Origin of the sequence: Pseudundibacterium arcticum, from assembly GCF_042646465.1 — a bacterium.
GTDB classification, from domain to species: Bacteria; Pseudomonadota; Gammaproteobacteria; order Burkholderiales; family Burkholderiaceae_D; genus Undibacterium_A; species Undibacterium_A arcticum.
In genome coordinates this window covers 1-57,671 of the sequence record NZ_JBHRTP010000045.1, presented here as the reverse complement: position 1 = coordinate 57,671, position 57,671 = coordinate 1, and the positions used below count along the sequence as shown (strand labels likewise).

Annotated in this window: 49 protein-coding genes (1 of these 49 running past the window's edge); 32 read left to right on the top strand and 17 right to left on the bottom strand. The window is 57.5% G+C overall.

The genetic code is table 11. From position 1 onward, the window contains the following. Positions 1-645, top strand: the final stretch of a protein-coding gene (gene gatB, locus ACFOFO_RS14955; RefSeq protein WP_390321980.1) for an Asp-tRNA(Asn)/Glu-tRNA(Gln) amidotransferase subunit GatB. Its footprint begins 861 nt before the window's first position; 645 of the gene's 1,506 nt are visible here — the last part of the coding sequence; its start codon lies beyond the left edge, outside the window; the stop codon is at positions 643-645. Positions 646-786: 141 nt separating this feature from the next. On the opposite strand, the gene ACFOFO_RS14950 is transcribed toward gatB, so the two are convergent. Both ACFOFO_RS14950 and pyrE read right to left on the bottom strand, forming a co-directional pair. Next, positions 787-1,482, bottom strand: coding sequence for a DUF4124 domain-containing protein (locus ACFOFO_RS14950; RefSeq protein ID WP_390331898.1), 696 nt, complete (start codon positions 1,480-1,482; stop codon positions 787-789). Position 1,483: 1 nt separating this feature from the next. Continuing rightward, positions 1,484-2,149, bottom strand: coding sequence for an orotate phosphoribosyltransferase (gene pyrE / locus ACFOFO_RS14945; protein ID WP_390321977.1), 666 nt, complete (start codon positions 2,147-2,149; stop codon positions 1,484-1,486). Positions 2,150-2,452: 303 nt separating this feature from the next. On the opposite strand from pyrE, the gene ACFOFO_RS14940 reads away from it, so the two are divergent. Beyond that, positions 2,453-3,226, top strand: a complete 774-nt coding sequence (locus tag ACFOFO_RS14940) for an exodeoxyribonuclease III (protein WP_390321976.1) — start codon at positions 2,453-2,455, stop codon at positions 3,224-3,226. A 167-nt stretch (positions 3,227-3,393) separates the two neighbouring features. Continuing rightward, positions 3,394-5,667 (top strand): S9 family peptidase, encoded by a 2,274-nt coding sequence (locus tag ACFOFO_RS14935; RefSeq protein ID WP_390321974.1) that lies wholly within the window; start codon positions 3,394-3,396, stop codon positions 5,665-5,667. Positions 5,668-5,731: 64 nt separating this feature from the next. Here ACFOFO_RS14935 and ACFOFO_RS14930 read toward each other — a convergent pair whose 3' ends face one another. The 11 genes from ACFOFO_RS14930 to ACFOFO_RS14880 all read right to left on the bottom strand — a co-directional run bounded on the left by ACFOFO_RS14930 (position 5,732) and on the right by ACFOFO_RS14880 (position 17,556). Then, the gene (locus ACFOFO_RS14930) at positions 5,732-7,018 is read right to left on the bottom strand and encodes an AmpG family muropeptide MFS transporter (protein ID WP_390321973.1); all 1,287 of its coding nucleotides are present in this window, start codon (positions 7,016-7,018) and stop codon (positions 5,732-5,734) included. Beyond that, positions 7,015-7,617: a methionine biosynthesis protein MetW gene (gene metW, locus ACFOFO_RS14925; RefSeq protein WP_390321972.1), complete on the bottom strand. Its 603-nt coding sequence runs from the start codon at positions 7,615-7,617 to the stop codon at positions 7,015-7,017. Before metW ends, ACFOFO_RS14930 begins: the two co-directional genes overlap by 4 nt. Next, positions 7,614-8,795, bottom strand: coding sequence for a homoserine O-succinyltransferase MetX (gene metX / locus ACFOFO_RS14920; RefSeq protein WP_390321971.1), 1,182 nt, complete (start codon positions 8,793-8,795; stop codon positions 7,614-7,616). The genes metW and metX overlap by 4 nt, the downstream gene beginning before the upstream one ends. 413 nt (positions 8,796-9,208) lie before the next feature. Continuing rightward, positions 9,209-10,957, bottom strand: coding sequence for a phosphoenolpyruvate--protein phosphotransferase (gene ptsP / locus ACFOFO_RS14915; RefSeq protein ID WP_390321970.1), 1,749 nt, complete (start codon positions 10,955-10,957; stop codon positions 9,209-9,211). Between the two features lie 193 nt (positions 10,958-11,150). Then, on the bottom strand, positions 11,151-11,420 hold the full coding sequence (locus tag ACFOFO_RS14910) for an HPr family phosphocarrier protein (RefSeq protein WP_390321969.1): 270 nt from the start codon (positions 11,418-11,420) through the stop codon (positions 11,151-11,153). Between the two features lie 38 nt (positions 11,421-11,458). Beyond that, positions 11,459-11,857 carry a PTS sugar transporter subunit IIA gene (locus ACFOFO_RS14905; protein WP_390321968.1) on the bottom strand — a complete coding sequence of 133 codons (399 nt, stop codon included), beginning with the start codon at positions 11,855-11,857 and terminating at the stop codon, positions 11,459-11,461. Positions 11,858-11,972: 115 nt separating this feature from the next. Next, positions 11,973-12,941 carry a glutathione synthase gene (gene gshB / locus ACFOFO_RS14900; protein WP_390331897.1) on the bottom strand — a complete coding sequence of 323 codons (969 nt, stop codon included), beginning with the start codon at positions 12,939-12,941 and terminating at the stop codon, positions 11,973-11,975. A 141-nt stretch (positions 12,942-13,082) separates the two neighbouring features. Continuing rightward, positions 13,083-14,381, bottom strand: coding sequence for a glutamate--cysteine ligase (gshA, locus tag ACFOFO_RS14895; protein ID WP_390321967.1), 1,299 nt, complete (start codon positions 14,379-14,381; stop codon positions 13,083-13,085). A 454-nt stretch (positions 14,382-14,835) separates the two neighbouring features. Further along, complete coding sequence (amt, locus tag ACFOFO_RS14890; RefSeq protein ID WP_390321965.1) at positions 14,836-16,410, bottom strand: ammonium transporter; 1,575 nt, start codon at positions 16,408-16,410, stop codon at positions 14,836-14,838. A 10-nt stretch (positions 16,411-16,420) separates the two neighbouring features. After that, positions 16,421-16,759: a P-II family nitrogen regulator gene (locus tag ACFOFO_RS14885; protein WP_390321964.1), complete on the bottom strand. Its 339-nt coding sequence runs from the start codon at positions 16,757-16,759 to the stop codon at positions 16,421-16,423. A gap of 11 nt (positions 16,760-16,770) precedes the next feature. After that, positions 16,771-17,556 (bottom strand): TorF family putative porin, encoded by a 786-nt coding sequence (locus ACFOFO_RS14880; protein WP_390321963.1) that lies wholly within the window; start codon positions 17,554-17,556, stop codon positions 16,771-16,773. A gap of 245 nt (positions 17,557-17,801) precedes the next feature. Here ACFOFO_RS14880 and ACFOFO_RS14875 point away from each other — a divergent pair, with 245 nt between their 5' ends. The 24 genes from ACFOFO_RS14875 (at position 17,802) to ACFOFO_RS14760 (ending at position 44,045) form a co-directional block, all read left to right on the top strand. Continuing rightward, positions 17,802-18,038, top strand: coding sequence for an accessory factor UbiK family protein (locus tag ACFOFO_RS14875; RefSeq protein ID WP_390321962.1), 237 nt, complete (start codon positions 17,802-17,804; stop codon positions 18,036-18,038). A 15-nt stretch (positions 18,039-18,053) separates the two neighbouring features. Continuing rightward, positions 18,054-19,586 (top strand): YifB family Mg chelatase-like AAA ATPase, encoded by a 1,533-nt coding sequence (locus tag ACFOFO_RS14870; RefSeq protein ID WP_390321961.1) that lies wholly within the window; start codon positions 18,054-18,056, stop codon positions 19,584-19,586. A gap of 11 nt (positions 19,587-19,597) precedes the next feature. Further along, the gene (locus ACFOFO_RS14865; RefSeq protein WP_390321960.1) at positions 19,598-20,590 is read left to right on the top strand and encodes a DMT family transporter; all 993 of its coding nucleotides are present in this window, start codon (positions 19,598-19,600) and stop codon (positions 20,588-20,590) included. A 57-nt stretch (positions 20,591-20,647) separates the two neighbouring features. After that, on the top strand, positions 20,648-21,235 hold the full coding sequence (locus ACFOFO_RS14860; protein ID WP_390321959.1) for a hypothetical protein: 588 nt from the start codon (positions 20,648-20,650) through the stop codon (positions 21,233-21,235). A gap of 255 nt (positions 21,236-21,490) precedes the next feature. Further along, complete coding sequence (locus ACFOFO_RS14855; RefSeq protein WP_390321957.1) at positions 21,491-21,835, top strand: DUF1840 domain-containing protein; 345 nt, start codon at positions 21,491-21,493, stop codon at positions 21,833-21,835. A 59-nt stretch (positions 21,836-21,894) separates the two neighbouring features. Continuing rightward, positions 21,895-22,749 carry an alpha/beta hydrolase gene (locus ACFOFO_RS14850; protein WP_390321956.1) on the top strand — a complete coding sequence of 285 codons (855 nt, stop codon included), beginning with the start codon at positions 21,895-21,897 and terminating at the stop codon, positions 22,747-22,749. Positions 22,750-22,924: 175 nt separating this feature from the next. Further along, positions 22,925-23,566: a LysE family translocator gene (locus ACFOFO_RS14845; protein ID WP_390321954.1), complete on the top strand. Its 642-nt coding sequence runs from the start codon at positions 22,925-22,927 to the stop codon at positions 23,564-23,566. Then, positions 23,566-25,035: a 16S rRNA (cytosine(967)-C(5))-methyltransferase RsmB gene (rsmB, locus tag ACFOFO_RS14840; protein WP_390321953.1), complete on the top strand. Its 1,470-nt coding sequence runs from the start codon at positions 23,566-23,568 to the stop codon at positions 25,033-25,035. Before ACFOFO_RS14845 ends, rsmB begins: the two co-directional genes overlap by 1 nt. An 88-nt stretch (positions 25,036-25,123) precedes the next feature. Next, on the top strand, positions 25,124-25,690 hold the full coding sequence (locus tag ACFOFO_RS14835) for a DUF4390 domain-containing protein (protein ID WP_390321952.1): 567 nt from the start codon (positions 25,124-25,126) through the stop codon (positions 25,688-25,690). After that, on the top strand, positions 25,687-27,960 hold the full coding sequence (locus ACFOFO_RS14830; RefSeq protein WP_390321951.1) for a sensor histidine kinase: 2,274 nt from the start codon (positions 25,687-25,689) through the stop codon (positions 27,958-27,960). The genes ACFOFO_RS14835 and ACFOFO_RS14830 overlap by 4 nt, the downstream gene beginning before the upstream one ends. Before the next feature lie 92 nt (positions 27,961-28,052). Further along, positions 28,053-28,775, top strand: coding sequence for a response regulator (locus ACFOFO_RS14825; RefSeq protein WP_390321949.1), 723 nt, complete (start codon positions 28,053-28,055; stop codon positions 28,773-28,775). Beyond that, entirely contained in the window at positions 28,772-29,143 is a 372-nt protein-coding gene (locus ACFOFO_RS14820; protein WP_390331896.1) for a GTPase, read from the top strand. Before ACFOFO_RS14825 ends, ACFOFO_RS14820 begins: the two co-directional genes overlap by 4 nt. Positions 29,144-29,312: 169 nt before the next feature. Then, the gene (locus tag ACFOFO_RS14815; RefSeq protein WP_390327833.1) at positions 29,313-29,570 is read left to right on the top strand and encodes a BTH_I0359 family protein; all 258 of its coding nucleotides are present in this window, start codon (positions 29,313-29,315) and stop codon (positions 29,568-29,570) included. A 980-nt stretch (positions 29,571-30,550) separates the two neighbouring features. Continuing rightward, positions 30,551-31,993 (top strand): undecaprenyl-phosphate glucose phosphotransferase, encoded by a 1,443-nt coding sequence (locus tag ACFOFO_RS14810; protein WP_390331895.1) that lies wholly within the window; start codon positions 30,551-30,553, stop codon positions 31,991-31,993. Positions 31,994-32,248: 255 nt separating this feature from the next. Then, positions 32,249-32,494 (top strand): NUDIX hydrolase, encoded by a 246-nt coding sequence (locus ACFOFO_RS14805; RefSeq protein WP_390331893.1) that lies wholly within the window; start codon positions 32,249-32,251, stop codon positions 32,492-32,494. Then, positions 32,491-33,909: a mannose-1-phosphate guanylyltransferase/mannose-6-phosphate isomerase gene (locus ACFOFO_RS14800; protein WP_390331892.1), complete on the top strand. Its 1,419-nt coding sequence runs from the start codon at positions 32,491-32,493 to the stop codon at positions 33,907-33,909. Before ACFOFO_RS14805 ends, ACFOFO_RS14800 begins: the two co-directional genes overlap by 4 nt. A gap of 154 nt (positions 33,910-34,063) precedes the next feature. Then, the gene (gene galE, locus ACFOFO_RS14795) at positions 34,064-35,077 is read left to right on the top strand and encodes a UDP-glucose 4-epimerase GalE (RefSeq protein WP_390321942.1); all 1,014 of its coding nucleotides are present in this window, start codon (positions 34,064-34,066) and stop codon (positions 35,075-35,077) included. 109 nt (positions 35,078-35,186) lie between these two features. Continuing rightward, the gene (locus tag ACFOFO_RS14790; RefSeq protein WP_390321940.1) at positions 35,187-35,588 is read left to right on the top strand and encodes a hypothetical protein; all 402 of its coding nucleotides are present in this window, start codon (positions 35,187-35,189) and stop codon (positions 35,586-35,588) included. After that, positions 35,585-36,895, top strand: coding sequence for a nucleotide sugar dehydrogenase (locus ACFOFO_RS14785; RefSeq protein WP_390321939.1), 1,311 nt, complete (start codon positions 35,585-35,587; stop codon positions 36,893-36,895). Before ACFOFO_RS14790 ends, ACFOFO_RS14785 begins: the two co-directional genes overlap by 4 nt. Then, entirely contained in the window at positions 36,879-37,571 is a 693-nt protein-coding gene (locus ACFOFO_RS14780) for a class I SAM-dependent methyltransferase (protein ID WP_390321937.1), read from the top strand. The genes ACFOFO_RS14785 and ACFOFO_RS14780 overlap by 17 nt, the downstream gene beginning before the upstream one ends. Next, positions 37,571-38,821, top strand: coding sequence for a glycosyltransferase family 4 protein (locus ACFOFO_RS14775; RefSeq protein ID WP_390321936.1), 1,251 nt, complete (start codon positions 37,571-37,573; stop codon positions 38,819-38,821). Before ACFOFO_RS14780 ends, ACFOFO_RS14775 begins: the two co-directional genes overlap by 1 nt. Positions 38,822-39,753: 932 nt before the next feature. After that, positions 39,754-41,193 carry a phenylacetate--CoA ligase family protein gene (locus tag ACFOFO_RS14770; protein WP_390331890.1) on the top strand — a complete coding sequence of 480 codons (1,440 nt, stop codon included), beginning with the start codon at positions 39,754-39,756 and terminating at the stop codon, positions 41,191-41,193. Between the two features lie 229 nt (positions 41,194-41,422). Then, complete coding sequence (locus ACFOFO_RS14765; RefSeq protein ID WP_390321933.1) at positions 41,423-42,328, top strand: dimethylarginine dimethylaminohydrolase family protein; 906 nt, start codon at positions 41,423-41,425, stop codon at positions 42,326-42,328. Between the two features lie 184 nt (positions 42,329-42,512). Continuing rightward, on the top strand, positions 42,513-44,045 hold the full coding sequence (locus ACFOFO_RS14760; RefSeq protein WP_390321931.1) for an iron-containing redox enzyme family protein: 1,533 nt from the start codon (positions 42,513-42,515) through the stop codon (positions 44,043-44,045). 153 nt (positions 44,046-44,198) lie between these two features. On the opposite strand, the gene ACFOFO_RS14755 is transcribed toward ACFOFO_RS14760, so the two are convergent. The 3 genes from ACFOFO_RS14755 to asnB all read right to left on the bottom strand — a co-directional run bounded on the left by ACFOFO_RS14755 (position 44,199) and on the right by asnB (position 49,334). Beyond that, on the bottom strand, positions 44,199-46,232 hold the full coding sequence (locus tag ACFOFO_RS14755; protein ID WP_390321930.1) for a heparinase II/III family protein: 2,034 nt from the start codon (positions 46,230-46,232) through the stop codon (positions 44,199-44,201). Continuing rightward, positions 46,229-47,164, bottom strand: a complete 936-nt coding sequence (locus tag ACFOFO_RS14750; protein WP_390331888.1) for a glycosyltransferase — start codon at positions 47,162-47,164, stop codon at positions 46,229-46,231. The genes ACFOFO_RS14755 and ACFOFO_RS14750 overlap by 4 nt, the downstream gene beginning before the upstream one ends. 193 nt (positions 47,165-47,357) lie before the next feature. Then, positions 47,358-49,334 (bottom strand): asparagine synthase (glutamine-hydrolyzing), encoded by a 1,977-nt coding sequence (gene asnB, locus ACFOFO_RS14745; protein ID WP_390321928.1) that lies wholly within the window; start codon positions 49,332-49,334, stop codon positions 47,358-47,360. A 919-nt stretch (positions 49,335-50,253) separates the two neighbouring features. Here asnB and ACFOFO_RS14740 point away from each other — a divergent pair. From ACFOFO_RS14740 to ACFOFO_RS14720, 5 genes are all read left to right on the top strand, one after another. Beyond that, the gene (locus ACFOFO_RS14740) at positions 50,254-51,753 is read left to right on the top strand and encodes an O-antigen ligase family protein (RefSeq protein WP_390321927.1); all 1,500 of its coding nucleotides are present in this window, start codon (positions 50,254-50,256) and stop codon (positions 51,751-51,753) included. 6 nt (positions 51,754-51,759) lie between these two features. After that, entirely contained in the window at positions 51,760-52,860 is a 1,101-nt protein-coding gene (locus tag ACFOFO_RS14735) for a glycosyltransferase family 4 protein (RefSeq protein ID WP_390331886.1), read from the top strand. Beyond that, positions 52,861-54,051, top strand: coding sequence for a glycosyltransferase family 4 protein (locus ACFOFO_RS14730; protein ID WP_390331884.1), 1,191 nt, complete (start codon positions 52,861-52,863; stop codon positions 54,049-54,051). It begins immediately after the preceding gene. Continuing rightward, the gene (locus ACFOFO_RS14725) at positions 54,038-55,504 is read left to right on the top strand and encodes a lipopolysaccharide biosynthesis protein (RefSeq protein WP_390331882.1); all 1,467 of its coding nucleotides are present in this window, start codon (positions 54,038-54,040) and stop codon (positions 55,502-55,504) included. Before ACFOFO_RS14730 ends, ACFOFO_RS14725 begins: the two co-directional genes overlap by 14 nt. A 170-nt stretch (positions 55,505-55,674) precedes the next feature. Next, complete coding sequence (locus tag ACFOFO_RS14720; protein ID WP_390331881.1) at positions 55,675-57,039, top strand: putative glycoside hydrolase; 1,365 nt, start codon at positions 55,675-55,677, stop codon at positions 57,037-57,039. Positions 57,040-57,359: 320 nt separating this feature from the next. Here ACFOFO_RS14720 and ACFOFO_RS14715 read toward each other — a convergent pair. After that, the coding region (locus tag ACFOFO_RS14715) for a hypothetical protein (protein WP_390331880.1) at positions 57,360-57,671 on the bottom strand (312 nt) is incomplete at its 5' end.

Genomic DNA, 57,671 nt, shown 5'->3' with positions numbered 1-57,671 from the left:
CCCGAGTGGATCGCCAAGGTGCAAGCCACCATGCCGGAGTTGCCGGGCGCGATGCGCGAGCGTTTCGTGCGCGATTTTGCGTTGACGGAATACGACGCCGCGATGGTGACGCAATCGAAGGCGATGGCGTCCTATTTTGAAGCCGTCGTGACCAGGGCCGGCAAGGAGCAGGCCAAACCTGCTGCCAACTGGCTGATGGGTGACGTGTCGTCCATGTTGAACCGGGCCGACATCGATATTGCCGATTCGCCCATTACCGCTGAGCAATTTGCGCTGTTACTAACGCGAATTGCCGACAACACTATTACCAGCAAGAGTGCAAAGGAAATCTTTGCGGAGATGTGGAGTAGAAATAAATCTATTGCACTAACCGGAGTTCCAACGACAGTATCTGTAGGAACTGTCGGGGTGTCTTTAGTGGACGAAATCATCGAGTCAAAAGGACTGAAACAGATTTCCGACAGCGGTGCGCTGGAAAAAATCATCGATGAAGTGATGGCGGCCAACGACAAACTGGTCGAGGATTTCCGCGCCGGCAAGGACAAGGCCTTCAACGCGCTGGTCGGCCAGGCGATGAAGGCGACCAAGGGCAAGGGCAACCCGGCACAGGTCAACGAATTGCTGCGCAAGAAGCTGGCGGGCTGAAGCGGCGCGGCGCCATTTCTCGGCGTAGCCAAAACAAGATGGCGCGGCGCTGGCTGCGCCATTTTTTTGGCATCTCCGCTGGCCCGCTGGTGCGGCCGGCGGTTCACGCTGCATGGCGCGGCCGGTGCAACTGGCGCTCGCTTATCTCTTGCGCACCGCTTTGGCGCTGTTATCCAGATTGCCGGCGCTGGCGATTGCCGGCTTCGAGGCATCGCTGCCACGCAGTTCGCGATAGCGCTTCATCGCCGCATCGTACGTGGCGTTGATGTCGTCGATCGTCGCGCTCTGATCCTGGATGTTGCTCTGCTCGTTCTGGATCGTGCGTGTCGCCTCTTCCTGCTTGCGGCGCAGGGTGAATGGCAAGGGTTTGTTCTGGTAGAACTCGCTCTCGGCCTTGACGCTGCTGTGCTGCTTTTCGGCATTGGCGATCGCCTGATTCGATCCTGCGATCAGATCCTGCACGGGCTGCAACGCGCGTTTGCGGGCCGCCTCGATGTCGAGGTCGCTCTGATAGCGCGCCAGCAGGATCCGGTCCAGCTGGCGCTGCTCCTCTGCAGCCACGGCATCGGCCCGCAGCTTGTCCTGTTCCACCTGCTTCTGACGCCGCTGTTCCGGCGTCAGCGGCGCGGCGATTTCGCGCCGCACCAGGCCGCCGCTCATCACCCGCATCACGCGGTCGGCGCATTCGGCGACCGGCCGGTCGGACGTGATGGTGTGGCCGCCGCCATCCTTGCAAATGTAAATCTCGGCCCGTGCAGCAACCGGCACCAACGCCAGTAGCGCCAGGCTCCAGCCCGCGATGGCCAGCCGCGTTGGCGCGGTCAAGCGGCGCACCATATCAGGCGACTCCGTAACGCTGGCGGTAGGCGGCGACCGCAGCCTTGTACTGCGTCAATTCCGCGCCGGCGCCGGCATCGGAAATGTAACCGAGCAAATCGTTCAGGTTGGCGATCGACAGCACCGGCATGCCATAGGCGGCGCTGACCTCCTGCACCGCCGACAGCTTCGACAGTGCGTCATCCGTGCCCGAACGCTCCATCCGGTCCAGCGCAATCAGCACCGCACAGGGGGTCGCGCCAGCAGCGCGGATCATGTCAACCGACTCGCGTACCGAGGTGCCGGCCGAAATCACGTCGTCGACGATCACCACCCGTCCCTGCAGCTTGGCACCGACGATGGTGCCGCCTTCGCCATGGTCCTTGGCTTCCTTGCGGTTGTAGGCGAACGGGCGGTTGTGGCCCTTGGCGGCCAGCGCGACCGCGGTGGCCGCGGCCAGCGTGATGCCCTTGTAGGCGGGTCCGAACAGCATGTCGAACTCCAGTCCGGAATCGATCAGGGTCTGCGCATAAAATTCGGCGACCTGACCCAGATTGGCGCCGTCATTGAATAGCCCGGCGTTGAAAAAATAAGGCGATTGGCGGCCAGCCTTGGTGACAAAATCTCCAAACCGCAATACCCCGGCATTAACTGCAAAGGCAATGAATTGCTGACGTAGTGTGCTCATCGTTCCTGAATCTCGCATCGTGTGACAAATTTTGTCGTTAGTGTTTCACTGAGGAAATTTTTACGGGCCTTTGCGCGCAATTGGCTGCATTTTGACCCTGAATAGCCAAGCTTGTGACGGAATTGTAACGGGTTTGGGCATATCCTAGTTGCAACGACAGGGCAGCAAGTTCCATGCCAAATTGCCACCGGGCAATTGTCGCGCGTGCGCAGCGCCCCGCCGCACGTCGCTGCACCTCGGCGCACGCTGGAAGCCGGTCGGTGAATCGGTTATTCTAAAGCCCCACTCCTGAATCGATCCGCCATGCCAAAAATCATTTCCGCCAACCTGAACGGGATCCGCTCCGCCGCCAAAAAAGGTTTTTTCGAATGGATGGCCAAACAATCGGCCGATTTTATTTGCGTGCAGGAATTGAAGGCGCAGGTGGCCGACATGACGCCGGAATTTCTGAATCCGGGCGGCTATCACGGCCATTTTCACTACGCTGAAAAGAAGGGTTATTCCGGCGCCGGGGTCTACAGCAAGATCGAACCGGATGCGGTGCATATCGGCTTCGGCAGTCCGGAATTTGACGCCGAAGGGCGCTATGTCCGCTGCGATTTAGGCCAACTGACCGTGATCTCGGTGTACTGCCCGTCGGGCTCGTCGTCGCCGGAACGGCAGGAGGCGAAGTTCCGTTTCATGGAAGTATTCCTGCCGCATCTGCTGGCGCTGAAGGCGGAAGGGCGCGAGATCGTGATCTGCGGCGACTGGAACATCGCGCACAAGGAAATCGACCTGAAAAACTGGAAGAGCAACCAGAAGAATTCCGGCTTCCTGCCGGAGGAGCGCGCTTGGCTGAGCCGCGTGTTCGATGAAGTCGGCCTGGTCGACGTGCATCGCCGCATCGACGACCGGCCCGAGCAATATACCTGGTGGAGCAACCGCGGCCAGGCCTGGGCCAAGAACGTCGGATGGCGCATCGATTACCACGTCGCCACGCTCGGCATCGGCGCCAAGGCGACCGCGGTGTCGATCTACAAGGAGGAGCGCTTCTCCGACCATGCACCGCTGATCATCGAGTACGCGCACGCCTGACCGTATCCGACGCTGGCGCGATGCAGCGTTCCAATCTCGCGCAATCCTGCTATTCTTGATGACGGGCAACATTTGTTGCCCGACTTGTGGCATCACCCCGTTCACAACATCACTGGCCGCCCGTACCGACCCGGCATGGGCGACAGCCAATTGCACAGGATTCTGACATGCGCATTCTGCTGTTTCTGTCGCTGGCGCTTGCCGGCTTGCCCACCTTTGCCGATCGCCTGACGATCGAACGCCTGCACAGCGATCCCGAGCTGTCCGGTGCCAGCCCGCGCAATCTGCAGCTGTCGCCGGACGGCGCGCGGGTCGGCTTCCTGCGCGGCCGCGCCGATGATCAGTTCCAGCTCGACCTGTGGGAATTCAATGTGCGCGACAACAGCATGCGGCGGCTGGTCGATTCGCGCGCGTTGCAGCCGCATGAACAGGTTTCCGATGTGGAGCAGGCGCGCCGCGAGCGCGAACGCAAGGCCGGCCTGCATGGCATCGTCGATTACAGCTGGTCGCCGGACGGCCAGCAATTGCTGGTGCCGCTCGGCGGCGAGCTGTACCTGGTCGACGCCGCCCGTCCCGAGCATGCGCGCCGGGTCGCCAGCGGCAACGTGCTGGACCCGCAAATTTCGCCGAAGGGGCACTATGTCTCGTTCGTGCGGCAGCAAAACCTGTATGTGTGCGACCTCGCCAGCGGCCAGGAACGGCAGCTGACGCGCGACGGTGGTGCCACCATTCACAATGCCGAAGCCGAGTTCGTCGCGCAGGAAGAAATGGATCAACGGAGTGGCTACTGGTGGGCGCCGGACGATTCCGCGATCGCGTTCAAGCGCTTCGACGAGGCGCAAGTGCCGCTGGCGCGCCGCGTTGAAATCTATGCCAGCCGCACCGACCTGGTCGAGCAGCGCTACCCTGGCGCCGGCGATCCGAACGTGCTGGTGACGCTGGCACTGGTGGCGCCGGAGAGCGGCGCGACCAGGCAGGTCGATCTGGGCAGTGAGCAGGACATCTACCTGGTGCGCGCCGACTGGAGCGCCGACAGCCGCACCCTGACCTACCAGCGCCAGAGCCGTGACCAGCACCGGCTGCAGCTGATGGCGGTCGACGCCGCGACGCTGGCGCAGCGCACGCTGCTGACCGAAACCGCGGACACCTGGGTCAATGTGCAGCAGGCGCCGCATTTCCTGAAGCAGCGCAATGCCTTGCTGTGGGTGTCCGAGCGCAGCGGCCACAAACATCTGTACCTGTTCGACCTCGACGGCCGTTTGCTGCATCCGGTCACGCGCGGCGACTGGGGCATCGACCAGCTGCTGGCGGTCGATGAACAGGCTGGCCGCGTCTATCTGAGCGCCAATCGCGACGCCGTGATCGACCAGCAAATTTACGCCCTGGCGCTCGATGGCAGCAGCGCCGAGCGGCCGCAACGCGTGAGCCAGGCCGACGGCTGGCACGAGGCAAAATTTTCCGGTCACGGCGAACTGTACGTCGATACCTGGTCCGATACCGACACGCCGCCGCAAGTCAGTCTGCGCCGGCCCGACGGCAGCCTGCTGGCATGGATCGAGCACAACGAAATGAATAGCCGCCATCCGTATGCGCCGTATCGCGCCAGCCATGTCGCGACCGAGTTCGGCACGCTGCAGGCGGAAGACGGTCAGAGCCTGTACTACGCGCTGAAGAAGCCGGCCGGCTTCGACCCGCATCGACGCTATCCGGTATTCCTGTCGGTCTATGGCGGGCCGGGTTCGCAACAGGTGCAGCGCAAATGGGGCGGCCTGTTCGACCAGTACATGGCGCAGCAGGGTTATGTCGTGTTTCGCCTCGACAACCGCGGCTCGTACCGGCGCGAACGGCGTTTTACCGATGTCATCTACCAGGAGCTGGGCAAGCATGAAGTGGCCGACCAGCTGACTGGCATCGACTGGCTGGCGCGTCAGCGTTTTGTCGATCCACAGCGGATCGGCGTGTTCGGCTGGAGTTACGGCGGCTTCATGACGCTGCGCCTGCTGGAAGCAGGATCAAGCCGGATCGCTGCCGGTGCGTCGGTGGCGCCGGTCACCGACTGGCAGCTGTACGACACCCATTACAGCGAACAATACCTGGGCCGCCCGCAAGACAACCCGGAGGGCTATCGCCAGAGCGGCGTGTTCGCGCATCTGGACGGATTACGCTCGCCGCTGCTGCTGATGCACGGGATGGCGGACGACAACGTGCTGTTTACCAACTCGACGCGGCTGATCGATGCTCTGGCGAGCGGCGGCGTGATGTTCGACCTGATGACTTATCCGGGCGCAAAACACGGGATCTCGGGTCCGGCCGGGCAGAAGCATGTGTACCGCACCATCGAGCGCTTCTTCGCCCAGCATCTGAAGCAGCCGGCGCCGCTGCCGAGCGCCGCTACGGCACCGGTACCGGATCCTGCAGCGCCTGCGCAACCGCCAGCCTGAGCCCAGTATCTGTAGTTTTCAGGCTATTTATATGCGGAACCGGCCTATCGGTGAAGGAGTATATTCAGACGCGGTTGGGCCGCTGCTCGTTCCACGGCGCGATTTTCGGCAACATCAGCATGCCGGGCAGGGCCAGCCCGAAACACAGGATGAAGAACCAGAACCAGCCGGTCTGCGCCACGATGAAGCCGATCGACGACGTGACGAAGGTGCGCGGCACCGCGGCCAGGCTCGAGAACAGCGCGAACTGGGTGGCGGTGTAGCGCGGATCGGTGGTCTTCGCGATATAGGCGACGAAGGCGGCGGTGCCGAGGCCGACGCCGAAGCCCTCGAAGGCCATCGCCGCGGCCAGGTAGTACGGATCCGGGCCGGCGTGGGCCAGCACCGCAAACCCAAGGCTGGTGAGCGCCTGCAACACGCCAAAGATCCACAGCGCGCGGTTGATGCCGAGCTTGACCATCCAGACCCCGCCGACGATGCCGCCGATGATGCTGGCCCAGAATACGGTCAGCTTCGCGATCGCGCCGATCTGCGTCAGCGCAAATCCGAGATCGATAAAGAATTTCGTCAGCAGCGTGCCGGCCATGCTGTCGCCGATCCGGTACAGGAAAATGAAGCCGAGCACCCACAGCGCATTGCTCCAGCCGCCGCGTGAAATGAATTCACGAAACGGCAACACCACCGCCTCGCGGATATTTTTCGGTGGTTCGCCGTAGATCTCCGGTTCCTTGATCAGCAGGGTGCAAATCAGGCCCGGCAGCATGAACGCCGCGGTGATCCAGAACACCGACTGCCACGGCAGCAAATCGGCCAGGATCAGTGACAAGGCGCCGGGCACCAGATTGGCCACCTTGTACGCGTTGACATAGGCGGCCGCGCCCAGGCCCTGTTCATTGTCGGGCAGGATTTCGCGCCGGTAGGCGTCCACCACCACATCCTGGCTGGCCGACAGGAAGGCCACCACCGAGGCGGCAGCGGCAATCAGCGGCAGCTGGGTCAGCGGGTCCAGCATCCCCATCACGCCAATCGCGACCAGCAGCAAGGCTTGCGTCAAGGCCATCCAGCCGCGCCGCCGCCCGAGCGAACCGAAATGGAAACGGTCCATCAGCGGCGCCCACAGAAATTTCCAGGTGTACGGGAACATCACCAGCGCGAACAGGCCGATCGCCTTGATGTTGAGCCCGGACTTGGCCAGCCAGGCCTGCAGCAGGTTGAGCAGGATATACAGCGGCAAACCGGAACTGAAGCCGAGGAACAGCAGCACCAGCATGCGCCGGTTCAGATAGCTGTGCCAGGACGTGGCGGGCGGCGCGGGTGGCGCCGGCGCCAGCGGCGGTGAAGTCGATTTCATTTTTTCTTCAATCGGAACACCGCCAGGCTGCCACGCCAGTTAGGCAAAAAGGTGATCGGCTTGCCATCGTGCAGCGCAATGCATTCCAGCACGTCGAGTCCGACCTGATTCGCCAGCGCCTCGAAATCCTTGATCGTGGCGCAGCGCACATTCGGCGTGTCATACCACTCGTATGGCAGCGACTTCGATACCGGCATGCGGCCGCGCAGCAATGCGGCGCGATGCGGCCAGTAGGCGAAATTCGGAAACGACACGATGGCTTCACGGCCGACGCGCGCGATGTCGCGCAGCAGGCCTTCGACGTTCTTCATCATCTGCAGCGATGACAGGCACAACACGGTATCGAAGCTGTTGTCGGCAAAAATGCCCAGGCCCTTCTCCATGTCCTGCTGGATCACGTTGATGCCGCGCTGCGCGCTGGCCAGGATCTTGTCGTCGGCGATCTCGATGCCGTAGCCGGTGCAGCGCTTGGCGCTTTGCAGATAATCGAGCATCACGCCATCGCCGCAGCCGACGTCAAGCACATGGCTGTGCGGGCCGACCCAGTGTGCAATGAAGGCCAGATCGGCGCGCAAACTGCTCAGTTCCTGAAAATTCATGCGGCCACCTTGCTGTTTCGTTCATCCCAGATACGGTCGTAATAGGTGCGCACCAGATTCAGATAACGTGCATCTTCCAGCAGGAACGCATCGTGGCCATGCGGCGCGTCGATTTCGGCATAGGTGACACGGCGCTTGTTGTCGATCAGCGCGCGCACGATCTCGCGGCTGCGTTCCGGCGCGAAGCGCCAGTCGGTGGCAAACGACGCCAGCAGAAATTGCGCGCGGCTGTTGGCCAGTGCTTTGCTCAGATCGCCGCCGAACGCACGCGCCGGGTCGAAATAGTCGAGCGCCCTGGTGACCAGCAAATAGGTATTGGCGTCGAAGTATTCCGAGAACTTGTCGCCCTGATAACGCAGATAGGATTCAATTTCGAAATCGACGCCAAAGCCGAAGTGGTAGTCGCGCTCGGCGCCGTTCTCGTCGTCCGTGTCAGCCGGGTTGGTGGCGCGCAGTTTGCGACCGAATTTCTCGGCCATGTCATCGTCCGACAGATAGGTGATGTGGCCGATCATGCGCGCTACCCGCAAGCCGTTCTTCGGCACCACGCCGTATGCGTAATAATCGCCGCCGTGATAATCGGGGTCGGTCAGAATCGCCTGGCGCGCGACGTCGTTGAACGCGATGTTCTGCGCCGACAGCTTGGCGGTCGAAGCGATCACGACGCAATGGCGCAGCCGGTCCGGGTACATCGTGCTCCACGCCAGCGCCTGCATGCCGCCCAGCGAGCCGCCCATCACCGCCGCGAATTGCTCGATCCCGAGCCGGTCCGCCAGACGCGCCTGCGCCGTGACCCAGTCCTGTACCGTCACCACCGGGAACTCGGCGCCGTACGGTTTGCCGCTGGCCGGGTTGATATGCATCGGGCCGGTCGAGCCGAAGCAGGAGCCCAGGTTGTTGACGCCGATCACGAAGAAACGGTCGGTGTCGAGCGGCTTGCCGGGGCCGACCATGTTGTCCCACCAGCCGACATTCTTGGGCTGGTCGGCATACACGCCGGCCACATGATGCGACGCGTTCAGCGCATGACAGACCAGCACCGCGTTCGATTTATCGGCATTGAGCGTACCGTAGGTTTCATACACCAGGGTGTAGTCGGCGATCGCCGCGCCGCTCTGCAATGGCAAGGGCTCGGCAAATTGCATCGACTGAGGTGAAACGATTCCGATGGAAGACATGGGATCCAGATCAAGTTCAAAAAAAGTCCGAAGACAAGCCCTCGGATCGTATCGGGCTATCTGGCACAACAGGGACTAAATCGGGGCTCGTCTGCAAGCTCGCTTTAGCCGTATTTATGCGGGATAGACCCTTGCGCCCGCAAGCTGAGTCGGGGGAACCGTTCAAATCGGCGCAAGCTGCAAGAATAGCGAACTCGCCGGCCGCCGTCAAACCGCATCAGGGGCCGGTCGGAGTTGCGGAATCGAAGCAAACACACGCTGAACGGGGACAGATTTTGCCGGATTTGCAGCGTCAATAGCGCGCCAACTAGCGGGCTATTGCGCAAAAAGCCGGCGACACCATACGCTCGCAGACTTTAGCAGCCGATGCTGCGGGGGCGCCGAGCCGTAACTCTGACCGGCTCCCGGGGTCGTTACAAGGCTTGCAACTGCGCGACGGTGTCGCCAATCATGCCCGGCTCGACCGAACGCAGGATCTTGCGCACGTACGGCTCGATCTGGCTCAGGTCGCTGTTCAGGATTTCCTGCTTGACTGCCAGCAGCTGGGCCGGATGCATCGAAAATTCACGCAAGCCCATGCCGAGCAACAATCGCGTCAGATGGATGTCGCCGGCCATTTCGCCGCACACCGAAACCGGCGTGCCGGCTCTTTCGCCGGTCTTGATGGTCATCGACAGCAGGTGCAGGATGGCCGGGTGCAGCGGGTTGTAGAGATGCGCGACCTCGTGATCGACGCGATCGATCGCCAGCGTGTACTGGATCAGGTCGTTGGTGCCGATCGACAGGAAATCGAGGCGCTTGATGAACATCGGCAGCGCCAGCGCGGCGGCCGGAATCTCGATCATGGCACCGATCTGGATCGCGCCGTCGAATTTTTTATGGGCGTCGCGCAGCTGGGCCTTGGCCTGCTCGATCAGCGCCAGCGTCTGGTCGATCTCGAAAGCATGGGCCAGCATCGGGATCAGCAGCTTGACCGGGCCGATCGCCGAGGCGCGCAGGATCGCGCGCAGTTGGGTCAGAAACAGGCGCGGTTCGGCCAGGCAGTAGCGGATCGCACGCAGCCCGAGCGCCGGATTGAGCGCGTTGTGCTCGATCATGTCGAGCGGCTTGTCGGCGCCGATGTCGAGCGTGCGGATCGTCACCGGCCGCCCCTTCATCGCCACCACGGCCTTGCGGTAGGCTTCGAATTGCTCGTCTTCCGACGGCAGCTTGCTGGCGCTGCCGCGCCCCATGAACAGGAATTCAGTACGGAACAGGCCGACGCCGCTGGCGCCGGCGTCCATCGCGGCGGCGCAGTCTTCGGGCAGCTCGATATTGGCCAGCAGCGCGATGGCGACGCCGTCGCGCGTGACAGCGGGCGTCTTCTTCAGCTTGCCGAGCTTTTTGCGGACGCGTAATTGTGCCGCTTGACGCTCACGGTATTGCTCGAGCACGATCTCGCTCGGGTCGATGATGACAACACCGGCATCGCCGTCGACGATCACCCAGTCGTCCTGCGCGATCAGGCTCGACGCCCGCGATACACCGACCGCGGCCGGAATGTCGAGGCTGCGCGCGACGATCGCGGTATGCGAGTTCTGGCCGCCGACATCGGTGACGAAGCCGCTGAACGAGCGGTCACGAAAACGCAGCATGTCGGCCGGCGATATATCGTGCGCCACCACGATCATCAGCGCCAGCGATTCGTCCAGGCCGTCAGGCGCCGGCAACAGTTGCGCGCTGCCGGTCAGTATCTTCAGCACCCGCTCGGCGACCTGGGCGATGTCGGCCTTGCGCTCGCGCAGATAGGGGTCCTCGATTTCGTCGAACTGCGCCGACAGCTCGTCGATCTGGGTCACCAAAGCCCATTCGGCGTTGTAGTGGCGGGTCCGGATGATGTCGAGCGGCGCTTCGGAAATCATCGGGTCCGACAGGATCAGCGCGTGCACGTCGATGAAGGCGCCCAGTTCGGCCGGCGCATCTTTCGGCAGCTCGGACCAGATCGTCTGCAGCTCCTTGTGCACGGCGCTGATGGCCTGCTGCAGCCGCTCGACCTCGGCCTCGACCTGTTCCTGTGCGACCAGATAATGTTTGACGTCGAGCGCGGCCGGCGTCAGCAGGTGCGCCCGCCCAATGGCGATGCCGCGCGAAACAGGAATGCCGTGGAGCGAAAATGATGCCATCGTTGTGCCTGTATGGGTGCGGGAAGAGCGGCCTAGAGCCGCACTTCACATTTGGTAATTTTTACGAGCCGCCGGCTGGCTCTGAAAATCGTAGCGAGCGGCGCGAGGTCGGACCGAGAAGCACAGCCGTACGCAGGTACGGCGAGCATCGCAGGTTCGAGATCGCGCCGCGCAGTAGATTTGCAGAGCCAGCCTATTCGCCTTCGCCGAACTTGTCGTGTATCAGGGCAGTGATTGCATTGAAACAGTCCGCTTCGTCGGCGCCATCGGTCTCCAGCGTTACCCTGGCGCCCTTGCCGGCGGCCAGCATCATCACGCCCATGATCGATTTGGCGTTGACGCGGCGCGTGTTGCGGGTCAGCCAGACATCGCTTTTGTACTTGGTGGCGAGTTGGGTCAGTTTGGCGGAGGCGCGGGCATGCAGGCCGAGTTTGTTGGTGATTTCGAGTTCTTGTTGAATCATCGCTGGAGTTTGCCGGTGTTTTTGGAGGTTAAATGAGACTAAAGCCGCAGTCGATTGTCGACCCGCACCGCGCCATTCTGGCCGCCGGCCAGCGCCATTTCGACCACCACGTCCAGCGTATCCTGGCGGTACGTCAGCGCGCGCAGCAGCATCGGCAGGCTGATGCCGGCGATCACTTCGATCCGGCCGGCTTCGGCCAGCGTGTTGCAGCAATTGGACGGCGTGCCGCCCTTGACGTCGGTGATCACCAGCACACCGGAGCCATCGTCCAGGCGCGTGATCGCCTCGGCCGCCAATTGGTTGACCTCGGCCGGACTCTGGTCGGCCACCACGTCGATCGCCTCCAGCCGTTCGGGCTGGCCGCGAAAGACATGCTGCGTGGCGGCGATGAAGGCCTGACCGAGCGGCGCGTGGGTGAGAAGAAGAATGCCGACCATACCGGAACCTTATGCAACCTTATGCAAGCCAACAATAATCAGGGAGTATATGCAAAAAAACTCTTATTCCGCAATACTTTCACCGGGATTTTAAAATACTGCAGGCAGTATATGTTCAAGCCCGGACCGCTTTTTCGACTGCATCGATGAACATCGCAGCCACGTCGAAGCCGGTTTGTTGCGTGATTTCCTGAAAACAGGTCGGGCTGGTGACATTCACCTCGGTCAGGCAATCGCCGATAACATCTAATCCTACCAGCAACAGGCCGCGACTCGCCAGGACCGGGCCCAAGGCTTCGCCGATTTCGCGGTCGCGCGCGCTCAGTGGCTGCGCCACGCCGAGGCCGCCGGCGGCCAGGTTGCCGCGCACTTCGGTGCCCTGCGGGATGCGCGCCAGCGAGAACGGCACCAGCTCGCCGCCGATCACCAGGATGCGCTTGTCACCCGTGACGATCTCGGGAATGAAACGCTGCGCCATGATGCTGTGGGCGCCGTTGTCGGTCAGGGTCTCGATGATCGCGCCCAGGTTCATCGCATCGGCCTTGATGCGAAAGACGCCGGTGCCGCCCATGCCGTCCAGTGGTTTCAGGATGATGTCCTGGTGCTCGGCGTGGAAGGCGCGCAGCCGCGCCTCGTCGCGCGTGACCAGGGTCGGCGTGATGAATTGCGGGAATTGCGCGATTGCCAGTTTTTCGTTGTGATTGCGCACCGCGGTCGGATCGTTCAGCACCCGCGCACCTTGCTGCACCGCCAGTTCCAGCAGGTAGGTGGTGTAGATGTATTCCATGTCGAACGGCGGGTCCTTGCGGTTGATCACCGCATCGAACTGTGACAATGGCTGCACGCCAATCGGCTCGGCGCGGTACCAGTCATGCGGCTGGTGGTGATCATCGCTGCGCGGATTGCCGGTCAGCGTGATACGGTCGACATTGGCCCGCACGCCGCCGCCGTCGAGCGCCAGGGCGCGCTGTTCGAATGCATATAGCTCGTAGCCGCGGCGCGCGGCCTCGACCATCATCGCGTAGGTGGAATCCTTATAGGTCTTGAAACCGGCCAACGGGTCGGCCAGGAAGGCAAGTTTCATCGAAGTCCTCTTAAATTATGCAAGCGCGCCAGCGCGGTTCAACACAGCCAACCGGGCATCGTTCGGCGCCGAACCGCACCGCGTCCTGGCCTGACGACCGGCCAGTGCAAACGCGCTGGCCGCAAGGCGATGCGATCCCACTCAATAGATTTCCGGATTCGGATCGGTCTTTTCCATCTCCAGCGACGCCGCCAGCAAGGCCAGCCGCGCCACCACACCGTACATGTAGAAACGGTTCGGCGCCGCGGTGCCGGGCTTGGCCTTCAGGTCCGGCAACGCGTGCTGCTGGGCAAACGCGAGTGGCACGAAATGGGCGCCCGGCGCGTTCAGGTTCTGGTCGATCGCGCGGTCGGCGTGGACCCGGTAGAAGCCGCCGACCACGTAGCGGTCGATCATGTAGACCACCGGCTCGGCCACCGACTCGTTGATGTGCTCGAACGAATGCACCCCTTCCTGCACGATCACGTCGGTCACTTCGAGGCCGTCCTTGCCCACAGCCATCTTGCTGCGCTGCTTGCGGTTCAGGTCCTTGACCTCGCTGCTGTCCTTGATCGTCATGATGCCCATGCCATAGGTGCCGGCGTCGGCCTTCACGATCACGAACGGGGTTTCCTTGATGCCGTATTCCTTGTATTTCTTGCGGATCTTGGCCAGCACGCCGTCGACCGCGGCCACCAGCCGGTCCTCGCCGGTGCGGTCGTTGAAATTGATGCCGGCGCAGCGGGCGAAATACGGATTGAGCATCCACGGATCGACGTCGATCAGCTTCGCGAATTTTTTCACCACTTCATCGTAGGCCGCGAAATGGTTGGTCTTGCGCCGCACCGCCCAGCCGGCATGCAGCGGCGGCAGCAGGTTTTGTTCGTTCACGTTTTCGAGGATGCCCGGGATGCCGGACGACAGATCGTTATTCAGCAGCACGGTGCAGGGGTCGAAATTTTTCAGGCCGACGCGGCGCCCGTTCTGCGAGCGCTCGATCGGCTCCAGGGTCAGCGTGCTGCCGTCCGGTAATTCGATCGGAGTCGGCTCGGTGACATCGTCCGACAACGAGCCGAGCCGCACATTGAGGCCGGTCTGGCGGAAAATCTGCATCAGCCGCGCCAGATTCTGCAGGTAGAAGCTGTTGCGGATGTGCGCTTCGGGGATCAGCAGCAGGTTCTTGGCATCGGGACAATATTTCTCGATCGCGGCCATCGCGGCCTGCACCGCCAGCGGCAGCATCTCGGGCGCGAGGTTGTTGAAACCGCCCGGGAACAGGTTGGTGTCGACCGGCGCCAGCTTGAAGCCGGCATTGCGCAAATCGACCGAGCAGTAGAACGGCGGCGTGTGCTCCTGCCATTCGAGCCGGAACCAGCGCTCGATGGCCGGCGTGGCCTCCAGAATCTTCTTTTCGAGGTCGAGCAGCGGGCCGGTCAGCGCCGTGACGAGGTGGGGAACCATAAAAAACCTTTTTACTTATGCAACGGATGAATGTGCGCGACGAATGTACCAGACGAATCTGCCCGACGAATCTGCCCGATTCTAGCGGATGCGTCGTTAATGCGCCGGATCGGCTGGCGGGTAGTCCGTAGATGTGGGGCGATTGGGCGCGATATCAAGACCGGCACCACGATCGCGGCCGTGAAAGCAGCGTGGTACCCGCGCAGCCGGGGCTCCCAGCCTTGCAAGGAATTTCGTTCCGGGCGGCGCGGGAACGACAATCGCGACCACGACCGTGTGCGGCGCTTGAATGGCGTGATACACGACGCCCAGACCATAAAAAAGGCGCCTCCGAAGAGGCGCCTTTCGCTCACGACATGATCGCCGGATGCATTGGAGTTATTTACTACTACCATACTCCTATTGTGGAACTACCACCTCCACCTACTGTAAAGCGAAATTTACATATACTCCATCAAGCGTGATAAGCCGATTCACCGTGGCTGGTAATATCCAGACCTTCGCGCTCTTCTTCTTCGGGTACCCGCAGCCCGACTGTCAGGTCGACCAGCTTGTACGCGACCACCGACACCACTGCCGACCAGAGGATGGTGGTGCCGATCGCCTGCGCCTGGATCCAGACTTGGCCGCCGATCGAATACGCGTCCTTCGACATCGCATTGGTCACGTAATCGAAGATGCCCTGGCCGCCGAGCGCCGGCGACGCGAAGACACCGGTCAACAGCGCGCCCAGGATACCGCCGACGCCGTGCACACCGAACACGTCGAGCGAATCGTCGGCGCCGATCAGACTCTTCAGACCGTTCACGCCCCACAGGCACAGCAGGCCGGCCAACAGACCGATCGCCAGTGCACCCATCGGACCGACGAAGCCGCAGGCCGGGGTGATTGCCACCAGACCGGCCACCGCGCCGGACGCGCCGCCCAGCATCGACGGCTTGCCCTTGAACAGCCACTCGCCGAACAGCCACGACAGCGTCGCGGTAGCGGTCGCCAGCAGCGTGTTGATGAAGGCCAGCGCGGCAACGTCGCCCGCTTCCAGCGCCGAACCGGCGTTGAAGCCGAACCAGCCGACCCACAGCAGCGACGCGCCGATCATGGTCATCGTCAGCGAATGCGGCGCCATCGATTCACGGCCGTAGCCGACACGCTTGCCGATCAGGACCGCACCGACCAGGCCTGCCACCGCCGCATTGATGTGCACCACGGTGCCGCCGGCGAAGTCGAGCGCGCCTTTTTGCCACAGGAAGCCGCCCTTGGCCGTCTCGGACGCCAGCGTTCCCGCATCCTTGATGCCGTCCGGACCGGGCCAGAACCAGACCATGTGCGCGATCGGCAGGTAAGCAAAGGTGAACCACAGCACCACGAACAGCAGCACCGCCGCAAAGCGCGCCCGTTCGGCAAAAGCGCCGATGATCAGGCCGCAGGTGATTGCCGCAAACGTGGCCTGGAACGCGACGTAGACGAATTCCGGTAGCACCACGCCTTTGCTAAAGGTGGCGGCGGTCGAGAAAGTGGCCTTGACCGGGTCCCAGATGCCGTTCAGGAATAAGCGGTCGAAACCCCCGATGAAGCGGGTATTTTCCGTAAATGCCAGGGAATAGCCGTAGATGCACCACAATACGATGATGACGGCGAAAATCACGAACACCTGCAGCAGGATCGACAGCATGTTCTTGGAACGCACCAGGCCGCCATAGAACAGCGCCAGACCGGGGATCGTCATCAGGATCACCAGCATGGTCGAGACCATCATCCAGCTGGTGTCACCCTTGTTCGGGGTCGGGGCGGCAGCGGGAGCTGCGGCCGGTGCAGAAGATGGGGCCGCTGCTGTCGTGGCCGCTGGTGCAGCTGCAGGTGCAGCAGCCGATGCGGCTGCGCTCGAGGCAGGCGCCGCCACTGCGGCACTGCTGGCAGCCGGCGCCGTAGTGGCCGCGGACGATTCATCGGCCGCCCATGCGGGCACGGAGCATACAGCGGTGACGCACAAGGCGCAGCCTGCCAGCCATTTGGCGATTGTTGTTTTCATTGTTTTCCCCTTACAGTGCGTCATTGCCGGTTTCACCGGTGCGGATCCGCACCACCTGTTCCAGCGCGCTCACAAAAATCTTGCCGTCGCCGATCTTGCCGGTGCGAGCCGAGGTTTCGATCGCCTCGATCACATGCTCGACCAGCGCGTCGTCGACTGCTGCCTCGATCCGCGTCTTGGGCAGGAAATCGACCACGTATTCGGCGCCGCGATACAGCTCGGTATGGCCTTTCTGGCGGCCGAAACCCTTGACTTCGGTGACGGTGATGCCTTGCACCCCGATCGCCGACAAGGCTTCACGCACCTCGTCGAGCTTGAACGGTTTGATAATGGCGGTAATCATTTTCATGTGAGCCTCGCTTAAAAAGTTTTTGCGACGGAAACCACCAGCGCACGCTTGCCCATGAACTTGCCGTTAGCCGGCGACGCATAGAACGTCTCGTCGGCGTTGGTGTCGACCGCGGCCACCGCCAGCGTGACGCCGCCAAGCTGGTTGAAGACCTTGCTGACGCCGATCTTGTAGTCGCTGTAGGTCGCGGCCGAGTCATTCACGCCGCGCACCTTTTGATAGCCGGCGTGCAGGTTCAAGGTGAAATCACTGCCCAGGTCGACATTGGCGCCGAGGTCCACGTAACCGCTGTTCTTGCTGTCCGGGATGCCGAACAGGGTGGTCAGCGCATGCGAATACTTGATATAGGCCGGACCGTAGCCGAGCTGGCCGTAGATTTCAAAGGTATTGGCGTTCTTGAAGCCGGGCACGTCGTCGAGCTTATTGTTGACGTAGACATAGGCCAGCGCGCCGACGTCATAACTCACATCCTTGACCAGTTCACCCTTCTTGCCGGCATACAGATCCCACTCCAGCGGCGTGCTGCCGGCGCCGTTGCCGATGTCCTTGACCCATTTGATGGTCGACAGCCAGGTACCGGCGTAGAACCCGGACGGGTTGTGGACATAATCGGCGCCGCCCTGCAGCGCTGGATCCAGCCGCGTCTGCGAAATGCCGCGATAGCGGTAATCGCTGACCAGGCTGGCATTGAAGCTGACTTCGTGCTCCGGCTTGGCATCTTCGGCCCACGCCGGCATGGCGCAAAGACTGCCGCCGGCGACGGCGGACACGGCGACTGCAAGTATCAATTTTTTCATCTTAGTTCCCTGGAGACGGTTTTGCACAATAAAATGGCGAACGAACAAGTTTCCCTTTAGCATTAGCAGGACTCGTGCCAGGTGCTCAGGGGATTAATTGACGCCGATTCAGCCCTTTTGCCACCCGACGCGGCGCGGACTATGATGAAATGGCAAGGACAGCGCGTTTGCAGCGCACCAGATTTATACCGATTTACCGCCGACCGCACCAAACTGGTGCGGCCCAACCGAGACAGAGGACAGCGATGGACAAGAATTTCTTCAACGACATGCAGGCCAAGATCAACCAGGCATTGGAAAATTCACCCGCCAAGGACATCGAAAAGAACGTCAAGGCGCTGATGAGCCAGGGCTTTGCCAAGCTCGACCTGGTCACGCGCGAAGAATTCGACGTGCAGGCGCAGGTGCTGGCCAAGACCCGCGCCAAGCTCGACGTGCTGGAAGCGCGCGTGGCGGAGCTTGAAGCCAAGCTGCCGCGCTAAGCCGCCGAGTCGACGATGACCCTGGCCGTATTGAAGAGCCGCGCGCTGGCTGGCATGCACGCGCCCGAAGTCACCGTCGAGGTGCATCTGGCCAACGGCCTGCCGAGTTTCACCATCGTGGGGCTGCCGGAAACCGAGGTCAAGGAATCGAAGGATCGGGTGCGGGCCGCGCTGCAGAACGCGCGCTTCGACTTCCCGGCGCAGCGCATCACGGTCAATCTGGCGCCGGCCGACCTGCCGAAGGAATCGGGCCGCTTCGATCTGCCGATCGCGCTCGGGATCCTGGCGGCGTCGGGCCAGATCCCGGGCGACCAGCTCGACCAGTATGAATTCGCCGGCGAACTGTCGCTGTCGGGCGAGTTGCGCCCGATCCGCGGCGCGCTGGCGATGACCTTTGCGATGCATGACGGCAGCGGCGAGCGCGGTCGCGACCACAAGCCGCGCGGCTTCATCCTGCCGCGCGCCAATGCCGATGAGGCGGCGCTGGTGCGCGACGCCAGTATTTATCCGGCCGAATCGCTGCTGCAGGTGTGCGCCCACTTCGGCGCCAGCGATCCGGAGGCAAGGCTGCAGCGCCATCGCCCCGCGGCCGCCGCGGTGCGGCCGCAATATCCGGATTTTGCCGAGGTCAAGGGCCAGCAGCAGGCCAAGCGCGCCTTGGAAGTGGCCGCCGCCGGCAATCACAGCGTGCTGTTGATCGGCCCGCCCGGCACCGGCAAAACCATGCTGGCGGCACGCTTCCCCGGCATCCTGCCGCCGATGACGGATCAGGAAGCGCTCGAATCGGCGGCAGTGCAATCGCTGACCAGCGGCTTCTCCATCGCGCGCTGGAAGCAACGACCATATCGTGCGCCGCATCACACCGCGTCCGGCGTGGCGCTGGTCGGTGGCGGCGGCACGCCGCGCCCCGGCGAAATCTCGCTGGCGCATCGCGGCGTACTGTTTCTGGACGAATTGCCGGAGTTCGATCGCAAGGTCCTGGAAGTGCTGCGCGAACCGCTCGAATCGGGCCAGATCACGATTTCGCGCGCGGCGCGCCAGGCCGATTTTCCGGCGCGCTTCCAGCTGATTGCGGCGATGAATCCCTGTCCATGTGGCTATCTGGGACACGTTTCCGGCAAATGCCGCTGCACGCCCGATCATGTGGCGCGCTATCAGGACCGCATCTCCGGGCCGCTGCTGGACCGGATCGACATGCAGATCCAGGTCGGTGCGCTGGCCCAGGACGAGCTGATGAAGCAAGGCGAAGGCGAGCCATCGAGTGCGGTCGCAACCCGGGTCGAGCGCGCGTTTGCGCTGCAACTGGGACGGCAGGACAAGGCCAACAACCTGTTGTCCACCACGGAAATCGACCAGCACTGCAAACCCGATGCGGCCGGCGAACAGCTGCTGCGCAGCGCGATGACGCGACTGAACTGGTCGGCACGCGCCTATCATCGCGTGCTGAAGGTGGCGCGCACCATCGCCGATCTGGCCGGCGCCGCGACCATCGGTGCGACGCATATCGCCGAGGCGATCCAGTATCGGCGTGCGTTGCGCGAACGTTGAGCGGCGCCCCGATGTTCATTGGAATCTTGTGCGCGCTCGGCGCCGGGCTGCTGTGGGGCCTGGTATTTATCGCACCGCTGCTGCTGGGTGACTATCCCGGCCTGGTGCTGTCATTTGCCCGCTATATCGCGTTCGGCCTGATCGCCCTGGTGCCGGCCTTGTTCGACTGGCGCCGCATCGTGGCCCTGCGTCGGGCCGACTGGATCGCCGCGCTGAAACTGGCGCTGGTCGGCAATCTGCTGTATTACGCGGCGCTGGCGACCGGCATCCAGCTGGCCGATGCACCGCTGCCGACCATGCTGATCGGCACGCTGCCGGTGGTGATTTCGGTGTGCGCGAATCTGCTGCCCGGCCATCCGTCGGAAACCGTCGCGTGGCGCTCGCTGGCACTGCCGCTGCTGATTATTGCGGCCGGTCTGATGCTGGTCAACGGCAGCGAACTGGCGCACATGAAGCAGATGCCGCACCTACCGCACGGGAGCGGCGCCGGCCGCACGCCGGCAGATTACGCGCTGGGCTGCGCGATCACACTGGGCGCGGTGGCGGCGTGGACCTGGTACCCGATCATGAACGGGCGCCACCTGAAGGCGCATCCGAATCTTGCTTCATCGACCTGGGCCACCGCGCAGGGCCTGGCAACCTTGCCGCTGGCACTGCTCGGCTTTGCCGGCTACGGGCTGTTCAGCCATGTCAGCGGCGGCGCGTACGCCTTCCCGCTCGGACCCAGACCGCAGCTGTTCATCGGCATCATGCTGGTGATCGGACTGCTCGCCTCGTGGCTCGGTACGCTGTTGTGGAACCAGGCCAGCCAGCGCCTGCCGACCTCGCTGGCCGGGCAGTTGATCGTGTTTGAAACGCTGGCCGCGCTGCTGTATGCATTCATCCTGCGTGGCAGCATGCCGCCGCCACAGGTGCTGACCGGCGTGCTACTGCTGTGCCTCGGCGTATTGCTGGGAGTGCACGTGTTCCAGCGCACAAGACTTAGGGCCGCAAGCGCGGCATGATCGCGGGAGTCGCCGCGGAAATCAACGCATTCAACCACCTCATCGTCACCAAAAACCATGCCAAAAAATTCCCTTGCCCTGCATCCCCGTGCGCTGTTGCGCGCTACTGGCCGCAGCGTGCTGGCGGTCAGCGCCTGCACCCTGCTATTGCTGGCCTGCTCGCCCAAGTTCGACTGGCGCGAAGTCCACGGCAAGGACGCGCCGTTTGTGGTGGTGCTGCCGGCCAAACCGTCGTCGATCGCGCGCCAGATCAACCTCAACGGCACCACGGTGACGATGCAGATGACCGCAGCCGAAGTCGATGGCGTCACATTTGCGATCGGCACCGCTGAATTGCCCGACGCCGCCAAGGCCCAGGCGGCGCTGCCGGCGATGAAGAAGGCACTGGTCAGCAACATCAAGGGCACCGTCAAGAGCGAGAGCAGCGCGGCCGCCGCGCAGGGAGCGCCAGGCGGTAAGCGGCAGACCAGTTCGCTGTCGATCGAGGCGGAAGGCGTGCGCGGCGCGACGGCCGAACCAACGCTGCTGATCGCGCGCTTCATCGCACAGGATCAGCGCATTTACCAGCTGATCGTGATCGGCAAGCCGCAGGCGGTGTCGCGCGATGCGGTCGACACTTTCTTGACCTCGTTCAAGCTCAATTGAATCGGCCCTGTTGCGCAGCGCCCACACGACCGTACACCCTTCCTTTTTTGCTGGAGTATCATGATTATTCGCATGATTTCATTGCGGAACAATTGATTTGATTAGCCAGTATATTTATTGCAGCAGGATCGGCGCATGAATTTTCCAGGCGCCAACCACGCGTCCAGGCTTGCCTGTCCGTACTGAATGTCAGATACTGGAAGTAAGGATTCGTGTTATGTTTTCATCATCGCCACTTACATGATTAGGCTCGCTATGTTGATCACATTCAAATCAAAAGCTACCGCCACCGTCACGATGTACGAGGAGCATGCCAGGCGCATTCTCAATTTGCTGCACAAGGACGCCAAACGTGGCGTCATTACGGCGTCGGAAGCCGGGACCGCACTCACCAAGCTGGAAGCAGAAGTTGCCGAAAGCCGCGCCCACCCGACTTCGGATGAAGTGCAGCACGACATCCATGCGCATCATGGCGATTTCGGCGACGACAACGAGCATGAACCGCCGCAAGCGGTCAGTTTCTCGGCGCGTGCCTATCCGCTGCTGGAAATGCTGCGCGAGGCACATAAAGGCGGATATGACATCCTTTGGGGCGTGTAAGTGACTGCAGCGTGTAAGTAGCTGCATCAACTGCGTGCCGCCACTGAATGCACCCCGAAATGCCGGCTGACTTAACGCTGAATACCCCGGCGGTGCTGAACGCGGCCGACGGTACGGCGCTGTCATTTACCGATTTTATGGTCGATGACACTGCCGGCAGGTGTGGCGGCATCGTGCTGATGCATGGCCTGGGCGAACATGGCGGTCGCTACCGTCATGTTGCACGCTTTTTCAATGATTGCGGCTGGTCGGTGCGCATCTACGACCATCGCGGCCACGGTCGCTCAGGCGGCCCGCGCGGCGACGTGCCGCATCAGGACACGTTGCTGCAGGATGCCGAAATTGTCATCGGCGATTTCGCGCATCAGCTTGGCGCTCCGCCGCTGTTGTTTGGTCACAGCATGGGCGGCCTGTTTGCGGCGCGCTTGGCGCTGGCCGCCAAAATGCCTCTGGCCGGCCTGATACTGTCGTCACCGGCGCTCGCGCTACCGCTGTCGCGTGGGCAACTGCTGCTACTCAAAATACTGTCGGCCATTGCGCCCGGCCTGGCTGTGCCGAATGGCCTGAAAACGCAATTTTTGTCGCATGACCCGGCCGTCGCCGTGGCCTACCACAGCGACCGCCTCGTGCACGGCCGAATCAGCGCGCGTTTATTGCACAGCATGCGCGCGGCCGTGGCCGATTGCCAGGCGCAGGCAGCGACGCTTGCGATTCCGGTCCTGATGGTGGTGGCCGGCGACGATCGGCTGGTTGATGCGCAAGGCAGTCATCTTTTCTTCAGGCAACTGCCGCAGGAATTGCGCAAGATGCATTGCTATGACCGTTTTTATCACGAAATTTTCAACGAGATCGATGCCCAGCGGGTGTTTGCGGATGTCCGCGCCTGGCTCGATGTGGATCGACGCATTGCCTAGCTGCTGCGACACCCGCGGCGGCTGTGCCAGCGCGGGCCACTTTGCCAGCCTGCAATGGCATCATTTCCTGCTGTTCCGCTCACCTGTTTGAAAGCCGCGACCCGGCACAAATGCCCTTAAGCCAGCACAACCGCTACAATCTAGCCTTTCCATTTTGCCAGCGACCCATTTCATCATGCCCCCCTTCGGCATCACCGACTTCGGCCTGTTTTGCATGGCCGTGCTGCTATTGAATGCCACGCCCGGTCCGGACACCGCCTACATCGTCGGGCGCAGCGTGGCGCAAGGCCGCGCCGCGGGGCTGGTGTCGGCGCTCGGTATCTCGGCCGGCTGCGTGTTCCACGCGCTAGCCTCGGCGCTCGGCCTGTCCGCGATTCTGGCCGCTTCCGCCACTGCCTTCCTGCTGGTCAAGCTGGCCGGCGGCGCCTATCTGATTTATCTGGGCCTGCGCATGCTGCTGGCCAAACCTGCCAACGCCGCGGCCGATACGCCGGTCATGCTGGATGTGCGGCCGCTGCCCAAAATTTTCTGGCAGGCAGTGGCGACCAATATCCTGAATCCGAAAGTGATCCTGTTCTTCCTGTCCTTCTTCCCGCAATTCGTGCACCGCGATTCGCCGCACAAGACGCTCGCCTTTTTATTGCTGGGCGCGGTATTTCTGCTGATGTCGACCCTCTGGAATAGCGGCACCGCGCTGCTGGCCGGCACGCTGGCGCGGCATGCCGGCCATAACCCGCAAATCAAAAAATGGCTGGAGCGCACCGTCGGCACAGCCTTCATCGCGCTCGGCGCCAAACTCGTACTCACCAAAAACTGATGCAAAAACGTCCGCTAATCACCGTCAAAAAGGCACCGAAACCGGTGCGCATCAAATTGAAACCCGCCTCCGGGCCCGGTTCGGCGCCGAGCGCGGTATCGATCCCGAGCGCCAGTGAACTGCCGAGCAGCGGGCGCAGCCTGCAGCCCAATTTCAAAACCAAATTGCCGCACGAGTCGCTGGCATTCGCGCTGTTCGGCGCGGCGCAGGCGGTGGCGCAAGTCAAGGCCGGCACCGCGTTGCCGCAGGCACTGGCGAAAATTTTTGAGCACAGCGATCCCAGCCCACAGGCCCGCGGCGCGATCCAGGCCATTGCCTACCGCGCGATGCGCCAACTGGGCCGGGCCGAGACCCTGCTTGGCATGATGACCAGCAAGGCGCCCGATCCGGCGCTGCTGCATGGCTTGCTGTGCTGCGCGCTGAGTCTGCTGTGCAATCCAAGCGAAACCGACGGCGGCCTGCCCTACGACGACTTCACAGTGGTCGATCAGGCCGTCACCGCGGCTGCCGCGCACCCCGATATCGCCCATGCCAAGGGCATGGTCAACGCCGTGCTGCGACGCTTCCTGCGCGAACGCATCGCACTGATGCAGACCGCGCAATTGCAGCCGGTCGCGGCCTGGAATTATCCGCAGTGGTGGATCGATGCCGTCAAGTCTGCCTATCCGCACGACTGGCAAGCAATCCTGGTTGCCGGCAATAGTGCGCCGCCGCTGACTTTGCGCGTCAACCTTCGCCGCACCACGGTACCGGAGTATCTGCAAACCCTGACGCAAGCTGGCATCGCGGCACAGCCGATCGGGTCAAGCGCGGTGCGTCTCGACAAACCGCTGCCGGTCGCGCAGATCCCCGGCTTTGCCGACGGCATGGCGTCGGTACAGGACGCCGCCGCGCAACTGGCTGCTACCCTGCTGGACGTGAGCGATGGCATGCGGGTCCTGGATGCCTGCGCGGCACCGGGCGGCAAGACTGGCCATTTGCTGGAAACCGCCGTGCTCGACCTGACCGCGCTCGACCACGACGCCCGGCGGCTGGTGCGGATCGAGGAAAACCTGCAACGCCTGCAACTGTCGGCCACGCTAACGGTCGGCGACGCCAGCAACCGGCAATGGTGGGATGGCCGCCAGTTCGACCGCATCCTGGCCGACGTACCGTGCACCGCATCGGGCATCGTGCGCCGCCATCCGGACATCCGCTGGCTGCGACGCAAGGCCGACACGCTCCAACTTGCAACACTATCCAAGGAAATTCTCGACAATCTTTGGCAGATGCTGCGCCCCAATGGTAAATTGCTCTTTGTCACGTGCTCGCTCTGGCCCCAGGAATCCGAGGCGCAGGCAGCCGCATTCGCCATGCGCAATCAGGCAACCCGCTTGCCCGCACCCGGTCAATTGCTCCCTACAGTCGGCAAAGAGGATGATCACGATGGTCTGTTTTATGCGCTGTTTCAGAAAACGTCCAGTCAATAGCGCGTTGCGCGTCACGTCCTGATCGATTTAGACATTGCCCGGGAGTTGATCTCTGTTCACCGCCGCCATTAACCGACGACTGTTTGCCATGCTGGCGTGCTGGCTGACGGCGTGCGCGTTGTTGGTGCCGTCACTGGCGGCGGCCGCGGCCGACAATATCGAGATCACGCAAGCCCATCTGGAAGCCACCGACGAGGGCACCAAGCTGTCGGCCACCTTCGCATTCGATCTCAATCGCGGCCTGGAGGATGCGATCACGCGCGGCCTGACGCTGTCGTTCACCACCGAGGTCGAGATTACACGGCCGCGCTGGTACTGGTTCGACCAGAAAGCGATCATCACGTCGCAAACCATCAAGATCTCGTACAACTTCTGGACCCGCCATTACCAGGCCGCCATCAGCGGCAGCCTGCAGCAGAATTTCAACAGCCTCGACGACGCGCTGTCGCTGGTGCGGCGCCCGCGGCGCTGGGTCGTGGCCGAAAAGGGCGCCTTGAAAGTGGGCGAGACCTATAACGTCGCGGTGCGCACCGCGCTCGACGTCACGCAATTGTCGAAACCGTTCCAGGTCAACGCCCTCAACAACAGCGACTGGCGCCTGTCGTCGGACTGGAAGCGCTTCACTTACAAGGCAGAAAAGGTCGACGAGAAGTGACCCGCACCTTGCGTTATCTATTGATCGTCGGCGGTGCCGTCTCCGGGATCCTGCTGTTTTTGCTGGCATCGGCAGCCGATAATTCCAGTTTTTTCGAGCGCCACTACACCTGGCTACTGGGGCTGAACGCATTGATGGCGACCGCCCTGCTGCTGCTGGTGCTGTTGATGCTGACCCGCTTTTACAAGGGCTACCGGCGCGGCAAATTTGGCTCCAGATTCACGGCGCGGCTGGTGTTGCTGTTCGCCGTGATCGGCATTCTGCCGGGCGTCGTGATCTTCGTGGTTTCGGTGCAATTCGTGTCGCGCTCGATCGAATCCTGGTTCGACATCAAGGTCGAATCGGCGCTGCAATCGGGGATCAATCTCGGCCAGGCCGCGCTCGATGGATCGCTGTCCGAGCTTGCCACCAAGGCACACAATATGGCGCTCGAGCTATCCGATCTGAGCGAGACGGCGCAAGCGACCCAGTTGTCACGGATGCGCGACCAAGGCCAGATGCAGGAGGCGACCATCCTGACCGCCGACGGCAAAATCATCGCGACTGATGGTGGACGGCTGGCGGCGTTGCTCCCCGAGCTGCCGAGTGCCAGCATGCTGCGCCAGGCCCGTATGTCGCGCGGTTTCTCCGTGATCGAAAACAATAACGATGCGGACCACGAAACCTCAGCTCCCAAGACGGGGCCGCCAGCGGAAGCCAGCGGCCTGCGCCTGCGCGTGGTGATTGCCATCCCGGGCTCGTCCAATCCGCTCGCACTCCAGGGCGAGACCCACTATCTGCAGTTGATCCAACCGGTGCCCGCCTCGCTGGCCGACAACGCCAGAGCACTGCAAGTCTCCTACAGCGAATATCAGGAGCGTTCGCTGGCGCGCTCCGGCCTGCGCAAGATGTATATCTCGACGTTGGTGCTGACGCTGCTGCTGGCGATCTTCGGCGCCGTCGCCAGCGCCTTCCTGATCGCGACCAATTTGGCCAAGCCCTTGCTGGTACTGGCCGAGGGCACCAAGGCAGTGGCCGAAGGCGATCTGTCGCCGCGTCCGATCGTTGCCAGCAATGACGAGCTTGGTACGCTGACACAATCCTTCAATACCATGACGCGGCAATTGTTTGACGCCCGCACCGCGGTCGAAAAGAACCGTGCCGAACTGGAAAACGCCAAAGCGTATCTGGAATCGGTGCTGGCCAATATGTCGGCCGGCGTGATGGTGCTCGATGGCGAGTTCCATCTGGTCAGCTGCAACGAATCGGTCGAACGCATCCTACAGCACGATTTCGAGGCCTATGTCGGCCAAAGCCTGACCGCCATCGACGGCCTGCGACCATTCGGCGACGTCGTGATCAAGTCGTTCAGCGAGCAAAGCGCGCAGGCGGCAGGCGGCGTCGATGATGTGCATTGGCAGCAGCAGATCGAAATCCCGCAACTGAGCGCCACCGGCGCAGCCGGGCATGACATCACGCTGCTGGCGCGCGGCTCGCGCTTGCCGGTGCAGGACGGCAACGGTTATATCGTGGTATTCGACGATATCTCGAACGTGATCTCGGCACAGCGTTCAATTGCGTGGGGCGAGGTGGCGCGCCGGCTGGCGCATGAGATCAAGAATCCACTGACGCCAATCCAGCTGTCGGCGGAACGCCTGCAAATGAAACTGGAAGGCAAACTGGCGCCAGCGGATGCGGCGATTCTGCACAAGAGTACACTGACCATCGTCAATCAGGTCAGCTCAATGAAACGGATGGTCGACGACTTCCGCGACTATGCCAGAACGCCGCCGGCGGTGCTGTCACCACTGGATCTGAACAGCTTGATCGAGGATATCCTGCATTTGTACGTTGCTGGCGACGAGCGCGATATCATCCATGCGGCGCTGGCGCCGCAGTTGCCGCAGGTGATGGGCGATGCCACCCAGCTGCGCCAGGTAATTCACAATCTTCTGCAAAATGCACAGGACGCGGTGTCCGATCGCAACAAGGATGCAGCCCGCCCCCGGATCGACTTGGTGACCGAAGTGGTACGCTATCAAAATGCCAATGGCGAGGTGTGCAGTGCGGCACGACTGTCAATCAGCGACAGCGGACCGGGATTTGCGCCAAACATCCTCAAGCGTGCATTTGAACCTTATGTAACATCCAAACCGCGCGGAACAGGACTCGGCCTGGCCATGGTGAAAAAAATCATCGACGAGCACGGTGGCCGTGTCGACATCCAGAACCGATCCGAGACCAGCGGTGCCAAAGTACACATTTTGCTGTTAAAGTTGGCACCTGCTTAAGTTGATACTTAATCTGAAAAATTGATTGCCCGGTCATTGCAGGCGCAAAGAATAAAACCGGGAACCGGTGAAATGAGGAAGGCAGAAAACACATGGCAAACATCCTCGTAGTCGACGATGAAATGGGCATCCGCGAGTTGCTCTCGGAAATTTTGGGCGATGAAGGACATGCGGTACAGACCGCCGAAAATGCGCAACAGGCACGCGAGATCCGCGCGGCTGGCGCGCCGGAGCTGGTGTTGCTCGACATCTGGATGCCAGACACCGACGGTGTCACCCTGCTGAAGGAATGGCAACGCGACGGTTTGCTGACGATGCCGGTGATCATGATGTCCGGCCACGCGACGATCGACACCGCGGTCGAGGCAACCCGTATCGGCGCGATGAATTTCCTTGAAAAACCGATCGCGCTGCAAAAATTGCTGAAAGCTGTGCAGCAGGGACTGACCCGTGGTCAGGAAACCGCGCGTGCGTCGGCGACCCCGCTCCGCCCGGTACTGTTGCCGGTGGAAGAACAGCGCGGCTTGCATGCCTCGCCAAGCGCGCCGATTGCGTCGACCGTGGCGCATGTCACGAGCCGTCCGGCAATGCAGGGGGTTCACCAGGACACGCATTCGTTCAACCTGTCGTTCGACTTGCCGCTGCGCGAGGCGCGCGACGCGTTCGAGCGACTGTATTTTCAACATCACCTGTTGCGCGAAGGAGGCAGCATGACGCGCGTCGCCGAGAAAACCGGACTGGAAAGAACCCATCTGTACCGAAAGTTGAAACAACTGGGCGTCGAATCAAACAAGCTTGCCAAAAAAGGGGAATGACGCTCACCACTCTCGTCATTGGCGGATGCGCCGCTTCGCGTGAAGCGGCGATCGCAGCAGCGCTCACCGCCGGCGCCGGCCAGGATGCGACAACCGCGCTGATCCTGGAAGGATTGCCGGATGGCGTGTCGCGGTTCGGGACAGAACAGCATTCGCCGCCGCTCAACATTATCCGCATCGCCCCCGGTTGCCTGTGCTGCACCGGCAACCTGATCATGCGGGTGACGCTGAATCGACTATTGCGTCACCCACCTTCCAGACTTTTTGTCAGCCTAGCAACTGCAACGCATCGCGAGCAGATCCGGTTCTTTTTTACCCAAGCACCCTACGATCAGCTGATGAGCCTGACCGACGATCTCATGATTTAAGAAATCCTGCACCTTGCCGTTAGTATTATCAGGTGCATGTGACTAATGTTCGACAGCGAGTTTCCGGGCGTCGACATCCTAAACCTTGAAATCGGTATGCCGAAACCCCATTTCATACGTTAAGGGAATAGCCGACCAATTTGCAGTGCTTGGCCCACAAGGAGTCCATATGAACCTGATCTACAACAGCGACCAATACAGCGTGGTGGAGTTTGGCGCAGACGATAATCGTGAAGCCCTGCGCTTTGGCGGCTATGAAATCATGGACAAGCCAGGCAAGCGTGAAATTTTCATCGGCGGCGCGCTGGCGAAATCGTTCCGCCAGGAGGTGCAGGATTTGATCGCGACGGAACCAAGCATTGAAGAAATCGACGAATTCCTGGGTCAATTCGATGTTCTGATGCAACAACCCGTGATGCTGCATTAATTTCCTCCCATCGGTCGATTCGTGCCGGTCCGGTTGCCTTGGATCGGCACAATATTCTTCTGCTTTTCTGCCGACTGCGCAGTGTGAAATCACTTCCTTCCTACCCGCTGCGAAATCCACGCGCATCAGAATTTCCACCCCCGTCCTACTGAAACCGACCCGCCAGCCCGGCAACACCGGTGTAGCGCCGGCCATCCTCATCATGTCGATCGGCAACGGATATTTCCTGCGTGCTACATAAATAGTCATTTCGTCCTCCCGTTCGGCTTCGATACAACATTCGCCACCGCAAAGTCACATGCTTTGTCGGACCTCAATCGCGTTAGCAGGCGATGTGTAACAATTTGTTAATTCCATTGCGAATCAATCGGGTTGTCGTATAGGGCCAACAACGCCTTCTGAAGAAAAGATTTGTGCTTGAACAATAGAAGGGGTGGGTTGCCCCTCTTTAAAAATTGGCACTTTGATAGTTATCAACTCGGAGATGAAAGAACTAATTCAAATTGATGATGTGCCTCTGATGAATGTTTTGAAATTTCAGTTTGTGTCAGGAAAACTTGCTTTTCATTGGCCTTCTTGCTGTTCTTACGAATCACAAGGTCGTCGCAAGGCAAGCCGGGAGACCGGATATGAACAGTGCGTAATCTCCGATACGAAACATCAGTTTTCGACATTATCAATGGATCAGCATTGATTCATTACTTGGGCCTGAAATTCTTATTGGCCGGCAACATCCGTCATTTCTTGTGGATCCGCCTTCGGTCCAGTGATTGAGTAGAAAACTTGTCTTATGGCAACGCCAGCACGCCAGCACTAACGATTACCAACCGGCTATTTCGGAACGGAGCGACATTTAACTTGAAGAGTAATTCAAAGAAAATCAGCTCTGTAAGCAAGGAAAGCACATTGGAAAAATCATTTTTGGCTAAAAAGGCACCGGCGTTCAATAGGGTACCGCAAGCACCGGAGGAATTTGTTTTTTGAGCAGCGCTTCAAACGAACGAAATGGCAGGCCGATCATGCATGATTTAATTCTCAAGAATTCTACCGGGCTGGAATTTTCGATGCGGCTGATGGATGTTCTTGTGCTGCTGGCGGCCGGTCATTTCGCCAGCCAGCTTCATTTCAATACCTCTCTCGACATGGCTTCCCCCGTTCACACCGTGCTGCTTTACTTTTCTAGCGGCCTGGCTTTTTTATTATTCCCACAATTCGATCTGTATGCATCATGGCGTGGACGACTTATGCCCAACATGTTCGGACGGCTCGCGGCCACTTTGGCGCTGGTTTTTCTAATCGGAGTGTTTTTCAGCTTCCTGATCCACCACGTAGGCGCATTGTCACGCTTGTGGTTGATTTACTGGTACGTAGTCAGCATTATCTTTTTAGTGACCTACAGAACACTGGTGTACTCAATACTGCGCTATTTGCGTAAAAATGGCTTGAATAACAAGCGCGTGGTAATCGTGGGTTATGGCCACGTCGGACAAGAAATGCATAAACGCGCATTGCAACAGGACTGGTACGGTTATGAAGTAAAAGGCGTACATGCCTGCAGGGACACCGACAAGTTCAAAGACCCCGCAATAGTAAAAATTCATCAGCTGGAAGACATTCATGATTTTGTAACGGCTAATGGCATTCATGAAATCTGGATTACGTTGCCAATGAGCGCATCGGATCAATTACATCAACTGCAGTATTCACTGCGTAACACCCTGGTCGATATCCGCTGGATGCCCGATATTTTCAGCTTGCAAATGTTGAGCCGCAAGATGATCGACTTTCTGGGCATGCCTGCAATCGATTTAAACCGCCCTAGCTCCAGCGGCTTGGGCGGCATCGGCAAGGACCTGTTCGACAAACTGTTCGCCTCCATCGTGCTGATACTGTTGCTGCCATTATTCGCGGTGATTGCAATCGGCATCAAATATTCTTCCCCCGGCCCGGTGCTGTTCCGGCAATCCAGGCTGGGCTTGAATGGGAAAAAATTCAACATCTATAAATTCCGCTCGATGCAATTGCATCAAGAGCATGGCAAGGTCACGCAAGCTACCAAAAACGACCCGCGCATCACCCGCATCGGGCAATTCCTGCGGCGCACCAGTCTGGATGAACTGCCACAATTCATCAACGTACTGATGGGAGATATGTCGGTCGTCGGCCCAAGGCCGCACGCACTACAACACAATGAGATGTACAAAGATGCTCTAAGGCTATACATGCTGCGGCATCGGGTCAAGCCTGGTATTACCGGGTGGGCCCAAATCAATGGTCATCGAGGTGAAACCGATACCTTAGACAAAATGGAAAAGAGGGTGCAATCCGACCTCTACTACATTCACAACTGGTCGTTCTGGCTCGACTTGCGCATCATTGTCTGGACTGCATTCAAAGGATGGACGGGTAATCATGCCTATTAGTCCCCTTATCCTGTCGGATGAAGTCACTGACGCCTGCCACATCGACAGTGTCTCGGGCTCAAAACCGGGATCCTTCCTGACGGCAGAATTGTTTGCGAGCGTGGTAGCGCGTACGCCATTGGTTGCCATTGACTTGATAGTGACCGACTCGGAGGAAGCCGTGCTGCTAGGTTTGCGCAATAACGCGCCAGCCCATGGATTCTGGTTGGTGACGGGTGAGAGAATTCGAAAAAATGAAGCGAATTTGGCTGCACCATGCACATTGCACAGAGTCGGTTCGTCGGCGTCTTTGAGCCTTTTTATGATGTCAATTTTGCCGGCGTCATCGGTGCGGGCACACACTACGTTGTGCTCGCCTATCTCCTGCAAACAGAGCATCGATTGTTCGCGCTGCCCCGCCAACAACATAGCCAATACATCTGGATGCAACCGGACCAGGCAATGCAGCACCCGCTGATCCAGCCCTATACGCAAGCTTATTTTGAATCGACCGTAAAATGACTACTCCTCTTGTTCCCGTCATTCTTTGCGGGGGCTCAGGGACCCGGCTCTGGCCTCTATCGCGCGAGACTTACCCCAAGCAGTTTTTACGCTTGCTTGGCAAGGAAACCCTGCTGCAGCAAACCATGCAACGGCTTGCAGGTATTGCGAATGTCGATCCTGCCATTCTCGTCTGCAATGAAACTTCGCGTTTTGTGGTGGCTGAACAATTACGGGAAATCGGCATGGAACACGCCCAGATTCTGCTGGAGCCGGCACGGCGCAATACGGCACCGGCGATTGCCGCTGCTGCCTTGCATGCGCTATCCAGGGGCGACGATCCTTTGTTATTGGTACTGCCGTCGGATCATGTAATTAAAAACCATGCGGCCTTTTATACTGCCGTTCACACAGCAAAAGCCGCTGCCGAAAGAGGCAACCTGGTGACCTTTGGCATTGCCCCGCTGGGCCCCGAGACCGGTTATGGTTATATCCGAGCAGGCACTGCCGAGCCGGGGCAAGCGCGGCCTGTAATCGAATATGTGGAAAAGCCGGATCGTGCCACCGCTGAACACTATCTCGCCAGCGGACACTATTTCTGGAATAGCGGCATGTTCATTTTTCGTGCCAGTCGTTATCTGGAAGAACTTGCGCACTTTGAGCCGGAAATTGTTGCCGCCTGCAGTCAGGCCATGGCAATGGCCAAACAGGATTTGAGTTTTATTCGGCTCGACAGCCAGTCATATACCGGCAGCCCCAGCAAGGCAGTCGATTATGCGGTAATGGAACGTACCAAAAACGCCTCCATGGTGGCAATGGATGCTGACTGGAGCGATATTGGGTCATGGGCATCTGTATGGGAAGCTTCCGAAAAAGATTGCGACAATAATGCCAAACAGGGCGATGTCATGCTGCAGGATTGCCAAGGCTGCCTGGTGCATGGCAGCGCCCGCTTGATTGCCGCTGTAGGCATGCGAAATACGATCATCATTGAAACCGCAGATGCCCTGTTGATCATGGACGCCGATAGCGCCCAGGAAGCTAAAAGGCTGGTAGCGCATCTGATCGATACCAAGCGCACAGAAGCAACACAGCATCGCGAAATATTCCGCCCTTGGGGGTCGTACGACTCAATCGGGACCGGGGCGCGTTTTCATGTCAAGCGTATTACAGTCAAACAAGGCGCCAAGCTATCGCTACAAATGCACCACCACCGCGCAGAACACTGGGTGGTGGTGTCCGGCACCGCGAAAATCACCAATGGCGATCAGGAATATCTGCTAACGGAAAACCAGTCCACCTTTATTCCACTCGGAGTTGTGCACTCGCTGGAGAATCCCGGAAAAATTCCGTTGGAACTGATCGAAATTCAGTCCGGCGCGTATTTGGGCGAAGACGACATTGTTCGGCTGCAGGACAATTACGGTCGAGTCTGAGCACCGTGATGGCAAGACTGTGCATAGAGCGGCAAAAAAGTACATATCGAACAGCAATATATACGCGCTAACGCAAGGACCCGGAATCAGCACCTGGCATACATTGATGGCCGGGTCTATGCATTTGGAGATGTCCCCTTAAGTCATTCTAATCATGCCAAACAAAATTCTCGTTACTGGTGCGTCCGGTTATATAGGATCACATACCTGCGTTGAATTGCTGCAGGCCGGCTTCGCTGTTGTCGCACTGGATAATCTCCGCAACAGTTCGCGCAAGTCAATTGCACGGGTGGAACGCATCTGTTGTAGTCGGGTGACCTTTTACGAGGCCGACGTTCGCGACCGTCCGGCTTTGGACCGTGTAATGCGGGAACACGAAATTGATGCCGTCATACATTTCGCCGGACTGAAAGCGGTGGGTGAATCGATAGCAAAGCCCCTGTTGTACTTCGATAATAATGTCTCAGGTACAGTGACGCTATTGACAGCAATGGCCGAGGCTAACGTCAAGCGATTTGTGTTCAGTTCCTCTGCCACCGTCTATGGTGACCCGGAATCCGTGCCCATCAAGGAGTCGGCAAGATTATCAGCGACTAATCCCTATGGCCGCTCAAAATTAATGGTGGAGCAGATTCTGAATGACCTGATGCAGGCCGATCCAAATTGGCGCATCAGCATACTGCGCTACTTCAACCCGGCAGGTGCGCACCCAAGCGGATTGATCGGTGAAGACCCGCAAGGCATTCCAAATAACCTAATGCCTTTTGTCGCACAGGTCGCAGTTGGCCGGCGCGCCAAACTAGCAATCTTTGGCAATGATTATCCGACACCGGATGGCACCGGCATACGCGATTACATTCATGTGGTAGATCTGGCCCGGGGACATGTCGCGGCACTCCGCCGCTTGTTTACGCAACCGGGTGGATTCACGATCAATCTCGGCACGGGTCAGGGCTACAGTGTACTGGAAGCGGTGCGTGCCTTTGAAGCAGCAAGTGGCTGTGCTGTTCCATTTGACATTGTTCCGCGCCGTCCCGGCGATATCGCCAGTTGTTATGCATCGCCGACGGAAGCGCGTGAACTGCTGGGATGGCACGCAGAAAAAAATCTGGAAGAGATGTGCGCGGATCACTGGCGCTGGCAAAGCATGAATCCACAAGGATATTAAATCCGTACCGACTCTTCTCGCTCCTTCATTCGCATGATGCAGGTCAAGCCAACAAAAGCACGTAATGCCAAAATGATAAAAGACTGAAGAGCACCAAGGATCAATATCCATGACGACCGAAAAGCCTGCCCCGTCGATTGCATTACAGGAGGTCATCCCAAAAACGGCGATGACAACTGCGGTGATCGACCAATATACCGCTTACCCGGCGGCCCCCGCCTCAGATAAAAATTCTAATGGGTATGACATCAAGCGTAGTGCCTCTCCGTTCAACACAGATTACCTTGACTACTCGGATCAATGCTCTCAAGAATCGCCGCCTCACTTGAGCATTCTCGGCTACAAGAAACTCAGCAACACAACAAAATATCCTTCTCAATCCGCAAATTTCCTCAGCAGCCATCAATCTTCGCACCTGCTAAATCACAGCCAACTAGCGCGAAGTCTATGGCCTCGATCCCTGCAATGGCTTTGCCGAGATGAAGGCAATGGGAAAGGGGAGTCCTCATGATGATCAGCATTTTTGGTTTGGGCTATGTCGGAGCAGTTACCGCCGGATGTCTCGCAATGGATGGCCATAACGTGCTTGGTGTCGATCCAAACAAAACCAAGGTCGACCTGATCAATCGTGGCCAATCGCCGATTATCGAAAAAGATATTGGGAAAATGATCGGCAAGAGTGTCCAGGACGGTTTGCTGCATGCCACGCTCGATTCTCGCAAAGCAGTCCTTGAATCTAATATTTCCCTTATCTGCGTTGGCACGCCTTCCCAGCTTAACGGCAATCTCGATATGAGTTATGTACGCAGGGTATGTGAAGAAATTGGCGCTGCACTTAAGGAAAAAAGTGCATTTCATGTTGTGGTGGCGCGCAGCACCATGTTGCCAGGTTCCATGCGCACTATTGTCATCCCAACCCTCGAAGAATTCTCCGGAAAGAAGGCCGGAGTGGGCTTTGGCGTATGCATCAACCCTGAATTCTTACGGGAAGGAACGGCCGTATTCGACTACAACCACCCGCCAAAAACTGTCATCGGTCAGACCGATGCGAAGGCAGGCGAAATACTGGCGACACTTTACGAAAAAATGGATGCGCCATTGATACTTACCGATATTGAAACGGCAGAGATGGTGAAATATACCGATAACACATGGCATGCGGTCAAAATAGTATTCGCCAACGAAATCGGCAACATCTGCAAAGCGATAGGTATCGATGGCCATAAGGTCATGGAGATATTTTGCCAGGACACAAAGTTAAATCTTTCCGCTTACTACATGCGACCCGGATTTGCCTTTGGTGGTTCCTGTCTTCCCAAGGATGTGAGAGCTCTAACGTATAAGGGCAGAAGCCTCGATCTGGATTTACCACTCATCAATGCCATTCTCCCTTCAAACATGCGGCAGATTGAGCAAGGCATCAAGATGATTGTCGGCAAAGGACACAGAAAAATTGGCGTCCTGGGATTTTCCTTTAAAGCGGGTACCGATGATCTACGCGAGTCTCCCCTCGTTGACCTCATCGAATATCTGCTTGGAAAAGGATACGAAATGAAGCTTTATGACAGCAATGTCCGTCTTGCGGCCTTGACCGGTGCAAACCAGGATTACATCATGAATCACATTCCTCACATCTCAAAACTCATGATGGAGTCGATGGATGAGGTGCTTGATTTCGCAGAAACCATCATTATTGGCAATGGTGCGGAGGAATTTCGACGTGTCCGGGAAAATCTCAGATTAGGGCAGGTCATAGTGGATCTGGTCGGAATAAGCGACGAACGAAGTGGGGAGCAATACGATGGCATCTGCTGGTAATCCCCAGGACATTATTTTTAATGACCCAAAAACACCAATACTTGCAGACATACTGCGGGAGCGGCAGGGCGCTGCACCGATGCGACTGCTTGTGGTAGGGTGCGGATCAGGTGTCGAAGCGGCTGTCCTGGCGCAGCGCCTGGGAACTGTGGTCACGGGAATCGACATTGTTCCTAACTTCGACAATCGTGCCGGATTGCTGGCCGACCTGCGCGAAGGTGACGCGATGCAGATGGAATTCAACGATGAGAGCTTTGACTTTGTCTATTCCTTCCATGCGCTTGAGCACATCACCGATTATCGGACGGCCTTGCGGGAGATGCATCGTGTCCTCAAACCAAAGGGAGGGTATTTGATCGGCACGCCCAACCGCAGCCGGCTACTCGGCTACCTCGGGAGCACAAATACCCCTCTGGCGGACAAGGTGCGATGGAACATGGCTGATTGGAAGGCCAGGCTGGGCGGAGAATTCCACAACGAACTAGGCGCTCATGCCGGTTATACGCGGGATGAATTGCAGGCAGAACTGGATCGTGTTTTCACTCTTACGGAAAGCATCACGTCGGAATATTACCTCCGGCTTTATGGTACGAGGCGACTTCTTGTCTCCTCGCTTTGTCACACTGGACTGTCGCGGTGGCTGTTCCCTGCTATCTATTTTTATGGGATCCGCTGATGCCACGCCAGCGACAACCGATGCAAGCTAGGCCTGGGCGGATCCTCATCCTTGTCGAGAACCTCCCTTCCCCCTTCGACCGGCGGGTATGGCAAGAAGCGACCACACTTCATGCCAACGGCTATGAAGTTTCGATTATTTGCCCGACCGGCAAAGGTTATGAAAAAACATATGAAGTCATTGAAGGAGTCCACATCTATCGCTATGACTTGCTGCTCGAGGCAAAGGGAGCAATCGGCTATTTGATGGAATATTCTCTCGCCTTGTTCCATACATTCCGTCTCACGTGGAAAGTACATTTCGAACGAGGTTTCGATGTCATTCATGCATGCAACCCGCCAGATCTGTTCTTCTTGATTGGGGCCTTTTTCAAGCTATTCATGCACAAGCGATTTCTGTTTGATCATCATGACATCAACCCAGAACTTTATGAAGCAAAATTCGGAAGGCGTGATCTCTTTTACAAACTGATGCTGTTTCTCGAGCGCTGGACATTCAAGACTGCCGATGTCTCTATTGCCACCAACGAGTCCTACAGACGGATTGCCATTGAGCGTGGTGGCATGGCCCCGGATAAGGTGCACGTGGTGCGTAGCGGTCCGCAACTCGATCGTTTGCGCCTGCTACCGCCCAAGGATGAGCTCAAGCGGGGCCGAAAATATCTGGTTGGTTATGTGGGTGTGATGGGGGCGCAGGAGGGGATCAACTATCTGCTACAGGCAGCTCACTACATCATCAAGGAAATGGCGCGTTCGGACGTACATTTCGGATTGGTCGGTGGAGGCACTTCGCTTGATGAGATGAGGAAGATGGCCGTCGATCTTGGCATCGCCGATTTTGTGACTTTTACCGGCCGGGTGCCAGACCGGGAGTTGATAGAGATGCTTAATACTGCCGATGTATGCGTGAACTCGGACGTGGCCAATGAGATGAACGAGAAATCCACCATGAACAAGATCATGGAATACATGGCATTGGGTAAGCCGATTGTCCAATTTGATCTGCTCGAAGGTCGCGTTTCTGCGCAAGAAGCATCCTTGTACGCGAAAAAAAATGACCCGGTGGACATGGCACTCAAGATCGTGGAACTGTTAGATGATCCCGCGCGCCGCGTGTGGATGGGTGAATTCGGCCGCAACCGCGTAATAAACGAGCTGGAATGGCAATACGAGGTTCCAAAACTGCTGGCGGCATATGATGAGATATTTGAATCGCGAAACCTGATGACCTCGGCTGAACTGACCAAATAGAATTTATTTGCGGCAGTCTCGCCTATAGATTTAAGTCGCCGGTCGCGGCGCCGCTCGTCTGAAAATTGCCCGATATTCGTTGAATCTCCTGTGCCACTTTTTCTGGCATTGCCTCGTGAAGGAGCTGCGCCTTCAACCGTGCTTCAAATTACATTTCCCGAGCCGCCGGTTGTCCTCAACCTCCATCATGCGCCTCATCATTGACACGTCCACACCGCCATGCTTTTAGTAGTACCTGCAAAACAGGCCTGCCTCATGCGATATTCACGGGACCGTACTGGATCCAGCGTGTCAGCCTCCATTCGCCTGAGAAGGCTGCTGATCTGACTTCCCAAAAGTCGGTCCTTCTTGGCGCAAAACCTACTCAACCCAGGGCTAGAAAACTCTACTTTCAAAGAGGCCTCTTCATTACGCGAAGGGATATCCCGATCACTGTCCTTTCCTCAAACTCAAGGGGCAGTATTTTTGATGGCGCGCAAAAACTGATGCTGTTCCATCAATTACATTGAAGACAGGAAAATCAATTCGACCCCAAGAGATAAATGGAGCAAGACGGATTAGAAGGTAGATTTTGGATGACGGTCATGCGCATCGCACGAGGTGCGATGAAAGTGTGGCGATGAATCTGGCCGCCTTCGATTCATTTCCTTGGCATATCCCGACCATGTTCAACATCTTCATAAATGTAGTGACAGTGATGTATTGACAGTGACGTATTGACAGTGACGCGCGCGACGGTGGCGCTATTGCGGTGGACTGCGCACCGTGGAAGGAACGTGTTTCCTTGTCATTGCGAGTTGCACTGAAATACGTAATAACTTTGGTTTTATTCAGATTGACGGTGAAATGTTCGGTTGATTCATTGCAATGCTCCGTCCTCATGTTTGCCGAATACAGATAGCAATGATCAACATTCTCTCACCGAGAAAAAAATGTCCGTCGAAGATCTGCTTTACCCGCTTCTTGCATCGTATATCAAGTCCCCGCAGTGGGTTAAGGACTCAGTAGGCCGCGCGTATTCCTGGGTACCGGTCTCAATGCGTAGAGGACGGAATTATTCGCGATTCGTCAGTGAGGCTTCTCTACGAAATGAAGGAGAAATTAGGCAACTGAGTAGCAGAAAACTTTCCGCAACCTTGCAATGGACTTTGGAGTCCGTGCCGGCCTATCATCAGTATCGCCACCTTCTGAACCGAGCAGATACCCCGATAGACGTCCTGCGAGACCTACCGCTGCTTTCGAAGGAGGAAATTAAGCGCGACCCCATCAGCTTTCTCTCGACTGCCAGCCCTTCCCATCTACGGCTGAAGACGTTCACAGGCGGCTCAATAGCGACACCGATGGCGTTTTATCTCCACAAGGGAATTACGCGTACCAAGGAATATGGATACATTGCGAACTTCCATCTCCGCACCGGGTTAACGGAAAACGATGTGGTCCTGGCCCTGCGTGGTCGCCCTGTGCCAACTTCCAAACATCCCGGCGGACAGCTTTGGATGTACGAGCCGATCAAAAAAGAACTGATTTTTAGCTCCGATCACCTGGAACACGCCTACATGCCTGAGTACGTGAAAGCGATCCGCGCCTGGAAGCCCACTTATATCCAAGCCTATCCGTCAACGATCTACCCCCTGGCGCGGTGGCTACGGGATAATCCGGCACCCGATGTGTCGCAGCGGATCAAGGGCATCATGCTATTTTCGGAAAACATTCTTGACCACCACCTGGCATTGCTAAAAGAGACATTTACCTGCCCAATACTGCAGCATTACGGTCAATCCGAGCGCGTGGTGATGGCCGCATCCATGCCCGATGACGATCGCTATTTTTTCTGGCCCCAATATGGACATTTCGAGTTGGTGGATGCCGCTGGCGACCCGATCACCCAGCCCGGCATGCTCGGCGAGATTGTTGGAACCAGCTTCGACAGTCAGGTCATGCCATTTGTCCGGTACCGCACTGGCGATATGGCAATCCTTGGCGATAAACCTCATCCATTACTACCGGGCTACCCCGTTGTGGAGCGTGTCGAAGGCAGGCGACAGGAATTTATCGTGTGCCATGATCATCGATTGATGTCTCTCAGCTCAATGAGTGTTGGCCTCGCAAATTCTGGGGCTCTCGCCGATATCTATGACATGCAGTACGAACAAGAAAAGCCTGGGCATTTTTTGGTTAAGGTCGTGACCGCCAAAAAACTATCGGCCGAGGCGAGCGCGCAAATCTCACAAATAGTTAAAAACAACACACAAGGCGGCTGCAGTGCTGAAGTGGTCGACGTAAGTGAAATTCCGCGCACCGCGCGAGGCAAGCATCCAGTACTTGTACAGAAATTGGAAATCAGCCAATTTCTTAGTTTATCGAAGTGTTGATGATCTATATTGGCTGTTTCGGGGTTTATCCTGCCCGGAATAGCTGCGTTGTCCGGCGATCTGCAACGGGAAGGATGAAACGCTAATTCGTCGATTTTTTACGTGTGCATTTCACGTCACCGTGATTGTCTGTTTCAGGCCGTTACTACTCATATCAGATTTATTGCTGTCTGGCACAAATTGAATATGACAATCATCACAATCAGCAACGCCATTTGGAATATATATCATGATAAATCCCGCCGCAGCCGAACGCTTTCTAATGTGCTCACCTGAACACTTCGAGGTGTCCTATGTCATCAATCCATGGATGGCGGGCAATGTTGTGGATCGTGCTTTGGCCGCGCAGCAATGGACTGCGCTCGCCACCCTACTTGGTGCCGTCGCCACGGTTGAGCACATCAACGGTGCAGCAGGCATACCTGATATGGTATTCACGGCAAACGCGGGTGTGGTATTGGGCACGGCGTGCGTACTGTCGCGTTTTCGGGTTGCCGAACGGCAGGGTGAGGAAGTCCATTTCGAGAGATGGTTCACCTCACATGGCTTTGACGTACTGACGCTACCGCGAGACTTGCACTTTGAGGGCGCTGGTGACGCATTGCTGGATAGGTACCAGTCATTATTGTGGCTAGGTTATGGCCATCGATCCGATCCAGCATGTGCGCCTATTGTCGCCGACTGGCTTGGTATTGAGACGCAGCCATTGCGTTTGGTTAATGATCGTTTCTATCATCTCGATACCTGCTTTTGCCCTCTGGCTGGCGGGTATCTCCTGTATTACCCCGCTGCTTTCGACATCGTGTCGCAGGCTGTCATCGAATCACGGGTACCGGCTGGACATCGTATTGTAGTCACAGACGTCGATGCATTCGCGTTCGCCTGTAATGCGGTCAACTGCGGACGACATCTTTTTCTCAACAAAGCTTCCCCAACCCTGGTGGATCAATTACATGGCTATGGGTTCGAAGTAACGCAAACTCCGCTCACCGAATATCTAAAATCGGGCGGTTCAGCCAAGTGCTTGACGTTGAAGGTGACCGAGACAAGTAACGAGCGAGCAGCTTTATGCGCTGGTGGAAGTCGCGATTTCGCTGGGATTCCTGCGAGAAATGATCACCAACTTTTAGCTTGAAGCTAAGTGATTAAAAGTTGTGCAAGTAGGTTGATTTTTATCAATTGCTTGGAATGAGTATTTCCTACGCTGAGTGTAAGCTACTTGAGTTGATCCAGCTTGCAGACGAATGTAGATTTCGCTGATCGGTTTGCAGCAATCTAATTTTGGCACTCTTGCGCACGATGCCTGAGAATGAATTGAAATGAAAATTACCAGAAATATGCTCAACGGTATGCCGAGCATTCCAAACGAATGCGGCACCATGCCGCGAGGATGCAGCGGGCAGTTCGAGTCTAAGCATATGTATTTCGATTTGCTAAGGGACAACCTCCCGGAGGAAATTGTAATCGCATCGCGCCGCTATTTAGCTGAACAGCTGCAAGCGACCGACAAATTGACATGTGATCTGCCAGACAAGATCGATGCAATCGGGTCATGGATCGATGAAAAAGCCGATCAAGTCAGACACCAGTATCGTGAATATCTCAATGAGCGCCAAGCCGGGGCGGCGCGCCGATATTTTTCCAATAAATCACATGCGTTATATTTTCTGAAGGCAGTTGCACCGACGAAACTGGTCGATGGCGCGTGGTTATACGGACTGACACGCCGCTGGAACGATGCACGCTTTTCCTCGCTGATCAAGATCTACCTCGAAGAATTGGGGGAAGGCGTCCCGAATAAAAACCATGTCACGATTTACAAGAAGCTTCTGGCCACTCACGGCTGCGAGCAATGGGATAATTTAAGCGATGAGCATTTCGTGCAAGGCGCAATTCAGTTATCACTGGCGCAGCATGCTGATCATTTTCTGCCGGAGGTAATTGGATTCAATCTTGGCTATGAACAGCCGCCACTGCACCTCCTCATTACGGCATATGAACTCAATGAGCTTGGCATCGATCCAACCTATTTCACATTGCATTTTACTATCGACAATGCCAACACCGGGCATGCGAAAAAATCTCTGGATGGATTGCTCGATTCGCTTCCGCGTGTGAATGATGCGGATGAATTTTTTCGACGTGTCATTCGCGGCTACAAGCTTAACTGCTTAGGGACCTGCACAAATACTGTCATCGAGTCATTTGATTTAAATAAGGAATTAATCGCCATTCTGGGAAAGAAAAGCGCAGTTGGGAAATACGTACATTCGGACTATTGCCGCGTTGCCGGTCGAACGATCAACCAATGGTTATCCGATCCGACTCAGATCCCGGCCTTTCTTGCCAATCTTGAGGAGAAGGGTTGGATAAAACGCGATCAGGATCCGCAGAACAGTCGTTTCTGGAAACTGTTGCAGGGCGAGAAAGCAGAAATGTTCGGAGTCTTCAACTCGTATGAAAAGCAGGTAATTTACGACTGGATTGCCGGTGAACCGAAAGAATTCGATGCGACACAGCCCTCCGACAACAAGTTTGGCACCGCGGCGTTTGGGCAGCGCCGATTGACATTCAAAGCTCAACGGTTGCTCGACACACTAGGCAAGTGCTCGGAGCGCGTAATTCCCAGTGCTGCGGCGCGAGGCGTGATCCGGCGCCATGCCCCACGTGGAAGCACAGGCGACGATAGTGATGATTTCAACATCGAGTTGCGCACGCTGGAAGAGAAATTGACTTCACTGACAAGCAAGGAGGAGATCATGAACCTCCTTACCTCGTTGATGTCGCCCCCTAATCACTATACCGAAGCCGGATTGATGGCCACCCGCATTTTTACCAAAATGGTCGGCTAGCGTTCGGGAGGATCGGGACGGCGACCACCAATTTCTAATTTTGGGAGCGATCAGCATGGTGCGACTTGCCGCACGCGGTCTGGTGGATACCTTGAGCGAGGTGTTGTGATGAGTGGGATGAAGTAGGCCAAATGCCACTGATCAATATGTGGCTTAAGGCTTGGTGACGATATTAAATACGGTGACCCGTCTGGTGGTGCCATTAATTCTGTCTCTCCAGATAATAGAGGGGGAAGGCAGCTTTTCATCGAACCTGTATGATATCCAACCGAAAGGCGGCGCCTCACTTCCCACCACCACTTCTGGCTCGCAATGGCAGTCAGGCATTGTCATATCCACTCTTACGTTTCCACCGAACGCCGACACCTTGCGTTGATCCAAAAATATTTTGCAGGTGTCGGCAAAATGCCAGCAAAACTCTATGTCGTGCTGTTTGCGACATTCTAAAATATCTTCGACGAGTAAGGTTCTCTCCCGCTTGAGAAATACAATTTTCCGCTTGTGCAGGACGGGGTCATCCAGCCGAAGATAGCCATCATGGCTGCCAATGAAACAATCCAGCTCTTCATCGGTTTCCCATCGATCGCAATGCGCATTCGCTTTGCTGAGCCACATAAAATTGCCGCCTGGCTCCGATTGGTCACGGCCGTCGACGCGGACGGTATTATGGGCAGAGGTGCCGCGGAAATAATCACGCCATTTCTTTTGAGTGTGATATGCGTAAGTACCGGGATCAATCAGCAACAGCTCCCCCCCGACGGAGAGCGTAAAGGCCAGGGCATCGGCATGTCCATGAGCGGCGATGGAGAGATAACCCAGCTCGCCCGCATCGGCCACGATTTTTATCTCGGTTGCGGCTTCAAAATCTCTCCCCAATATGTAATAACCGCCATCGGGGAACAAGCGCCTGACCTCGGCCGGCGCCTGCTCCTGCTCGCGCAAGGAACCGAAGACATCAGCGCCACTATCGCCCAATAACCATCGGCTCTTGGCATCGAAGCGGCCAGCCTTGGCTTTGAAATCGGCCCGCTTGAATAGCACTGCGCCGCTGGCCAGGAGCGACCGATAGGGATCAAAGTCTGCCTCCTGGGAAAACCGGACCATCAGCGCATCGTCCGAATCGCCTATCATGGGGACATTGCCGGCAACGTCCATCACCGACAGAACAAACTCCAGCATGGTTTCCAGCCGCTCCCAATAGGCTTCGGAAAATTCCATGCCATTCGCCCTGCCAAACAAGCCGCATAGCAGCATCATGTCCGCCACCTCATGGTGGTACCAGATCCCCTGCTCGCGATTGACGCCATCCGGCGCATTCTGTTTCAATGCTTCCCGTTCCAATCCTCGCTGTGCAAGGCGGCGCCATCGGGAGCTGGCGTCCCAGCAAGGCCAGGTTGTGGCGCCGATGAATAGCCCCATGTATTCGCCGAGCAAATGATTATTTGCGGAAGAGTGAAAAGAAAAATGGCCGGCGATGAAATGACAATGCTGGTAAATCGAATCCAGCCAGCGCCGCTGGAAGGCGCTTGCGCCCTCGCCGGCAAAAACTTTTGAATCGGCGCCCCCTAACAGATGCCAGGCAACAGCCCAGTTCACCAGCCTGATCGCATTTTCAAGCGAGCTTGACCAGCTTTGGCCCAGCGGATAGGGAGATTGCTCGAACCAGGATTCCAGAAGCGTACGACACGCTGTAGCATAGCGGCTTTGCCCCGACAAATGGAAAGCCTGCGCCAGCGTGACCAGCTCGTAGTGGCGGTTAGGCTCCCACAGATATTTGATATCGCCGACAACCCGGGGGTCGCGATAGTTCAAGGTCTTGCCAAAGTCTAGGGGGGCATCGATGCCGGTCTTCGGATCCCGATTCCAGCGCGGCGGGAAACCCAGGTCTGCATCATGCAAGGCAAATACCTTGAAGCACCCGGACAGGATGCGGTCGGCAGCTTGCCGGTAAATGTCTGCATCGCTTGCATAAGGCAGGACTGGAAGCCATGCCTGCCCCCACGACCCGCGCGGCGCGGGCGGCCAGCGCGCCAGGCCGACACCCCTGTGCTCCAGCCTGGCCTGCGCAGCCTGCCTGAGACGCCAGCCAATCTCGCTGCCGGTCATCAAACGCAGCCGGTTCAGCTTCCACTGCAGTTGAGCCAGGCGCCCTGCGCGGCGGTCCAGGGCCGAGGCGAGGCTGTTCATGCGCGCCGTCCCAGCACCGCGCCATACAGTTCGCTGAAATCCCTTGCCAGCCTTTCGACCGTAAATTTTTCCAACACCCTGGCGCGGCTGGCGCGCGCCATCCTGTCCAGCATGGCGCGATCATTATCAAGCGCCGCAATCGCGCCCGCAATCGTATCCGCATCGCGCGGCGGCACGAAAAATCCATGCACGCCATCCTGCATCACATCCGGGATCGCGGCTACCGGGCAGGTAATCGCAGGCGTGCCGGCAGCCATCGCTTCCAGCAGCGCATAGGGAAGCCCCTCGGGATGATAGGTCGGGAATACCAGGACATCCGTTTCCCGCCACAGGCGGGTCTTGGCCGCTCCAAAAACCGGTCCATGGAAATGCACGACATCGTCCAGTCCAAGTTGCAAAACACTGGAGCGCAATTCCTTTTCCGCCGGCCCGCCGCCCGCGATATCAAGATGCAGCTTTCGCCCCGAACGCTGCAGTTGGGCCATCGCCTCCAGCACCTCGAACAAGCCTTTTTCGCGAATAATCCTTCCGATATAGATGAGCCGCAGCGGCCGGTGGGCATCGGGCGCCGCTATATCGCCGAGCAATTCCGCCGGATCAATGGCATTGGGAATGCGGACAATCAAAGCCCCCGGGCAAAAAGCGGTATACGCTTCGTACTCCTTGCTCGAAAGCACCGAGACCGCATCGCTCGCATACAAAGCCCGGCGCAGCAGCCAGATGAGAACGGCATGGCCGGCAAAGAACTCTTGCGGCATGGGTCCGCCATGCACCTGGTTGACGACCTTGACGTTCAAAAGCTTGGCCACGAAAAGATAAGCAAGGTCACGCCAATAGGCCTTGCGATCCATGCTGGTATTCAAGTGCACGATATCGGGCCGGTGAATCATGATGAAGCGGGCCAGCGCCAGCGGGGAAAAAACAAAGCGCATAAGCTTTTGCAAGCCGGATTCCTTTCTGCCCTCGCTGCCCACCTGAAAATGAAGCAGGTCATACTCCTTGGCCAGGCTGGAGCCGAAAAGCAGATTGGCGTGCGTGCTGACGCCGCTGATGGCCGTCAGCGACGGACTGAAGATGACGATTTTTGGCCTTCTCATAGTCGCTCACGCCTGCACAACAGGATGTTCATTTACTTGCAAGGTAAGGCTTCAGTTCGGCGCAAAGCCGTTCCGATGCCGCCTCGCTGCCATCATCGTCCAGGAAAATCCGGTGCCATAATTCCAAGGTGAGCAATAGCCAGATGCCCTGCTCGCGGTCAACCTTGCGGGCGATATGTTCCTGCACCACCTTTTTAACCGCATCGGGGCGGAAATACCCGCGGTCGAAGAAGCGATCGGAAAGCAGCACATGGGAAATCAAGCCAGCCAGCGGCCCGGTAAACCAGCGCGCCAGCGGCACCGTAAAACCCACCTTGCGGCGATAGATGGTTTCATGCGGCAGGTAGCGTTCCGCCAGCTTCTTCAACAGGATTTTTTTGCTTAATCCCTTGACCTTGTCATCGGGATGCAGGCCGGCGGCGAACTCGACCACGTGGTGGTCGAGGAACGGCACCCTGGTTTCGATGCTCGCCGCCATGCTCATGCGGTCTCCGCTGACCAGGATGTCATCCACCAGCCGGGTATGGATATCGCAGTAAAGAAAGCGGGTCAAGGCATCGCTCTCGCCACTGCATCCGGCCATGATCGCAGAGAATTCCTTGGCCACGCCTCCATCCTGCACTTCCCGGCGGAAGTCCGGATGCAGCAAACCTTGCTGCAATTCCAGATCGAAGCCGCCGAACCATGAGGCGAAACGTTGCGTCTCGTCAGGCAAGCCGAGTATTTCAAGAATGCTGCGCAGCCTGCGCGCCTTGAATGGCATGGCCGCTCCCAGCGTCCGCAGCCCGGACTGGCGCACGCCATCCGGCAACCAGTCCAGCATCCCGGAAAACGAGTCGAATACATATTTGGAATAACCGCCGAACTGCTCGTCAGAACCTTCGCCGGTCAGCATCACAGTCACATGCTCCTTGGCCGCCCGACACATGTAATAAGTGGGAATGGCCGACGGCTCGCCCATAGGCTCGTCATAATGCCAGCACAGGCGCGCAAAATCAGCGATGAAGTCATCGGCTCCCACCACGATTTCATGGTGTTTCGTGCCATAGCGTTCGGCAATGCGCCGGGCATGATGCAACTCGCTGAATTCTGGAATATCGAAGCCCACTGAAAAGGTCTTGATCGGCTCTCTGGCGCCTTGTTCCCGCCGCATGGTTTCCATCAGCGCCACCACCATGCTGGAATCCACGCCGCCGGATAGCTGCACGCCCAGGGGCACATCGGACATCAGTTGCATGTCCACGGTACGCTTTAGCAAGGCATCCAGTTCCAACAGCGCGTCCGCTTGCGGCAGCATGCGCGGCTTGTATCCCACATCCCAGTAACGGACCGGTTCCGGAACCGGCTCGCCCCAGGCGGTTTCCAGCAGGCAGCCCTCCGGCAAGCGCTTGACGCCCTCAAACATGGTCTGAGGCCGCGAGACATAGCGCTTCACGATAAATTGCGCAACCCCGGGCCGATATACCTTCTTGTTCGCCGCGACCGCGGGAAAACAAAGCAATGCCTTGATTTCGCTGGCAAAGATCAGGGTATCGCCATCGCTCCACCAGTACAGCGGCTTGACTCCCATATGGTCCCGGCACAGCAGCAGCGTGCGCTTGCGGCTGTCATACACGGCAAAAGCGAAAATGCCTTGCAGACGGCGGGACAGGCCCAGCGGGCCCCATGCCTCGTAGCCATGCACCAGCACTTCGGTATCGCTGCGCGTCTTGAACCTGTGCCCCAGCGCAGCCAGTTGCTCGCGCAATTCCTGGAAATTATAGATTTCCCCATTAAAGCTGACCCATACGCTGCCATCCTCATTTGACATGGGCTGCTGCCCGGTATGCAGGTCGATGATGGCCAGCCTGCGGTGCCCCAGCCAGCAGGAAGCATCAGGCGCTTGCCATTCGCCGTCGCCATCCGGGCCGCGATGGAAAAGCGCCGAGAGCGCCCGCTTTCCCGCATTCCGATCCAGGGAAGGCGCTGAATCATTAAGACGAACCTGCCCGACAATGCCACACATAGCGATCCTTCGCTCTTTGATTTCAACTTTCATTCATTGGCGGGCGCGCCAAAGTAGCAACTGATGTCCAGGTGCTGCGCAAGCATCTGGAGCTTGCCACGCGGGGAGCGAGGGGAGCATAAGAAATTCTAGCCTAATCCCCGAATACAAGTTTGCGTTTCATCAACACGACAAAACACCATCGCCTACCATCCGGTTGGTGGTCTGGCGGCCACTCAAAGACCGTTTGGCTCACGTCAACTCCTGGTTGACGGTCGGATACGGCAGAACACCGAGTCGGCTTGCGCATGGCGTGAGGCTACAGCATGGATCATTAGATTGCACCGAAGTCCCGCAACGCGACACCAAGTGCGCAGACGGCCGCCCTCACGCACGCTCGTCTGCCGTACAAGCGCTTATTGATTCACTGGACCAATCGCACATTTTGGTTGGCAAACCATTGCCAAAGGACACTAGTAGACATTTCACAATTGATTGCATCCCTGATATATGACGGCGTTAGTTGACACTTCTCAATGTGTATCTTGCGGGCTTGAATAGATTAGTACTTGGAATCTGTGCCGAATTTAACGAAAGGGTGGAATGGCCGCCAGCTACTTGAATACTTGCTTGGCCACCCATCTCTTGACGGAAGACTGCATATTGGCCATCCCGAACGGCCAGCACTGGTGTCAGGCACCCATCAAGACAACGCGAGTGTGGTCGATGTCAATGCGCAAAAGAATCAGGATGGCATCAGTGCCACAACGTTGGGATCTGTCCGACTCCGCGTTCGCCGACACAGGCAACGGACAGCCAATTGGCAATATATTTGGACCCGGAGGATGCCCAATCCTGGCCGCGTTGCTGGCTCCGGCGACTGCCATGTCCTACGGTTGCGACGAGCGGTTGTCGACCACAGACTAACAAGAATCTAATCATGCATTTTCTTACACAAAAGTCGCGGCTGCAGCTTCTTGCCCGAAATGATGTTAAACAATCCTTGGCTCTTCTTGTGGGAGCAATTCTGATCGCGCTTCTGACCTGGATTATTGCCGAGTTGATCGGTGAAATCCCGGCCTTATTTTCAGTCTTGTCGTTGATCTTTGTGGTCGTTGTGATGTGCAACTACAAATATGGTGTTGTGCTTGCCGTTATTCTGTTGCCACTGAGCTCGACGCCTTTGATCCCCCGTGCCTTGTTTGGAGTGACCGGATTCAATCCGTTGAATGTGACGTTGTTGTTATCGGCGGCATCACTGCTTCTCGCTTGGCTAATTAACCCCAGGAAATTTTCAATTCCAAAATGGCCTCGCCATTTTTGGGTTTACCTGGCCATTCTGGCGCTCGCCGCGCTCCATGGTGCCTCCCAGATTTCCTCGATCCCGGCCTATTTCAAAATCCTTCAAATTATCGAATTTGATTCTGCCGGCGGGTATCTACGTGACACTTTTCTAAAGCCGCCAGTGGTTATTTTCGCCACTGCATTTATGTTCTCCATCGTTGTGAGAAATGCGCGGCTTCCACATGCTTACCTGATTCCATTGTTCTGTTCAGGGATCGTGTTGCCGATTGTAGTCATTGCATACGTGGCCAGTTCAGGAGAGTCGCTAATGGCGTTGGCATCAAGTCATGCTAGAGGCTTTCTGTCCGTGATGGGCATGCACGCGAATGAACTGGGCCTCATGTTTAATATGGTTTTTGCGCTGGCCCTATTCTGTTTTTTTAGCGCGTCCAACTCATTGGAAAAATGGATGCTTGGCGCAACAACCGTCATCGTGATGGCAGCAGTTGCTCTCACGTTCTCGCGTGGCGCATATTTAGGACTTTTTTCTGTGGTCGCGTATTTTCTTTTTACGCAAAGAAGATTTCGCGCCATGTTGGTGGTTTTATTACTTGTTACGTTGGCCGCTTTATTCATGCCGGACGCAGTAGTAGAGCGCGCTTCAATGGGACTGGGAAATGGCAATGTCGAAGACGTCAGTGCCGGTCGGGTGGATGAAATTTGGCGGCCGCTCATCCCGGAGATTCTTTCCAACCCCCTGATTGGCCACGGTCTCGGTTCGATTCTCTGGTCAGAGTCAGCCCAGCATCGTGCCATTCTTCCGGTAGGCCATCCTCACAGCGCCTATCTCGGTGTGCTTTTGGACTTCGGGGTGTTGGGCGCGATAGTCATCTTCGTTTTCTTTCGGCATATGTGGAGACTCTTCATCGATCTGGCGAAGCGTATGCCCGATCCGATCTGGCGAGCTTATTTTAGAGGGGCTGCAGCTTGCATTTTGCTATTGCTGGTCCAAGGCGTGACCGACGACAGCTTTACACCGACCCGCACGCAGCCATTTCTCTGGCTGTCATACGGGATTGCGACAGGTTTTTTGGTCGGGACGAAAACCGCGAAATCAGACCAAGCTAAACAGCGCATGGCACACTATTTTTTATAGCGAAAAATGAAAATTTGCTTTCTTGGGCTAGAGAATCTACCGGTTCTGGCCCCGGAATTCAACCGGCATGGTATCGGGGGAGAGCAGGTCCAGCAAACGCTGCTGGCCAAGGCTCTGGCACGGCGCGATCATGCTGTCAGCATGGTGGTGTACGACTATGGGCAGGATGATTGTGCGTGCTGGAATGGCGTTACGGCGCATAAAGCTTATCGCAAGGACGCCGGCATTCCAATATTTCGTTTCATATATCCGCGCTGGACCGGCGTCTGGTCAGCGCTGCACAGGGCTAATGCCGATATTTATTACGTCAGCTGCGCGGGTATAGCCTTGGGACTGGTCGCACTATTTTGCAAACGGCATGGACGCAAGTTTGTGTTCAGGGTGGCCAGTGACACGGATTGCGAACCAGACAAGCTCCTGATCAGGTATTGGCGCGACAAGAAGCTGTATGAATACGGCCTGCGACGTGCCGATGCGATCCTGGTGCAGAGCATTTGGCAACAGGATGCGATGCGCACCAACTATAGTCTGCACAGTCGGGTCGCCGAGATGTTGGTGGATACTCCTGAGCGGGCCGTAGCGCGGGATATCGATGTGCTGTGGGTCAGTAATCTGCGGCAACTCAAACGGCCGGAACTGTATCTGGCACTGGTCAAGAAATTCCCTCAATTGAAATTCCACATGGTGGGTGGCCCACAGCCAGGGTTTGGCGAGCTGTTCAATCAGATTCGGCGGGAAGCTGCCGATCTCCCAAATTGCACCTTCCATGGCCTTGTTCCTTACCATGAGATGGACAACAAGTATGCGGCTGCGCGCGTCTTTGTCAACACTTCCGATACCGAAGGCTTCCCTAACTCATATCTCCAAGCCTGGATTCGAGGCACTCCGGTGGTGACTTTTTTCGATCCCGACGCCGTGATACGACGCGAAAATTTGGGGCGCGCAGTTTCGTCGCTGGATGAGATGGCAAGCGCCGTGACGGAATTTGTGGCTAACGATAATGTCTGGTCGGCTGCGAGCGAGCGCTGCAAGGCTTACATGGCGCGTTTTTATGGAGAAGACCGCATTCTTTCCCCTTATCTAGAGATGTTTAAAAGGATCTTGTGAATGGAAAACAGACGCATTAACCTGCTCTTCATCGTGAATTCCGTCGGCATCGGCGGTGCGGAAAGACACGTAATCACTTTGCTCAACAAGCTTGATACAGCGCGGTTTCGGCTCTCGCTCGCCTATCTAAAAAAAGAGGACATATTGAATGAGGGCACATTATTACCGGAGCTTGATCAAGACAGGTTGGAAGGCCGCGTGTTTTGCTGCAATGTGTCCAGCAAAGTTGACCTGCGCGCCGCCCGCCAACTGGCAAAATATATTTGCGACGATATGGCGGACATCGTCGTATGCACCAACACTTATTCCTTGCTGTACGGCTGGTTGGCGCGAATTATGGCAGGACGTCATCCCCGCCTGGTAGAGATTTTTCACACGACTGAAATGGGCACGAAGAAGAGCAAACTTCAGATGCTGTTCTACCGTCCCTTCTTCCGGGTCTGCGACATGCTAGTTTATGTCTGCGAGGCCCAGAAAAAATACTGGCGGTCACGAATGCTAAGGGCTAAACATGATGCTGTGATTCACAACGGCATCGACGTGGAGCACTATGTCGACCACTATACATCGGAAGAGAAAAATTTATTACGGCAAAGCTACGGCTTTTCCGAGCTTGATTACGTGGTTGGACTGTGCGCCTCCATGCGACCGGAAAAGGCACATGGGGATTTGCTCAAGGCCATCGCTAATCTTAGAGTCGCCGGGTTGGATATTAAGTGTTTATTTATCGGTGATGGCTCGGAACGCTTAAGAATCGAAGAGGCAATCAAGACCATGGGGCTGGCGCAACATGTCAAGATCACTGGCTTTCTGGCAGACGCGCGGCCGGCCATGGCTACCTGCAATGTAATGGCACTAGTCTCTCATCATGTTGAAACGTTTTCACTCGCTGCGCTGGAGGCGATGGCCTTGGGCAAGCCCATGATCATGAGCGAAATTGGGGGCGCGGCGGAGCAAGTGATCCACGGGGAAAATGGATACCTGTATAAACGGGGTGACATCGAAGCCCTTGCGGATGCCTTACATCAACTGATGGAATCAAAAAAGTGCTGCCAGATGGGTGATCGCGCTCGTTCAATGGTGACTCAGCGGTTTTCTCTCGCCACCATGGTAAATAGCTTCGATCAACTTTTTGTCAAGCTGGCGCGCTCACCTGATCAGGTCATGGAAGTTGACAATGTCATCCGATGAGGGTCTGCGCCGCAGTGCTATCACGCTTGCATTGGCAGGAGGAGTCGAGTACGGGCTCCAACTGGCGATACCGATTATTCTCGTGCGCTATCTCGACGCAACCGCCTTTGGTCAATATCGCCTGTTATGGCTGCTGGCCGGGACCGCATTGGCGATCGCACCCGCATTCATGCCGCAATCGCTGTTCTATTTCCTGCCGAGGACAGAGCCGGGGCAGAAGCGACTGATTATCAGCAACGTTCTAGTCTATCTGATCGTGGCCGGTGTTGTGGTGGGTGCCGCGGCAAGTGGATGGAATCCATTGTTGCCCGAGACAGCAAGGAGCTTATTCATTCAAACCTATGGCATTTCTGCACTTTTCCTGGCGCTCTGGGTGGTGGCGTCGATGTTGGATGTACTGCCAACTGCGGATGGACGGGTGCGGTGGCAGGCGAATGTGACCATTGGCGTCGCACTGATTAGAACATTTTTGTTGGCTGGTGCCGCGTTGACGACTGCCGACATCGCGTGGGTGGCCTTTGCCATGTTGATGGTGGCCGGGCTGAAGATAGCGCTTTTGATTTATTACGCTAACACGAATGGCGAAGGTGTGAAGCTTGCCTGGCAGATCGCGACGCTGAAGAAGCTATTGGCTTACTCGCTGCCGTTTGCACTGGGGAACGCTCTGTTCCTCATTCGTATACAAGCCGATCAATGGGTGGTCGCCAGCATGCTCTCGACAGCGCAGTATGCGACATTTTCCATCGCAGCTGTCTTTCTGCCTGTGGCGACGCTTGTCCGTCAACCAGTGTACAACGCCATGATGCCACGCTTAAACAGCGCGCACGCACGCGGCGAGTATGCAGAAATCGCCCGTCTGATTGCAAAAACAAACGGCGCCACAGCGCTTCTTCTGATACCTCTTGCCGGAGGTTTGCTTGCCACTGCTCCGGAACTGGTGAATATTATATACACCAGCCGGTATCAGCAGGCTGCAACCATCATGCAGGTCTATCTGATCGGCATGATGATGAATGCTTTCGCTGTTGGGCACGTGCTGCCTTCACTTGACAAAGGTCCCTTCGCAGTCGTCAATAATGCGTGCTGCCTGGTGGTCTCCGTCATCGTTAGCATCGCAGGTGTCAACCGTTTCGGTTTGATCGGTGGGGCTCTTGGTAGCGTGTTCACTTTTGCCATCAGTGAACTGTGGGCGCTAAGCGTTGTTGCACGTGCACTCGGTATGGGCGCACACCAGTTGTTGGCATGGAACGCGTTGTGGCCAACTGTGCTCGGAACCTGTATCGCGATAGGGGGTGTCTTCACGATAACAGGCGCCATGATTGGCAGCGTATTTCTGATACTGTTAATTAAGTCAGGAATTTATCTGGCATTGTTTTCCTCTTGTTTCATTTTGGCGGGGGGGCGCAAACATCTCGGACTATTGACTGGACGGTATCAATGGACAACGCCATAAGCGAACTCTTCCGGGAACTTGCCGATATAGACCGTACCACGTGTCATGGTGTCGACGCTGGCCTGCTCGTTGCAAGGGACGGGGTCGCGCCACTGTTACCCTTGAGTGCAATTGATTGCTCGGAAGATGTTTGAATTTCGTGAAGCACCAGTCGAATTGTTGATGACGTGATGGAGAAATTACCTCGCCGGCAGGACGAATTTCCAGGTGGCCTATTTATGGAATTATTACCCCACGATTTCAAACTACTCGGATCTCGATTTGGCGCCACTTGCAGAGCATTGCCATTAGTGATGGCAGTGATGCTGTCGGCCTGGCACGGGCTCGTCCTGGCCGATCATGGATTCCCGCGCTTGATGGGCTCAAACATTGGAGAGAAGCATTACGATGACCCCATCTACCAGATGCAGCTTGCGCGCATGGACATTGTCATCCTCGGCTTTTATCGGGGCTGGGGGCACAGTCAGTCACAACAGCCGATCAGGGATGTCGTCCGAACGCTCAAGCGCGTAAATCCCAATCTGCTGGTGGCGCAATACACGATACTCAACGAGGCGAACGACGATAGCCAAAACTCGGCCGAAAACGACAAACAATCTAAATTGCGTAATGAAGGCTGGTGGCTAAGAAGAGGCGATGGTCGCCGCGTCCAGTGGACAAATCAATATCAAGCCTGGGACATCAATATCACAGAGTGGACCAAGCCGGATTCCAGTGGACAGCGTTACCCGGAATGGCTGGCGCAGCGCGACTACCATGTTTTCTTTGAACCGGTGCCGGAATTTGATATTTGGTATTTCGATAACGTCATGGCGCATCAGCGAATTGCTCTTGCTGACTGGCGCAGGGATGGAAAGGATGAGGCCGGAGACAGTCCTGAAATTCAGAAAGCTTTTCGGCGTGGGCAGGCAGCACATTGGAAAAAAGCACATGAGTTGGCTCCCAAAGCTTTGCTAATGGGCAATGCTGATAACGATCTGTCGCTTCCGGAATATAAGGGAAAGTTGCAGGCAGTTTTTCTTGAGGGATTGATGGGGAAAAGCTGGTCGCTGTATGCGAACGGGGGCTGGGGTCGCATGATGGATCTTTATCACAAGGTCTTCGATAACCTGCTTTCACCACGCATCGTTGGCTTCAATGTCGCGGGCAGGCCAAGCGATTACCGGTTCCTCAGATTCGCGTTGGCATCCTGCCTGATGAACAACGGCTATTTTTCATACACCGACGAGACCAGAGGCTACAGCACCGTGCCGTGGTTTGATGAATATGAGGTCAAGCTGGGCAAGCCGCTTGATCCGCCGCAGACTAAGCCATGGCGGGACGGCATATATCGTCGCCGGTTCGAGAACGGATTGGTACTCGTCAATCTAGGCTTTCAGCCCGGCAGTATTGATGTCGAACCGGGTTACACCCACTTCCGGGGAAAACAGGCGCCACAGGTCAACAATGGTCTTCCGGCAAAGTCGATACTCCTTGGGCCGGGAGATGGGGTGCTGCTGGTTAAGGTTCGTTCGCTCGAAGCCATCAATAGATAGGAGCTTTTGCGAATCCGAGTGGCGCCCAGCAAACCCGCGCTACCCATACACCACAAACAACAACGCGGACATCAGTCTACTCAGACTGCTGTATACAGCTAGAGTGGTCCCAAGGATCAGGTGCGACACCTGATCCTTGAGAATTTCTGGATTGAATAATTCTTATGCAAGTAAGAAAGGCTGGAGCTACTGGCCCAGCCTATAACCGATTTCGGAGAATGCTTCGTTGCGTGACGCGAACAAGGCAGGCACGCCACCACCTGAACGGGTGACGTGCCTGCATTTTCAAAGTTGGCGCCTGAATAAGCAACGCCTACAGGTTACTGGAGCGACGGTGCGAGCGGTTGGCGTGGCGTGCCGCCACCGCCGATGCTGGTCGGGCTGTTATTGTTCACAACATAGAGCGCCTGGACCAGTCGTTGCATGTCGCGCACCCAAGGGGTGGCGCCCTGCACACGCTGTTCCAGGTCGAAACCCCAATCAGCTTTGAACTGGGTGCGCAGCGACCCATCCGGCCCGTTCTCGGCGTTGAGGGCAAAGGCCGGCCCCCCCGTACTATCGACAATGTAAGCGCCGTAGTTCTGCAAGGTCCAGGCGAGCTGCTTGCCCGGCTCCGTCTCAAGGCCGAGCGT

Bases quoted from the DNA above. Each gene is read 5' to 3' on its own strand.
- ACFOFO_RS14950 (WP_390331898.1), bottom strand. From the start codon at position 1,482: ATGGTGCGCCGCTTGACCGCGCCAACGCGGCTGGCCATCGCGGGCTGG.
- pyrE (WP_390321977.1), bottom strand. From the start codon at position 2,149: ATGAGCACACTACGTCAGCAATTCATTGCCTTTGCAGTTAATGCCGGG.
- ACFOFO_RS14940 (WP_390321976.1), top strand. From the start codon at position 2,453: ATGCCAAAAATCATTTCCGCCAACCTGAACGGGATCCGCTCCGCCGCC.
- ACFOFO_RS14935 (WP_390321974.1), top strand. From the start codon at position 3,394: ATGCGCATTCTGCTGTTTCTGTCGCTGGCGCTTGCCGGCTTGCCCACC.
- ACFOFO_RS14930 (WP_390321973.1), bottom strand. From the start codon at position 7,018: ATGAAATCGACTTCACCGCCGCTGGCGCCGGCGCCACCCGCGCCGCCC.
- metW (WP_390321972.1), bottom strand. From the start codon at position 7,617: ATGAATTTTCAGGAACTGAGCAGTTTGCGCGCCGATCTGGCCTTCATT.
- metX (WP_390321971.1), bottom strand. From the start codon at position 8,795: ATGTCTTCCATCGGAATCGTTTCACCTCAGTCGATGCAATTTGCCGAG.
- ptsP (WP_390321970.1), bottom strand. From the start codon at position 10,957: ATGGCATCATTTTCGCTCCACGGCATTCCTGTTTCGCGCGGCATCGCC.
- ACFOFO_RS14910 (WP_390321969.1), bottom strand. From the start codon at position 11,420: ATGATTCAACAAGAACTCGAAATCACCAACAAACTCGGCCTGCATGCC.
- ACFOFO_RS14905 (WP_390321968.1), bottom strand. From the start codon at position 11,857: ATGGTCGGCATTCTTCTTCTCACCCACGCGCCGCTCGGTCAGGCCTTC.
- gshB (WP_390331897.1), bottom strand. From the start codon at position 12,941: ATGAAACTTGCCTTCCTGGCCGACCCGTTGGCCGGTTTCAAGACCTAT.
- gshA (WP_390321967.1), bottom strand. From the start codon at position 14,381: ATGGTTCCCCACCTCGTCACGGCGCTGACCGGCCCGCTGCTCGACCTC.
- amt (WP_390321965.1), bottom strand. From the start codon at position 16,410: ATGAAAACAACAATCGCCAAATGGCTGGCAGGCTGCGCCTTGTGCGTC.
- ACFOFO_RS14885 (WP_390321964.1), bottom strand. From the start codon at position 16,759: ATGAAAATGATTACCGCCATTATCAAACCGTTCAAGCTCGACGAGGTG.
- ACFOFO_RS14880 (WP_390321963.1), bottom strand. From the start codon at position 17,556: ATGAAAAAATTGATACTTGCAGTCGCCGTGTCCGCCGTCGCCGGCGGC.
- ACFOFO_RS14875 (WP_390321962.1), top strand. From the start codon at position 17,802: ATGGACAAGAATTTCTTCAACGACATGCAGGCCAAGATCAACCAGGCA.
- ACFOFO_RS14870 (WP_390321961.1), top strand. From the start codon at position 18,054: ATGACCCTGGCCGTATTGAAGAGCCGCGCGCTGGCTGGCATGCACGCG.
- ACFOFO_RS14865 (WP_390321960.1), top strand. From the start codon at position 19,598: ATGTTCATTGGAATCTTGTGCGCGCTCGGCGCCGGGCTGCTGTGGGGC.
- ACFOFO_RS14860 (WP_390321959.1), top strand. From the start codon at position 20,648: ATGCCAAAAAATTCCCTTGCCCTGCATCCCCGTGCGCTGTTGCGCGCT.
- ACFOFO_RS14855 (WP_390321957.1), top strand. From the start codon at position 21,491: ATGTTGATCACATTCAAATCAAAAGCTACCGCCACCGTCACGATGTAC.
- ACFOFO_RS14850 (WP_390321956.1), top strand. From the start codon at position 21,895: ATGCCGGCTGACTTAACGCTGAATACCCCGGCGGTGCTGAACGCGGCC.
- ACFOFO_RS14845 (WP_390321954.1), top strand. From the start codon at position 22,925: ATGCCCCCCTTCGGCATCACCGACTTCGGCCTGTTTTGCATGGCCGTG.
- rsmB (WP_390321953.1), top strand. From the start codon at position 23,566: ATGCAAAAACGTCCGCTAATCACCGTCAAAAAGGCACCGAAACCGGTG.
- ACFOFO_RS14835 (WP_390321952.1), top strand. From the start codon at position 25,124: ATGCTGGCGTGCTGGCTGACGGCGTGCGCGTTGTTGGTGCCGTCACTG.
- ACFOFO_RS14825 (WP_390321949.1), top strand. From the start codon at position 28,053: ATGGCAAACATCCTCGTAGTCGACGATGAAATGGGCATCCGCGAGTTG.
- ACFOFO_RS14820 (WP_390331896.1), top strand. From the start codon at position 28,772: ATGACGCTCACCACTCTCGTCATTGGCGGATGCGCCGCTTCGCGTGAA.
- ACFOFO_RS14815 (WP_390327833.1), top strand. From the start codon at position 29,313: ATGAACCTGATCTACAACAGCGACCAATACAGCGTGGTGGAGTTTGGC.
- ACFOFO_RS14805 (WP_390331893.1), top strand. From the start codon at position 32,249: ATGCACATTGCACAGAGTCGGTTCGTCGGCGTCTTTGAGCCTTTTTAT.
- ACFOFO_RS14800 (WP_390331892.1), top strand. From the start codon at position 32,491: ATGACTACTCCTCTTGTTCCCGTCATTCTTTGCGGGGGCTCAGGGACC.
- galE (WP_390321942.1), top strand. From the start codon at position 34,064: ATGCCAAACAAAATTCTCGTTACTGGTGCGTCCGGTTATATAGGATCA.
- ACFOFO_RS14790 (WP_390321940.1), top strand. From the start codon at position 35,187: ATGACGACCGAAAAGCCTGCCCCGTCGATTGCATTACAGGAGGTCATC.
- ACFOFO_RS14785 (WP_390321939.1), top strand. From the start codon at position 35,585: ATGATGATCAGCATTTTTGGTTTGGGCTATGTCGGAGCAGTTACCGCC.
- ACFOFO_RS14780 (WP_390321937.1), top strand. From the start codon at position 36,879: ATGGCATCTGCTGGTAATCCCCAGGACATTATTTTTAATGACCCAAAA.
- ACFOFO_RS14775 (WP_390321936.1), top strand. From the start codon at position 37,571: ATGCCACGCCAGCGACAACCGATGCAAGCTAGGCCTGGGCGGATCCTC.
- ACFOFO_RS14770 (WP_390331890.1), top strand. From the start codon at position 39,754: ATGTCCGTCGAAGATCTGCTTTACCCGCTTCTTGCATCGTATATCAAG.
- ACFOFO_RS14765 (WP_390321933.1), top strand. From the start codon at position 41,423: ATGATAAATCCCGCCGCAGCCGAACGCTTTCTAATGTGCTCACCTGAA.
- ACFOFO_RS14760 (WP_390321931.1), top strand. From the start codon at position 42,513: ATGAAAATTACCAGAAATATGCTCAACGGTATGCCGAGCATTCCAAAC.
- ACFOFO_RS14755 (WP_390321930.1), bottom strand. From the start codon at position 46,232: ATGAACAGCCTCGCCTCGGCCCTGGACCGCCGCGCAGGGCGCCTGGCT.
- ACFOFO_RS14750 (WP_390331888.1), bottom strand. From the start codon at position 47,164: ATGCGCTTTGTTTTTTCCCCGCTGGCGCTGGCCCGCTTCATCATGATT.
- asnB (WP_390321928.1), bottom strand. From the start codon at position 49,334: ATGTGTGGCATTGTCGGGCAGGTTCGTCTTAATGATTCAGCGCCTTCC.
- ACFOFO_RS14740 (WP_390321927.1), top strand. From the start codon at position 50,254: ATGCATTTTCTTACACAAAAGTCGCGGCTGCAGCTTCTTGCCCGAAAT.
- ACFOFO_RS14735 (WP_390331886.1), top strand. From the start codon at position 51,760: ATGAAAATTTGCTTTCTTGGGCTAGAGAATCTACCGGTTCTGGCCCCG.
- ACFOFO_RS14730 (WP_390331884.1), top strand. From the start codon at position 52,861: ATGGAAAACAGACGCATTAACCTGCTCTTCATCGTGAATTCCGTCGGC.
- ACFOFO_RS14725 (WP_390331882.1), top strand. From the start codon at position 54,038: ATGTCATCCGATGAGGGTCTGCGCCGCAGTGCTATCACGCTTGCATTG.
- ACFOFO_RS14720 (WP_390331881.1), top strand. From the start codon at position 55,675: ATGGAGAAATTACCTCGCCGGCAGGACGAATTTCCAGGTGGCCTATTT.